Genomic DNA, 57,671 nt, shown 5'->3' with positions numbered 1-57,671 from the left:
GCTTACCTGAAGGGCGTCAGAAATCTGATAGATCGCTGCCAGTAGAATCAGACTGGAAGCCAGAGCGCGTACTTCGACATTGCTTGAATAAAGGGAAACGATCGGATGGGCGGCAATGACCAGCACGATATCGATCAATAGTGCCGCAACGAGAGCAATTCCAATCCCGTTCCAGGCAATGAAGCGCGCTCGCTGGCCGTCTCCCTGACCCAGAGTGTTACCAACGCGCACGGTCAGCGCCATCCCCAGTGACAGCGGCAGCATGAACAGCAGTGAGGTGAAATTCAGCGCGACCTGGTGCGCTGCTACCACGATTTCTCCGAAACTTGCGATAAAAAGCGCAATCAGGGCAAAAAGCGTCACTTCTGTAAAAATGGCTACCCCGATCGGTAACCCCACGCGCAAAAGCTCCATGGTCAGTTTCAGGTTGGGTCGGCTAAATTCCTGCCAGATCTGAACCGGTGTGTAGATTCGGGCGCGGCGGGTATACACGGCCATGCAGCCGCACATGACCCACATGGCGATCGCCGTGGCAATGCCGCAGCCGGCCGCACCCAGCGCGGGCAGGTCCCTGATACCGGGAATGGTCACTCCGATCAGAGACGTCACGCCGTCCCCGCCAAAGATCAGCAGATAATTAAAGGGAATATTCACGGCCAGGCCCACCAGGCTGATCCAGAGCGCCGGCCTGGTGTGGTTGACGCCATCGGAAAACGCGCGCAGCGCTTGATAGAGCGCAACGGCGGGCATACCAAAGGCCACAGCATGCAGATATCGTGTCGAGGAAATGGCCACCGCCTCGGGAACCGACATATAGGCAAAAATCGGCTCGGCCGTCAGCCAGATCAGAACACCCGCCGCCAGACCCAGCAACAGGGCCACCCAGAGTGCCTGATGAACACAGGGTCTGATGGCGCCCTGTTGTTGCGCGCCCATGTGCTGCGCAACGATAGGGGTCAGGCCCATGAGGGTACCCGTCATGAACAGCATCAAAGGCAACCAGAGACTGGCACCGACCGACACGGCTGCCAGATCCGTGGCACTGGAATGGCCGGACATCATGACGTCAACGGTACCCATGGCTGCCTGCGCCAGCTGTGCGCCGAGAATGGGGAGTGCCAGACGCATCAGGGCAGAGGTTTCAATACGACAGGCAGTAAATTTAATGTGTAACAAGGCCGGCTCCAGCCAAAGGAAAGCGCCATTGTATCAAAGCCTTCGGGATTCGGATCTCGTGATAAAGTGACGCGCCAAAAGCAGATTTCAGGAGAAACAGGTGACCTCTCAGCAACAGGAGCATTGTCAGGTCGAGAAGCTGATAACGCTTTTCAATCATGTGTTCTCGTCGCGCTATCAGACGCTGCTGGTGCGGGGTGACGACGAGCCTGTCTACCTGCCTGCCGACGACAATCATGCCCACCACCGTATCGTGTTTGCTCATGGCTACTTTGCCAGTGCGCTGCATGAAATCAGCCACTGGTGCATTGCGGGTGCCAGGCGTCGCCTGCTGGAGGATTACGGTTACTGGTACATGCCCGACGGGCGTGATGGCAGTGCACAGAAGGCGTTTGAAACTGCCGAAATTGCTCCCCAGGCCATCGAGAAGATACTGACACTGGCCTGTGATCGGCGCTTCAACGTCAGCGTGGACAATCTGGAGGGCAGTGCGGAGGTAGACCGTGACGCTTTTACCAACCAGGTGGAAATACGTCGACAGCGCTATCTGATGGAAGGACTGCCGTTACGGGCAGAAGCCTTTCGCCGGGCCCTGTCGGCACTGTTCATTGAACACCGGTCGCTTGAGGAGGCCGCGGCACACGCAGGGCAACGGCTCGATCAGCACGACAGGGCGTGCTGATCGTCCATCGGGCATGGCTCAGTCAGCCAGCATGTCATCGTCCATCCAGCGGACATGCAGCTTGAGCAGCGCTTCCAGATCATGTTCGGCGCGCCCCGGCTCGAGGCCCATCTCATTGAACATTTCACTACGCTGCTGGTGCCACTCATCGGGGTCGCTGTAAAGCGTGCCTGCATCAGCAATCGTTACGAAAGCGCTGCCGGCCACGACCTTGAAAATGTTCGCCAGCGCCGCCTCATCCTGCTCCGGGTTAGCGCTGTAAAGTGTGCTGCCGAAATAGTCGGCTTCCAGCTCGCGGATCACATCGCTCACGCTTACCCCCATCGTGAGAAGCTCATCGGCGTGATAGTCCCCGAGGCTTGCCGCTTCATCTTCCAGCCACGCTTCATCGGGCTGAATCAGGGTCTGCTTGACCCGACCGTCCGGCAGCGTCCAGGCAATGGCAACCGGTACGTCGCCTTCGCCGCTTTCCAGTGCAATAAAACCGGGAAGCGTCAGCCCCTCCGTGTGTGAGAGATCGTATTCATCCTGCATGATCGTGATGTCCCGGCGTTAGATGGAATCAGTGATGTTGAAAAAGGCGCGCGCGTTTGACGTGGTCTGCCGGGCCAGTTCGGCCTCACTGACGCCCCTGCAGGCGGCAATTTCCCTGCAGATCCAGGGCAGCAGCGCGGGCTCATGGCGTCTGCCCTTGAGTCTGGCGGGCAGGTTGCGTGGCAGCAGATAAGGGCAGTCGGTCTCGATCATCAGGCGATCGGCCGGAATATCACCGACCAGCTCGCGCAGATGCTCGCCGCGGCGCTCGTCGCACAGCCAGCCGGTCTGGCCGACATAAAGATCCATGTCCAGATAGCCGTACAGGGTCTGCTTGTCGCCGGTAAAGCAGTGGATGACGGCCGGACCGATGTCATCGCGCCACTGACCCAGCATGTCCAGCATGTCACTGCCGGCATCACGCTCGTGCAGGAAAAGCGGTTTTTTTGTGCGCGCGGCCATCTCGAGATGGGCCTCGAAAGCGCGCCGTTGATCCGAGGGTGAGGAAAAATTGCGATGATAGTCCAGCCCGCATTCACCAACGGCCAGTACCCGCGGATGATCCAGATACCCTTCAATGAAGCGCTGCAGCGAGTTGTCGAATTCACCCGCATGATGAGGGTGCAGTCCGGCGGTCGCATAGAGGGCAACGGGATGTGACTGCTCGGTCAGCGCGGCGCTGGCCTCGATGCTGGCGCGATCCGTTCCGGTCAGCACCATGGCGGTCAGATTGGCGCGCGCGGCGCGTTCGAGCACGGCATCCAGATCATGGTTAAAGCTTTCGTGCGTCAGGTTGGCACCGATATCGATCAGGGGTTCCGGTGACTGAAAGCACAGGGCGTCAGGCAGCATGCCGTCTCCGTGAGTCATGAGATTTCCGGCAGACATTGTAGGACAGCGTGTTTGCCGATGTCCCATGTGCCGGCAGCCATATCCCCGGTGGATGAGATACAATGTCACCTTCGCAAACGCTTTCACCAATTTGCAGAGCTCCATGACGCTTTTACGACTGGAACAGCTTCAACTGGCCTACGGCACGCATGTGCTGCTCGATGGTGCCGACCTTGTCCTTGAAAAGGGCGAGCGTCTGGCCCTGGTAGGTCGCAACGGCACCGGAAAGTCCACCCTGATGTCTCTGATCGAGGGGCGGGCGTTGCCTGACGGCGGCAATATCTGGCGCATGCCGGGGCTTCGTGTGGGTACGCTGTTACAGCACCTGCCACCGGCAGAGGGGCGTACCATTTTCGATGTGGTGGCCGAAGGGCTGCCCGAAACCGGTGAGCTTCTGAGTCAGTACCAGCACCTGATTGACTCCCCCGACCCCGACATGAATCGTCTGGCCACGCTGCAGACGGCCATCGAGGCACGGGACGGCTGGTCCTATCACCAGCGTATCGACACCGTGCTCACTCGCCTTGGTCTGCCGGCCAACACCATGATGGAAGGGCTTTCGGGCGGCTGGCGCCGACGTGTGGCGCTCGCGCGTGCGCTGGTGGTCGATCCGGATGTGCTGCTGCTGGATGAGCCGACCAACCATCTGGATCTGGACACCATCTACTGGCTTGAAGAGCAGCTTTTGCAGTTCAACGGCTCGGTACTGTTCATTACTCACGACCGCGCCTTCCTCAAGCGCCTGGCGACCGGCATTCTGGAGCTGGATCGCGGGCGCCTGGGTCGCTATCCGGGCGACTACGACAAATATCAGGCTCAAAAACAGCATGAGCTTGAGGTCGAATCGCGCGAACGCGAAGAGTTCGACAAGAAGCTGGCGGCCGAGGAGCGCTGGATCCGCCAGGGCGTCAAGGCACGTCGAACCCGTAACGAAGGGCGTGTTCGTGCGCTTGAAAAGCTGCGAGCCGAACGCGCCGAGCGTCGCGAACGTCAGGGCAGTGCCAATCTCAATGTCGACAGCGGCGAGCGCAGCGGCAAGCGCGTTGTGGAGCTTGAAAACGTCAGCCATCGCTTTGGTCAGGACTGGGTCGTTCGCGATCTCTCCATCGAGATACAGCGCGGCGATCGTATCGGCTTCATCGGTCGCAACGGTGCCGGCAAGACCACGCTTTTAAAGATTCTGCTGGGGGAGCTCGAACCGCATGAAGGAAGCGTTCGGGAAGGCACCAACCTCAAGGTCGCCTATTTTGATCAGCTTCGTGCCGGGCTGGATCCTGAGGCGACCGTGCTGGACAACGTGGCCGGTGGGCGTGATCAGGTCACCATCAACGGTCGTGACCGTCACGTCATGAGCTATCTGCAGGATTTCCTGTTCTCGCCCGATCGTGCCCGACAGCCTGTCAGGGCCCTGTCCGGCGGCGAGTCCAACCGCCTGCTGCTGGCCAAGCTGTTTACCCAGCCGGCCAATGTGTTGGTGCTCGATGAGCCGACCAATGATCTGGATGTGGAAACGCTGGAGCTGCTCGAGGAGCTTCTGATCAACTTTGACGGCACGCTGCTGCTGGTCAGTCACGACCGTGCCTTCATGGACAACGTGGTGACCAGTGTGCTGGCCTTTGAAGGCGAGGGTGTCATCCGCGACTATGTCGGTGGCTATACCGACTGGATTCGCCAGGGAGGCAAGCTGCCACCAGCCCCCGGTGAACTGCGGGGACGCGATCAGAGCGTCGACAAGGCGCCCGCTGAAAAACCGACAGACCCGCAGAACAGTGCGCCGACGGCGCCTGCCAGGAAAAAGCTCAGCTACAAGCTTCAGCGTGAACTTGAACAGCTGCCCGCCAGAATCGAGCAGATTGAAACACGTATCGCCGAGCTTGAAGCGACCATTGCCTCGCCCGACTTCTATCAGCAGGACAGCGACAGCATCAATGCCACGCTGGCCGATCATGGCAATGCCCAGCAGGAGCTTGAAGAGGCAATGGAGCGCTGGCTGGAACTGGAAGGCGACTAGAGTCGAGTCCCTGGTCCACCGTTGAGGTGGGTCAGACATTAAAAAGGGGGCGCCGTCATCGACGGCGCCCCCTTTTTTTCAGCTGTAGGTGTGCGGCACTTATTCGGTGGCCTCACCCTCAGCACCGACGCGTACGGCCAGTACGTCGCATTTGGCACCGTGCAGCACCCCGGTCGAGGTCGAGCCCAACAGCAGGGCAAATCCGGTTCTACCATGAGAGCCGACCACAATCAGATCCACGTGGTGTTCGCCGGCAAATCGGTGAATCTCGGCATCAGGCATGCCGACCACCACATGCTGATCCTCTCGCGGAATGCCGTGCGGATCGGCAATCTCGGCCAGGCGATCCCTGGCGTGACCATCCAGCTGATCCTGAATACTGGTGAGATCCATTGGAATATCGCCACCATAGGCAAATCCCAGCGGCTCAAGCGTGTGGATGATGGATACCCGTGCGTTCTGGTTTCGCCGTGCAATACGTATGGCGCGCGCCAGAACCAGTCCCGAGTCGCGTGTCAGATCAACGGCAACCAGTACGTGCTGATAGTGTTCGCTCATGTTCCTGTTCTCCCGTCATGTTATCCTAGGCGCGTGGCGCTGTGGCTCGATCCGTCGGGAACACCCTGTCAGCGACAACACTCTTAATTTAGCCGCTGACACTATGGGAGGGAAGAGGATAGAAAACCGGTGCGGGTAAAAACTGGCTCAGGAAGACGGATCGCTGTCACGCAACGACAGCTCATGGCTGCCGTTGCTTTCGATCAGGGTCAGCACGCGTTCGAAATGCTCCAGATCTTCCTCGCTGATGTCCCTGAGCATGTCGCAACGGGCGTCATTGACGGCCTTCTCGATTTTTTCGAGCAAGGGCGTGGCGCGATCCGTGAGATAGACAAGCTTGGTGCGACGATCTTCCTCGCTGGGACGACGCTCGATCAGCCCCTGTTCACCCAGCTGGTCAAGCGTGCGGACCAGTGATGGTGCTTCAACGCCGATGGTGCGTGCCAGATCGCACTGCGCCTGACCATCTCCATAGCGCCATAAATGATAAAGCGTGACCCATCGCGTATGCGTCATGCCGAGTGGCGCCAGACGCTTGTCGATGACAGCGCGCCACAGTCGCGGTACACGCGAAACCTTGAGGCAGAGAGATTCGTGCATATTATTCGTTGGCCGTGATTGATCAGGCGCCGATTCTTTCCAATTCTGGTGCCTTGATGCAGGTTAACTTTGGTCCGGGATCAATTCTTTTGATCCTGGCGCAGCCATCCGATACCCGGCGTCCTTTCAAGACGGCCATCAGCCGTGCGTGCCTGATTGGCATCGTCGACAACGTCAAAGCGTATCACGCCGAGGCGCTGTCCGGCATCCGTTACGACATCGACCTGCCAGGCACCTTCGCTGTTCGGTCCGAAGTGCTGCTTGCGCGACCAGGCGCGATAGCCCTGATCGCGTCCACCCTGAATGGTCAGATCAATCTCATCCACTACCTGACCGTTGTGACGCCAGACGTGGCGAATGTGTTCGTTGAGCCCCAGCGGGGCATGCACGGCCGTAAAGGCGTAAAGCCCACGGGCGCGAAGATTATCGGTGGTCAGGGCCATGCTGCCCTGTGGCTGTCGGGCGGCCGTATCGAAGGAAGGCGACAGGGCGCTGGCATCGATCCAGAGCGTGGCGGGCGGAATGAAGGTCCGCATTGCCCAGGCCCCGCCGCTGATGCCGATGGCCAGCATGACCAGCGCCAGCCAGCGCCATGCGCGGTCGGGGCGTAGAACACTGATCAGGCTGGGCAGGGCAACCAGCGGGAAGACAATGGCGGCCAGCAACAGGCTGGTACCGGTAGACAGCCGCAGCAGCAGTGGGCCGACTACCAATAGCACGGCAAACACGCAAAGCGCGTGATAGCTGAAATAGAGCCAGCGGCGCTTTTCGGCGATGCGAAAATAGAGCGGGTCCACGATGGAGATCACGGCGCAGAGCACCAGCAGTCCGGTAAAGATGGCCTGCCCGCTGCTCCAGACGGTAGTGATCAAAAAAAAGGGCAGGCAGAAAAACAGGGTTTCCTGGTGGGTCAACTGCGCGCAGAAGGTGGCCAGAAGCCGTGGCAGCGATGAGTGCTCACGGTGGCGATGCCACCAGCTCCAGAGGCTTTCAAGCGACAGCAAAAGCCAGGTCAGCAGCAGGGCCAGCGCCAGCCATGCACCCAGCGTTTGCTGACGGCTGATCAGGAAAAAACTGAAGATACCGCTGCCAAAGCTGATCAGCGGCCATAGCCAGTAATAGCGACGCAGCCAGTGGTAGAGTCGCTCCAGTCGTGCAGGTACGAAACCGGGCAGATCCGTCATGATGTCAGCCGCGTCCTGCTGTGGTGATACGGTAACTGTCCGGCATTTCGGCCAGTATGCCTCGCCCGCCGGCAAGCGTCAGAGCCAGGTCGGCCAGGCTTGCCCAGGTGGGCAGTGCAGCGGCGCCCTTGATGGCCTGGTCGATACGCTGTGACAGCAGCAAAAGCTTGTGCAGGCGCTTCAGGGGCAGTCTTTTCAGGGCCTGCTGATACTGGGGACGTCGCTTTTCCGGAATCATGGGTTTCTGGGCCTTGCAGGCATGTTCAAGGCTCTGGCCCTGATCCATGTGTTGGCGAACGGAGAGCAGCGTGCGCAGCTCTCGTGTCAGTGCCCACAGCACCACGGGGGCCTCGATGCCTTCCTCTCGCAGTCCCGACACGATTCTGACTGCCCGGTCGCGCTCACCGCGCAAGCAGGCATCCGTCAGATTGAAGACATCAAAGCGGGCACTGTCTTCCGTATCGGCCGCCACGGCCTGTGCATTGAGTCGTGCCCCGGGCGGGTGCACCAGTGCCAGCCGGATCAGAGCCTGATCCGCGGCCAGCAGATTGCCTTCGGTACGCTCGGCCAGCAGGCGTGCCGCTTCCTGATCCAGATCCAGCCCATGGCGACCGGCGCGGTCACGCACCCAGAAATGCAGACGCTGGTGATCGACGGGCCATACCGGTACATGTACGCCCTTGCTTTCGATCGCCTTGAACCATTTGCTCTGTAAAAGACGTCGCTCCATGCGACCGGCACTGATCAGCAGGATATCGCTGCTGTCATCGGCCTGCTGCGCGTAAGCTTCCAGAGCACGTCCGCCTTCCTGACCGGGCGACTGGGACCCCAGTCGCAGCTCGATCAGACGGGAAGTGGCAAACAGCGACAGGCTGTTGGCGCTTTCCATCAGCTGATGCCAGCCAAATCCCTGCTCCACCTGCAGGATTTCACGCTCCTCGACACCTGCCTCGCGGGCGCGATGTCTAATCGCGTCGCAGGCCTCCATATGCAGCAATGGCTCCTCGCCGGCCACGATATAAATGGGCGATAGCCGGCGAGCGAGCTGCTCCGGGAGCTTGTCCGGGTAGACCCTCATTCCAGTCGGGCCTTCAGGATGATGATGCCGTCGGAGCGGCCGGGGCGTTACCGGTGCTCTCCGGCTGATAGACCTGCAGTCGGTCGATCAGGCGACGAGCTGCCTCCCTGTTCAGTTCTTCCTTCAGCGCATTACGAGCATCATCACGCGTGAGCAACTGGTCGCTGCTGGTATAGAAGGTGCCCGAGACCACCACTTCTTCCTGGCTGGTCAGGTAGGCGCCGTCAGCGACCCGCTGCAGCGACCACGGCACGGTCAGGGTCAGCTGGCGCTCCTGAGTACCGGCATCGCCATAGGTCAGCTCCCGCTCCTGGAACGCTTCATCGCCCAGGTTGAGGCGCAGCGGTGCCTGATCACTGAGGGTGACGCCAGCACTGTTGAGTTCCTGGGTGACCTCACGCGTGAGTGCGCTGGTCGGGCCGCCGGCGCTTTCCAGGGCCAGCTCACCCAGTGTCAGGGTACTGCCGGGACCCGTGCCGCGAAGCTGGAAACCACAGCCTGCCAGTACGAGGACAAGACCGATACCGGTCAGACCTGCAAGAAACGAGCGTCTTTTCACCTTGAACTCCTTGTATGCCGCAACGACAGCATGGATATCCTGATGTCCCGCCGGCGACCCGGCGGGAACCCTTCGGGAAGGTCGGGCTCAGCCCACCACAATGTTGATCAGTTTTCCGGGTACCACGATCACCTTGCGCACGGCCTTGCCCTCGATATGACGCTCGACGTTGGCATCCGCCATGGCGGCCTGTTCGATGTCGTCGCGCGGGGCGTCGCTGGCCACATTGATGCGAGCCCGCAGCTTGCCGTTGACCTGTACGGCCAGTTCGACGCTGTCACGCGTCAGCGCCTGCTCATCGACCTTCGGCCATTCGGCATCGATGGCCGGGGTGTCATGTCCCAGATGCTGCCAGAGCGCATGCATGGCATGTGGGGTAATAGGGGCCAGCAGCAGTACACAGGCTTCCAGCGCCTCGCGGACAACCGCCAGACCCTGATCACTGTCGTCCTCAAAGCGCGACACTGCGTTGGAAAGCTCCATGACGGCGGCAATGGCAGTATTGAAGGTCACCCGGCGACCAATGTCGTCACTGGCCTTGGCGATGGTTTCATGCGTCTTGCGGCGCAGGGTGCGCTGATCGTCGGTCAGTCTGTCGGAGGCCAACGCCTCCGGCGTACCGGCATCAATATGCTCGATCACCTGACGCCAGAGGCGCTTGAGGAAGCGATGCGCGCCCTCGACACCGGAGTCGGACCACTCCAGAGACTGTTCCGGCGGTGCGGCAAACATCATGAAAAGGCGTACGGTATCAGCGCCGAAGCGGTCGATCATGGACTGCGGATCGACCCCGTTGTTTTTTGACTTCGACATCTTCTCGATGCCGCCGGGGGTGACCGGCTCACCATCGCTGATCAGACGTGCAGCGAGCGGGCGGCCGCGTTCATCGCGATCCACCGTGACCTCGAGCGGGTTGAACCAGTCACGGCCGCCATTGGGCAGGTCGCGGTAGTAGGTTTCGGCGACCACCATGCCCTGGGTCAGCAGCCGCTTGAAGGGTTCATCGCTTTCGACCAGGCCGAAATCACGCATCAGCTTGTGGAAAAAGCGCGCATAGAGCAGGTGCAGGATGGCGTGCTCGATACCGCCGATATAGATGTCGACCGGCAGCCAGTAGTTGGCGCGCTCATCCAGCATGGCCTGATCGTTATCGGCACAGCAGAAACGCGCGTAATACCAGGACGATTCCATGAAGGTGTCGAAGGTATCGGTCTCGCGTACCCAGCCATCACCCAGATCATAAAAGGCCGGCATTTTCTTGAGCGGCGAGCCGGTCGCATCAAACTCGACTTCGCGCGGCAACTCGACCGGCAGCTCGTCATCGGTCAGCGGAACGGTCTGGCCTTCAGGGCCATACTTGACCGGAATCGGTGCACCCCAGTAGCGCTGGCGGGCCACACCCCAGTCGCGCAGGCGGAAATTGGTTTTCACCACGCCACGACCTTCCTGCTCGAGACGAGCGGAGATGGCCGAGAAGGCAGCGTCAAAATCGAGGCCGTCATATTCACCGGAATTGATCAGCGTACCGTGCTCGGTAAAGGCGCCCTCGTGCAGATCAGGTGCATTGCCTGCTCCATCGGCGATGACCGGTCGGATTGCAAGACCGTACTTTGTTGCAAATTCCCAGTCACGCTGGTCGTGCCCGGGTACGGCCATGACCGCACCGGTTCCGTACTCCATGAGCACGAAGTTGGCCACGAAAACGGGCAGCCGGTCGCCGCTGATGGGATGCACTGCCTCAAAGCCGGTGGCCAGCCCCTTTTTCTCCATGGTGGCCATGTCGGCTTCCGAGGTGCCACCCTGGCGACACTCCTGACGAAAGGCCGTCATGCCCTCGACGTGCGCGCTGGCGGCTTCTGCCAGCGGGTGGTCGGCGGCCACGGCCAGATAGGTCACTCCCATCAGCGTGTCCGGACGGGTCGTGAATACCGTCAGTTGCGTACCGTCCTGTGGCAGGGCAGGGCCATCGTCGGCCACATCGAAGCTCAGCTCCAGACCGCGCGACTTGCCGATCCAGTTGCGCTGCATGGTCTTGACCTGCTCGGGCCAGTCAACATGCTCGAGATCGGCCAGCAGCTCTTCGGCGTAATCGGTAATTTTCAAAAACCACAGCGGAATATCGCGACGCTCGACCAGCGCGCCCGAGCGCCAGCCGCGCCCGTCAATGACCTGTTCGTTGGCCAGGACGGTCTGATCCACCGGGTCCCAGTTGACCGTGGAGTTTTTCTTGTAGACCAGCCCCTTTTCAACCAGACGGGCAAAAAACCATTGCTCCCAGCGGTAGTAATCGCTGTCGCAGGTCGCGAACTCGCGGTCCCAGTCATAGGCAAACCCGAGTGCCTTGAGCTGGTCGCGCATGTAGTCAATGTTCTGATGGGTCCAGTCACCAGGGGCGACGCGATTCTTGATGGCAGCATTTTCAGCTGGCATGCCAAAGGCGTCCCAGCCCATGGGCTGCAGAACATTCCTGCCCTGCATACGCTGAAAGCGGGAGACAACATCACCGATGGTGTAGTTACGCACATGCCCCATGTGCAGTTTGCCGCTGGGGTAGGGAAACATGCACAGGCTGTAATACTTTTCGCGATTGGCATCTTCGACCGCCTTGAAACAGCGGTTCTTGTCCCAGAACTGCTGGGCGGTACGTTCGATTTCGAAAGGGTTGTATTGTGCGTCCATCGTGTCTGTCTTGAAGCCTTGGCGTTGGGCAGCGACGCCCTGAAAATGTATGCGGGCCGAATGACCGGTCGTCGAGGCGGCAGAACGGCGTCATGATGCGATCAACATCGTTCTGGACAGCGCGCCCTGAGCCGTCAATGCTTGAAACGACGACATCGATCCGGCCGCTGGTGGTGATCAAGGATACCCGACTCGGCCAGTGACAGGTAGGCCCGAGCCGCGACGTTTATATCATCAAACACACACGCAAGGAGCTGGGCCATGGCTGAGCATGACAAACCCGCAAGAGACAACGATCCGGCAGCGGTTTCACACCGGCCTGAGGTGGCCGAACACGCGTCGGGAACGTCCGGAGGTCACGACAGCAATCGTCTGTCGGAGGCCTATGAGCGCATCGTGGCACGCTTTAATGATCGCAGCGATTCGCTCTCTCGTGAGGGCCTGCAGGAGGAGCTTGATGAGGCCCTGAGCTTCGAGGCCGATGTCGAGGAGTTCACGCGCGATGAGCTGGCCATACTGCGGGCCTGGGTAGAGCGTGATGTCAGGGACTTCCGCCGCTATCTGGTCAGTGGCGGCGAGAGTCTGGCGGGCTTTCTGGGGATTGATCTGAGCGTGTTGTCCGACCGGCTGCGCCAGGGGCTTTTATCAGTGGCTGACCGGACTGCGCTTGATCAGCAACGCTTCGAGGAGGAGCTCGAGGTCGCGCGCGCTGACTATACCGAGGGCGAGGTGGTGGCGCCGGGACGCATGGCCTGCGTCCACTGTGAGCATCCGGTCATTCTGCACTATCGGCAGATGCTGGAGCCCTGCCACCAGTGTGGCCACCGCTATTTTCAGCGCGCGGGAAGCTGATCGATCAGGAGGGCACGGGCCTTGTGCCGTGTCCTTTCTTCGTCGAATTGTCATGCCAGCTGGTCTCGTGGTCATCCAGCGAGCGATTGACGGACTCCGGCAGTCGCGACCCGCCAACAAGGGCCAGCGCTGCGATGGCGATCAGATAAAAGGCCGGTGCCAGCGAATGGCCGGTCAGATCGATCAGCCAGGTGGCGATCAGCGGGGCGGTGCCCCCGAACAGCGTGTACGCCACGTTGTAGCACAGCGCCGACGCCGTATAGCGCACCCGGGTAGGGAACTGCTCGGCCAGCAGCACGGCGGTTACCACGCCACACATGACCGCGCCGATGGCCAGCAGGGAGGCGCCCAGCATGGCCGACCACAGCTCTCCGCTACCGGCCAGATAATAGGCCGGAAAGACGGCAATCATCAGCGAGCCGCAGGCGCCGCGGATGGTGTTGCGTCGTCCAATGCGATCCGACAGCCGCCCGATGACCGGGCAGAGCAGCCCTGAAAATACCAGCGCGCCCAGACTGGCCAGCAGCGCCGTTCGGATGGTGGCATTGCCCGCTACCTGCATGTAGGTCACCAGATAGGTCGTGAACATGTAAAACGACAGCGCCGTGGCAGAAATGAAGGCACTGAGGCAGACAATGGTCGCACCGTGTACTTTCACGGTTTCACTGACCGTGGCATGCGGCGTTTCAGGGGCCTTCTGCAGCGTTTTGAACGCGGGTGACTCTTCCAGATGCAGTCGCATGTAAAGGCCGACCAGGCCCAGCGGTGCTGCGATCAAGAATGGCACACGCCAGCCCCACGCCTGCATGGCGCCCTCAGATAACACCATACCCAGCAGCAGGGTCAGCCCGGCGGCGCTGGCAAAGGCCATGAAGGTAGATACCGGAATCAGGCTGCCATAGCGCGCCTTCTGATGCGTTGGCGCATGCTCGAGCACATAGGTGCAGGCCCCGGCGTATTCACCACCGGCCGAAAAACCCTGGATGCAGCGCGCCAGCGCCAGCAGCAGAGGTGCTGCCAGACCAATGGCGCCGTAAGTGGGCAGGATACCGATCAGCGCTGTGGCGCTGGCCATCAGCAGGATCGTGATCGCCAGTACCCGCTTGCGTCCGATCCGGTCTCCCAGCCGGCCGAAGAAAAGGCCGCCCAACGGGCGCAGGGCGAAGGAGACTGCAAAGACCGCGAAGGTCTGCAGCAGGGCGATAGCCGGCGACCCCTGTGGAAAGAAGTGCTGGGAAATGATGACGGCGAGAAAGCCGTAAACGGCAAAGTCGAACCATTCAACGAAGTTGCCGATCGCCGAGGCGATGATGACCTGATGCATGGCCTTGCGCCTTTCCGGCGACAGGGACTCGAAAAGCGGCTTGCCACTGCTATGAGGACCGGCATGATTGTTATTGGACATGGTGGCGTTCCTGAACGGGATTGCTGGGAGCAGATATCTGCCCATTCAGTTTGCCATCAGTTCTGTCAGTCAGTCTCGCCAGAGCGCCATCAACATTGTCAGGGACGACCCCATTGGCGCCTGCCTCTACCTTCCTGCCAGCAGCCCAAGGTATTCATGCAGCGCCCAGTAGCTGTTATCCAATGCCGTTATGTTGGGTGAAAAACTGCGCGGACCAAAGCCTGCGCGGGCCGTGAAGCCGGTCGGTGCGGCCAGTACGGTGATGCCTTCGTTTTCAAAGGCGCGTTTGGCGCGCGGCATGTGCCAGGCACTGGTGACCAGAATCACGGTGTCGATGTTGTCATCGCGGAGCATGCGGGCGCTGTAGAGTGCGTTTTGTTCTGTAGTGTGACTCTGAATTTCGCGCCATCGCGTCGGCAGGCCAAAGCTGCTCTCAAAGCGAAAGGCCATCAGATCCGCTTCCGGTGGATTGTGTGTGCCACGTCGCCCGCCGCCGCCGGCAATCAGAACCGGCAGGTCGATTTCACGCTTGATGCGGGCGCCATCGGCCAGTCGCTGCATGGCCATGGGCGTGACATCATCTCGGCCGTCAAGCTGTGACTGTCCGAAAAGACGTCCGCCGCTGAGGATGACGATGGCTTGCGCGTCCTGCCACTGATCCTGCGTGGCGATAGGTACGGCACTTTCCAGCGGGTCCATCAGCAAGGAGGCCACGCGTGAGGTAGAAAGGGCCCAGAAGACCAGCACGACAGCGATCCCCAGCCGTCGCCCCCAGCGACGTCGCCAGTGCCAGACGACCACCAGGGCAAACAGCAGCGCCACGATAATGATGCCCGGTGGTAGCAGATACATCTTTAAAAGCGTCAGCATGGTGGTCGTCTCTGCCAGGGCATCAAAGGATCAAGGAGCGTTGGAATCGCGGTGGCGAGTGCGCAGGATACCACCGCCAAGCAGCATGATCAGTGCCAGAAGCAGCGCCGGCCAGCTTCCCGTGCGCGTAAAGGGGGTAAGCCCTTCCATCGGCTGAATGGTGCCGTTGAGTACGGCCGGCTCAAAGCGCGGCGCTCGGGCCAGGATATGGCCATTCGGACCCACGATGGCCGTCATGCCGTTGTTGGTGGCCCTGAGCAGATAGCGATTGTTCTCCAACGCCCTGAGCTGTGCCATCTGCATGTGCTGAAGCGGTCCGATGGAGTGACCGAACCAGGTGTCGTTGGAGATGGTCACCAAAGCGTTGGCGTTTTCGGCGCGCTGTCGTACCAGATCGGGATAGACAATTTCATAGCAGATCGCCACACCGAGACGCAGACCTCCTGCCCGAAGTGGCGCCTGATCATCACTCCCGGCGCCGATGTTGCCCATCGGGATATTGAAGATGCGTAGCACGCCCCCCAGCAGCGACTCGAGCGGCAAATACTCGCCAAACGGCACCAGATGTTCCTTGCGATACTGACCGGGCTGGTCGCCCAGCGCGATCATGCTGTTGTAAAACGTGCCGCGCTGGTCGCGCTGCATGATGCCGGTCATCAGCGTGCTGTCTGCCGGCAGCGTTGACTGGACGCGCTGTAACAGCGGCATGGCCTGCTGCTCCAGCATGGGCAACGCCGTTTCCGGCCAGATGACAAGATCACTGTCCAGACCGTGCTGGCGGGTCAGGCGGAAATAAGTATTGACCGCATCGCGCTGGCCGTCGGGTGTCCATTTGCTCAACTGAGCCAGATCGCCCTGCACCAGCGAGACCGTGAGCTCATCATCTGTCGGTCTGGCCCACTGCGTCGGCAGGGTAAGCGGTATGAGCCAGAGGGCTGCCAGCGGTGCAAACAGCCTCCAGCGACGGGACAGAAGTGCTCTGGCCAGTAGTGCACCGCTCAGGGCCACAACCAGCGATACCAGATACACCCCACCCAGCGGCGCCAGAGCAGCGAGAGGCGAGTCGACGTGGGCGCTGCCCAGAAAGAGCCACGGAAAACCGGTAAAGGCCCAGCTGCGAAAGGCCTCGCTGAGTGCCCAGGCACCGGCAAATGCCGGAATATCCAGCCGTGAGGCGGCGCAGAAGCGATACAGCAGCGCCGGCAGCATGATGAAAAGTGCCATAACGACGATAAAGAGTATCGTCAGTGCAGCGGCGAGTACGCCGCCGGTATTGCCGTAATCATGGATCGAGACGTAAACCCACGACGCGCCGCTGCCGAACAGACCAACGCCAGCCAGCCAGCCCCGCCACAATGCCTGACGAAGTCCGATGTTCTGAAGTGCGACATAAAAGGCGGCCAGCGCAACGGGGCCAAGCCCCCAGAGGTTGAAGGGCGCAAAGGTCAGTGTCGTCAGCGCGCCGGCCAACAGGGCGAGAAGCGCGCCGGCGCCGCGACGCTGTAAAAGGGAAGCCATGCTGCATCCTTTGACAGAAAAACGGGCAGGCGATCATGCCTGCCCGCGATGGGGTTCACAAGCCTGGCCCGTGATCAGGCCGACCGGCGTCTCTGCTCAATGATCGGAGTGGGAGGTGTCGTCGACGACATTTCCGGCATCAATGCGGGCAGCCTGCAGCCAGCGAATGCGACGGCTGTCTGCATTCATGACCGTAAAGCGCCAGTGATCGATTTCGGTGGACTCGTTGCGTGCCGGCAGATGGCCGAAGCGCTGCATGACCAGGCCGCCGACAGTATCGAACTCTTCGTCGGAGAAGCTGCTCTCGAAGCGATCGTTGAAATCATCGATGGGGGTCAGGGCCTTGACGGCATAGGTACCGTTGCCAAGGTCACGGATATCGTCTTCCTCATCGATATCGTGCTCATCCTCGATGTCACCCACGATCTGCTCGAGAATATCCTCGATGGTAATGATGCCGGCGGTACCGCCGTACTCATCAACGACAACGGCCATATGGTTGCGAGTATCGCGAAACTCGCGCAGCAGATTGTTGAGCCGCTTGGATTCCGGAATGAACAGGGCGGGTCTCAACACCTCACGCAGTCTGAAACGCTGGCGCTCTTCGCTGTCCTGAAGAATCAGCGGCAGCATGTCCTTGACCAGCAGTACACCGACGACTTCATCAAGATTGTCGTCGATGACCGGATAGCGGGAATGGGCGGTCTCGCGAATGATGGGCAGGCATTGATCGGGAGAGTGATCGGCCTGGATGGCCACGATCTGGGAGCGGGGCACCATGGCTTCACGAGCCTGCATGGTGCTGATATCGAAGGCCCCTTCGATGATGGTCACGCCATCCTGATCAAGGCTCAGTCGCGTGGAGGCTTCCTTGAGAAAGCTGATCAGCTCATCGCGACTGCTGGGTTCTTCGTTATCGCCGGAAAAAGCGCCGATTATTCTGTCAAGCCAGGATCGGGTTGGCTGACTTGCCGGTCGGTCATCGCTCATGCGTCGGTTCTCTTCTCCTCGGATACCTGATGGCTGTCCTGCGCTTCAACGTCATCGAAAGCGACAGCATAGGGATCGGCAATACCCAGCGTGGACAGGATGTCTCGCTCGAGCTGTTCCATGGCCTCGGCGTCATCATCGTCGATGTGATCAAGGCCCAGTAAATGCAGCGTACCATGCACGATCATGTGGGCGAAGTGATCTTCAAGGCGCTTGTGCTGCTCCAGAGCTTCACGGGCGACCACATGAGGGCTGATCACCAGATCGCCCAGCAGGGGGAGGGGCACGCCCGGCGGCGCCTCAAAGGGGAAGGAGAGCACGTTGGTCGAGCTGTCACGTCCTCGGTAGTCGTGATTGAGACTCTGGCTTTCCTCTTCGCTGGTAAAGCGCACCGTCATCTCGCGACGCGATTCGCCCGGAAAATGTTTCAGCGTGGCCAGAAGCCAGCGCTCGAGCGCCGGCTTCTCGGGGAGAGCTTCAAAGTCGACGGCCACCTGACGGTCAATGCAGACCGCATCGCTCATGAGTGGCGATCCTCTTCGGATTCATGCGCTTCATAGGCATCAATGATGCGTGCGACCAGAGGATGGCGAACCACATCCTTGGAGGCAAAGCGGGTCATGCTGATGCCGTCGATGTCCTTGAGAACATTGAGCACATGAATCAGGCCCGAGTTCGTGCCGCGGGGCAGGTCGACCTGAGTGATGTCACCGGTGATGACGGCCGTGGATCCAAAGCCGATACGCGTCAAAAACATCTTCATCTGCTCGCGCGTGGTGTTCTGGCTCTCGTCGAGAATGACAAAGGCATTGTTGAGCGTTCGACCGCGCATATAGGCCAGCGGTGCAATCTCGATGACCTGTTTTTCGATCAGCTTGTTGACCTGTTCAAAGCCCAGCATCTCGTAGAGCGCGTCGTAGAGCGGGCGCAGATAGGGATCGATCTTCTGGGCCAGATCCCCCGGCAGAAAGCCCAGCTTTTCGCCGGCTTCGACGGCCGGACGCACCAGCAGGATACGGCGAACGTCCTGCTGGTTGAGCGCCTCGACGGCGGCAGCGACGGCCAGATAGGTCTTGCCGGTACCGGCAGGTCCGATGCCGAAGTTGATGTCGTGGTTTCTGACGCGCTCGACATACTGTTGCTGATTCTGACCGCGCGGTTTGATGACAGCCTTGGGTGTGCGCAGGATGACGCCTTCACGCGGCAGGTCGTCCTCTTCATCCTCGGCGATCGACTCAAGGCCCGACTCCTGCAGATAAAGGTGCACCGTTTCCGGCGACAGGGTCTGCGTCTGGGTCTCGCGGTAGAGATGTTCCAGTACGTTGGCGGCCGCCTTGACGCGCGCCGCATTGCCGGCCAGCTGAAACTCGTTGCCACGATTGCGAACCGTGACTTCGAGGCGCTGCTCGATCAGATGGAGGTGCTCATCCTGCTGACCGCTGAGATTGGCCAGCCGCATGGGGTCGTTGGGTTCCAGCGACAGCTGAAGAATACGGTGCGCGTTGGCAGTTTTCTGGGTCAATGTTGGGTCCGGTCGTTGCGTCGTTGAAAGGCAGCCTGGCTCTGATTGGGTATGGAAACAATAACACCAATTGATCGATCAAAAGCAAAGAGGCGCCCTCGCGGCAGAAATGTCACGAAGGCGCGCCGTTTCGGCATGCAAACATCCGACATGATATCGATTGTGTGTCCGGTCAATCAGTGCCTTTTGTCGGAGATCAGCTCACCCCGTAAGGAGTTGGGGAAAGCCTCCACGATTTCAACATCAACGAAATAGCCAATCATGTTGATCGGGTTGGCGGCCTTGAAGTTGACCACACGGTTGTTTTCGGTACGTCCGGACAGCTCGCCGGGGTCCTTGGGTGAAAAGCCCGTGACCAGAATGCGCTGGGTCGTGCCCACCATACGACGCGAGATCTGCATCGCATTCTGCGTAATGTGATCCTGCAGGATCTTCAGGCGCTGTTTCTTGACCAGTTCCGGCGTGTTATCGGGAAGGTCGGAGGCCGGTGTCCCGGGACGTCTGGAATAGACAAACGAAAAGGAGTGATCAAAGCCGATGCGCTCGATCAGATCCATCGTGTCCAGAAAGTCCTGCTCGGTTTCGCCGGGAAAGCCGATGATGAAATCCGAGGAGAAGCTGATGTCCGGGCGCTTTTCGCGGATGCGCTCCATCTTGGCAATGTACTCTTCACGACCGTGGCCGCGCTTCATCGCCTTGAGAATCGTATCGGAGCCTGACTGCACCGGCAGGTGGAGATGGCTGACCAGCTCCGGAATCTCGCCGAAGGCCTCGATCAGGCTTTCGGAAAACTCCACCGGATGCGAGGTGGTGAAGCGGATACGATCAATCCCGTCTACAGCGGCCACGGCAGCGATCATTTCAGCCAGATCGATCTCCTCGCCGCTGTCATCGATGCCGCGATAGGCGTTGACGTTCTGCCCCAGCAGGTTGATTTCTCGCACTCCCTGATCGGCCAGGTGCACGACCTCGTCAAGAACGTCCTCGAACGGGCGGGAAATCTCTTCGCCGCGGGTATAGGGCACCACGCAGAAACTGCAGTACTTCGAGCAACCTTCCATGATCGACACGAACGACGAGGCGCCATCGGAGTTGGGTGCCGGCAGGCGGTCGAACTTTTCGATTTCGGGGAAGGTGACATCCACCACCGAAATCAGATTACCGCTGTCGTTGCGGTTATCCATCATGTCCGGCAGGCGGTGCAGGGTCTGCGGGCCGAACACCATGTCGACATGCGGCGCGCGCTTTTGAATGTTGTCGCCTTCCTGACTTGCCACACAGCCACCAACGCCGATCACCAGATCCGGGTTGGCGGCCTTGAGCTTTTTCCACCGCCCGAGCTGATGAAAGACCTTCTCCTGCGCCTTCTCACGAATCGAGCAGGTGTTGAGCAGGATGACATCGGCCTCGTTTTCGTTGTCCGTCAGTTCGAGCTGATGGGATTCGCCCAGCAGGTCGGCCATGCGAGCCGAGTCGTACTCGTTCATCTGGCAGCCGTGGGTCTTGATGAAGAGTTTCTTCGTCATGGGCCTTGGGTACATAAACAGGAAAATGGGTGTCTGACGATGCGTCGGCGATGACAGCACAAAAAGGGCCGTTCGTTCGCCATATCATCGAGAGAAGGATATTGAATCGTCGCGTAGCGATCATGGGATGGCGAAATTATACGCAAGGGCATCGGCACAGGCCAGCATGCGCGTGTGTAGTCAAAAGAAGTGTTTGTGTTTCAACACGTGTGCATGCCCGTGACGCTCGCCATCGGCGCAAAAGCCTGTGATAGACTCCCGCGCTTGTGGCGGCCCTTCGTGCTGCAATCGACATCGGTCTGGCGCAATACAGTGAGGATTGAGCGTACATGGCGGCAAGACCCCTCTATAGAATCAGTTTCCTGCAGCAGGGTGAGCTCTGGGAGCTCTACGCCCGTGACATCTTCCAGAGCGAGCTCTGGGGCTTTATCGAAATCGAGGGCGTGGTCTTTGGTGATGACACGAAGGTGGTGGTCGACCCGAGCGCTGAAAAGCTGCGTCGCACCTTCGAGGGCGTTTCGCGCAGCTATCTGCCCATGAATGCCATCGTGCGTATTGATGAAGTCGAGCGCGAGGGCACACCAAGAGCGGTCAAGGCGGAAGGAAATGTCACCGCCTTTCCGGGCGCCATGCACTGGCCGCCTCGGGAAGAGTAACGCCAGAGCTGAATATTTTTTGAACAAAATGGTGTCATGGCCTGTCAGTCGGGCGCTTTGTGGCTCATGTGATCAGGTTGTCCCGCAGGTTATCCACAGAAACTGTGGATGAGCGGCGACCAAAGGCATCGAACAATCGTTACGCCCGGCCCGGGCATCATGATGTGACTATAATTTTTTGACGAACCAGTGACTTCACCATGAAAACAATCGGAAAACTCTGCGTCGGTCTCCTGTTGGGTGTCGGTATCAGCACCGCCCACGCTGAAGAAGCCCGCTGGGTCAGTGATTCACTATCGACCTATGTCAGAAGTGGCCCCACCGACAGCTATCGCATCGTGGGTACCGTGGATGCCGGCCAGCGCGTCACACTGCTTGAGTCCCAGGGCGACTACAGCCGCATTCGCACCGAAGGCGGTGATACCGTCTGGATTCCCAGCGATGACCTTCAGGCGCAGGAGAGCGTGCAGGAGAAGGTGCCTGACCTGCAGGCGCGGGTGCAGACCCTGACGCAGCGCCTGGAAGGCATCGATGACGAGTGGAACCAGCGAGTCGCTGACATGAAAAGCTCGCTGCAGAGCAGCCAGTCACGCGTCAACGAACTCCAGACCAGCAATGATGACCTCAATGCTCAGCTTACTCAGGCGCAATCGAAAATGCGCGAGTATCAGGCAAGGCTGGATACCGAGCGCGAGGATCTGTTGATGCGCTATTTTGTTTATGGCGGCAGCGTGGCCGGGGGTGGCCTGATACTCGGCCTGCTGGTGCCGCACCTGCCCCGGCGTCGTAAAAAGCGTGATCGCTGGTTCTGATCATGTCGTCATCTTCGGAGCGGGGCTGCGGGGAGTGGTTTGAACGCTGGCGGGACGGGCGCATCGGCTTTCACAGCGACGGTGTCCAGCCCATGCTGGCACGCTACTGGTCAGCCCTGTCGCTGGCCCCGAACGCCCGGGCACTGCTGCCTCTTTGCGGCAAAAGCGGCGATATCGGCTGGCTTTCTCGCCAGGGGCACCCGGTTTTGGGTGTCGAGCTGGTGGAAAAGGCGGTCAGGGACTGGTTCGAGGCTCAGGGAGAGGTTGTGCCTGCCGCTCGAACGCGCTCGAACTTCAAGCGCTTTGACAGCCCGGGTCAGGCCGAACGGGCCGCTGTCACGCTTGATGTGGGCAACTTCTTTCACCTGGACGCCGGGCTGAGCGATGACATCGATGCCTTTTACGATCGCGCCGCGCTGATTGCACTGCCTGAAGCAGCCCGTCAGCGCTATGCGCTCAAACTGGCCGAGCTGTGTCGGCCCGGCGTGGAAGGCCTTTTGATCTCGGTCGTGCGCACTGAGCGCCGCGATCAGGGGCCGCCCTATGTGGTCACCGATGATGAAGTGCGAGCGCTTTTTGCGCCCAACTTCGAGCTGGATCGACTGGGTGAACAGCTCGACGAACGCGGCATGACCGACATTGCCTGGCGTCTTCGTCGTAGAGTGCCGCTGTCTTCCTGAGGGGGGGCATCATCCACTTCCGAGCGCCGGGTGGCGGGCTCACAGGACCTGTCACCCGGCGCTGGCGTTCAGGCAGAATCGGGCGCGAAGCGGTGATAGCGCGAAGGGATCAAATAGAAATCGCTGCCGCGTTGGGGCTGCAGACGATCAAAGTCGTGGTGGGTGATGCTGGCAAGCCAGGGCGTGTCCATCCACTCTGCCGTCAGTTCGACCCGCACGTCACTGCCCACGGGTGAGACAGCATCTACCGTCACTGGCAAATGCGCGCGTGCGTCCGGTGCGGTGGTCAGCATCAGCTCGTGGGGCCGCAGCAAGACCTCATCGGCAGCGCTGTCCGAAGTCTCCAGCGCGATCCAGGCCTCCCCCTGCTGTAACCGCCCATTGTGATACTCGCCGCCAAAGCGATTGGTTTCGCCCAGAAACGAGAAGACAAACCGGTTGGCCGGGGCGCGATAGAGCGACTGCGGCGTGTCGATCTGCTCGATCTTGCCGTTGCTCATGACCACCACCCGATCGGACAGCTCGAGCGCTTCCTCCTGGTCATGGGTCACGAAGACACTGGTGAAATTGAATTCCTCGTGCAGGTGTCTGAGCCAGCGACGCAATTCCAGCCGAACCCTGGCATCCAGTGCGCCGAAAGGCTCATCCAGCAGCAGCACTTCGGGCTCGACTGCCAGTGCGCGCGCCAGGGCGACCCGCTGTTGCTGGCCGCCCGAAAGCTGTGCCGGCAGGCGTTTGGCCAGAGTGTCCAGTCGAACGCGTTCAAGCAGGTGCTGTACCCGATCACGAATCTCGGCGTTGGAAGGCCGTTCGCCGGCGGGCCGTGCTCGCAGGCCAAAGGCCACGTTTTCAAACACACTCATGTGGCGAAAGAGCGCGTAGTGCTGAAAGACGAACCCGACCCGGCGCTTTCGCACGTGAACATGGGTCACATCGCGCTCGCCGAAATGGATCGAGCCGCTGTCGGGCATTTCAAGGCCCGCGATGATGCGCAGCAGCGTGGTCTTGCCAGAGCCCGATGGCCCCAGAAGCCCGACCATCTCGCCATTTTTGATCTCAAGCGACAGCGGCTGCAGGGCTGTGGTGCTCCCAAAGCGTCTGGAGACATCGCTTACGGTAATACTCATGCTGTTTTCTCCCGACGATGGGTATGCCATTCAAGCACGGCCTTGATGACCAGGGTCACGATAGCCAGTGCCGCCAGTAGCGCAGCGCTGGTAAAGGCCCCCACCGTGTTGTAATCCTGATACAAAAGCTCCACCTGCAGCGGTAGGTTGATGGTCTCGCCGCGAATGCTGCCCGAGACCACCGAGACGGCGCCAAACTCGCCGATGGCGCGGGCATTGGTCAGGATCACGCCGTAGACCAGCGCCCAGCGTATGTTGGGCAGAGTGATGCGGCGAAAAAGCGTCCAGCCGCCGGCACCCAGTGTCACACCGGCTTCTTCCTCTGCGCTGCCCTGTGCCTGCATCAGTGGGATCAGCTCGCGCGCCACGAAGGGGCAGGTGACAAAGACGGTCACCAGTACCATGCCGGGCCAGGCAAACATCAGCTGTATGTCATGCTCTGACAAAATGCTTCCCAGCCAGCCGGTACGCCCGTACAGCAGTAGATAAAGCAGGCCCGCCACGACCGGCGATACCGCAAAGGGAATATCGATCAGTGTTTGCAACAGACGCCGGCCGGGAAAGGTAAAGCGGGTGACCAGCCAGGCCAGAAAAATGCCGAAGAGCAGATTGATCGGTACGGTCATCAGCGCGATCAGCAGCGTCAGGCCGATGGCTTCTGCCGTAAAGGCGCTGGTCAGGTTCTGCCAGAACGGAGCCATGCCCTCGACCAGCGCCTGATAGAAAATACCGGCAAGGGGGATGACCAGAAACAGCGTCGTTAATATCACGGCAAGCCCGATCAGGCCCGCGCGCGTGGCAGCGCCATCACCAATGCGTTTCATGTCAGTGCCTCCCGCCGTGCAGGCGACGATAAAAACGTCCCTGCCAGAGATTGATGGCCAGCAGCAGCAGCAGCGACACCAGCATCACCAGCGAGGCAATGGCCGCAGCGCCGGCGTAGTCGTACTCCTCAAGGCGTGTGGCCATCATCAGGGAGACCACCTCGGTGCGATAGGGCATGTTGCCGGCAATAAAGATGACCGCGCCGAACTCGCCCAGCGATCGGGCAAAGGAGAGCCCGGTCCCGGTCACTACGGCTGGCCAGATATGCGGCAGGATGACCCGGCGAAAGGCGTAAATGTTGCTGGCACCCAGCGTTAGTGCAGCTTCATCGGCCTGCGCGGGTAGATCCTCGAGCACCGGCTGCACCGTGCGTACCACGAAGGGCACGCTGGTAAAGGCCATGGCCAGCGCAATACCCAGCCAGGTGTAGGCGACCTCGATGCCCAGCGGTTCGAGCAGGCTGCCCACGGCGCCGTTACGCGAGTACAGGGTGGCCAGCGTAATGCCGGCCACCGCCGTGGGCAGGGCGAAGGGTAAATCCATCAGCGCATCAAGAATGCGCTTGCCGGGAAACGTATAGCGTGCCAGCACCCAGGCCATTAAAAGCCCGAACAGGGCATTGAACAGTGATGCGGCCAGTGCAGCTCCGATCGTGACCCGATAGCTTGCGATCAGGCGCGGATCGGTAATCGCGGCCCAGTATTGTGACCACGACAGGCTCGACAGCTGGCCGATGAGACTGGTCATCGGTAGCAGCAGGATCAGCGACACGAACAGCAGGGTCACGCCCAGCGACAGCGAAAATCCCGGCAGGACCCGGGCAGGACGGGCGCGCATTAACGGCGCTGCAGCTGGTCGAGTTCACCGCCGCTGGCGAAATGCGTCTGCATCACATCGTCCCAGCTCCCAAAGGCGTCCTCGACTCTCAGCAGCGTGGTCTGCGGGAAACGGTCGGCGAACTCTTCGCTGATGTCGTCATCGTTGACGCGGTAGTAGTATCGGGCCAGCGTGCGCTGTGCTTCGGGCGAGTACAGGTATTCCAGATAGCCCTTCGCGAGATCCTCGGTACCGTTGCGCTCGACGTTCTTGTCCACCCAGGTGACCGGAAAGTCGGCCATGATATCCACTGGCGGTACCACGACCTCGTAGTCGTCCGGCCCGTACTGGTTGCGGATGTTGTTGGCTTCCGATTCAAATGTGATCAGCACGTCGCCGATACCGCGCTCGGCAAAGGTGGTAGTGGCACCGCGCCCGCCGGTATCAAACACCTCGACATTGGCCAGAAGCTTTTTCATGTAATCCCGGGTGGCGGCTTCGTCATCGCCGTTGTCGTGATTGCTGGCTGCCCAGGCTGCCAGATAGGTATAGCGTCCATTGCCGGACGTCTTTGGGTTGGGGAATACCAGCGCGACGTCGTCACCGGCCAGATCCGCCCAGCCGTGGATATTCTTCGGGTTTCCCTTTCTAACCAGAAAGGCCATGGTCGAGTAGTAGGGCGAGCTGTAGTTGGGTAGACGCGACTGCCAGTCCTCGGGAATCAGCTGTCCTTTTTCGGCCAGCACGTTGACATCGCTGACCTGGTTGAAGGTCACGACATCAGCACGCAGTCCCTGAAGAATGGCGCGGGCCTGGGTCGAGGAGCCGGCATGGGTCTGCTTGACGCTGACCGTTTCACCGTGCTCGGCCTGCCACTGCTCGATGAACTGTGGGTTGAGCTCGGCAAAGAGCTCGCGTGCGACATCGTAGGAGGCATTGAGCAGTTCGCGGTCGGCACTGAAAGCCGGCGCACTGCCAAGTGCCATGCCCAGGGCAGCGGTAGCGACAATGCGGCGTAAAAGGGTCGAACGTAAGGACATGGTGGGTTCCCCGGCATTTGATCGACGGAATTATTATCGAAAGCCGGTAATTCCGGCATTGAGCAGAGGCTAAACAAAACCTGAGGGAATGACAATCTGTCCGTTTATGCCATTTTGTTCTTTAACCCTGAGCCAGGGTTACGCCGGCAGAAGAGGTCATGCTCTTCTGCCGGAAGGGTCAAAGTCCCATGGCCGAGGAAGTTTCCCGGCGCGGGTCGGCACCACCCTGAAAGCCGTCATCATTGATCAGGATCGACTGGCTGGCACCCATGGCCGATTGCTGAATCACATGATGGCCCATGCCTTCCAGCAGATGCAGGGTGTCCGGGCTGAAACCATCCTCGATGCGAAGTTCATCGGGCAGCCACTGATCGTGAAAGCGCGGCGCGCTGACGGCCGACTGCACGTTCATGCCGTGATCGATCACATTGGTGATGACGCCAAGCGTCGTCGTGATGATGCGGGAGCCGCCCGGACTGCCGGTGACCAGAAAGTTTTTACCGTTGTGTTTAACAATGGTCGGCGTCATGGAGGAGAGCATGCGCTTGCCGGGCGCCACGGCGTTGGCCTCACCACCGACCAGACCGTAGGCGTTGGGTACGCCGGGCTTGGCCGAGAAGTCGTCCATCTCGTTGTTGAGTAGAAAGCCTGCCCCATCCACGGCAATGCCGGAGCCGTAGCTGAAGTTGAGCGTATAGGTATTGGCCACGGCCAGTCCCGAATCATCGGCGACCGAATAGTGCGTGGTCTCGTTGGATTCATGGGGCGTGAGATTGCCCGGGCCGATACTGTCGGAGGGTGTTGCCCGGTCAGGAGAAATCTGCGCGCGCAGTGTCCGGGCGTAGTCCTTTGACGTCAGCGCCCTGGCCGGCACATCGAAAAATGCGGGGTCACCCAGATACTTCGAGCGGTCGGCGTAAGCGCGACGCATCGCCTCGCTCATCAGATGCATGGTGGCCGCCGAGCCGAACCCCATGCTGGTCAGGTCATCGTTTTCCAGCATGTTGAGAATCTGCACGATGTGAATGCCGCCGGAAGAGGGCGGCGCCATCGCATAGATATCATAATCCCGGTAGGTGCCATGAATAGGCGCGCGCTCGACAGCCCGGTAGTTCTTCAGATCCTCCAGGGTCATGATGCCCTCATGAGCCCTGATGGTATCGATCAGGTGTCCGGCCGTTTCGCCTTCATAGAATTCGCGCGGGCCATTCCGGGCTATGCGGGTCAGTGTGGCCGCCAGTTCGGGCTGTTTGAAGACCTCGCCCGCGTGCCAGTCGCTGCCATCGCCCTTGTAGAACAACCGGCGTGTACCGTCGTTTTTTTCCAGCTGCTCTCGGCTTTCATTGAGGCCATCGGCAAAGCGCTGTGGAATGGCAAAGCCGTCGCGGGCCAGCCGAATGGCCGGCGCCATGACCCGGTCCAGCGACATGGCACCATAGCGATCAAGTGCCATCGCCATACCGGCGACCGTGCCGGGCACGCCGGAGGCATTGGCCGAATAGCGTGAGGCTTTTTCGATCACGTTGCCCTCGTCATCCTGGAACATGGTCTTGAAGGCGCCAGCGGGGGCGGTTTCGCGATAGTCGATCGAGGTGACATCACCGCTTTTTTCATCGGAGATCACCATGAAGCCGCCGCCGCCGATATTGCCGGAGCGCGGCTGGACCACGGCCAGGGCAAACCCGATGGCCACGGCGGCGTCCACGGCATTGCCGCCTTCGCGCAGGATGTCACGGCCCACGCGACTGGCCAGCTCATGACTGGTGACGACCATAGCGTGCTGCCCGGGCTCGGCATGAAAGCGTTCACCTTCAATGATGGGCGGCTGGGCAGCTGCCAGTGGCGATATCAGCGTGACCAGCAGGCAGGTCAGCGTGATTCGTTTTTTTCGCGGCATTTGATTTTCCCTTGTTTATTGGTGTCGTGTAGTGGGTGTCATGCCATCAGGTCCATTTAATGCGGTTTTGCCGGAACAGGCTACCTGAACGGTGTGCAAAGGCAGGGTCGCTTCTGGATATTGGCGGGTCGCTCGCCTCCCGGCGGGCATGCGCTATAGTGAAGCCTGTATATTTACAAGGAGGTTATTGCCATGCCTGATCAAACGCCCACACCCCGTACTGCCTGTGTCAAAAAGGTCGACAAGGGCGGCGGCAAGACAGTCTATGAAGTTCGCGGCGTCAATCCTGACAAGGACACTCTGCTCAGTGAATATGAAACCGAGCAGGAGGCACTTGATGCGGTCAAGCGCTACGAGTGTGAAAACTGATTTTCAAGCGTTTTGATCAGGGGCCGCCGCCGGGGCGGCCCTTTTTTGTATCGCGGTTTGACGCTCGGTCGGCGCAACCCTGTTACCCTGTATGATCGCGGTATAGGCTGATGGATATCAAACCGGTTTGATGAGGTGTTTACAGTGCAACAACCCTTCAGGATTGCGCCGTCCATTCTGTCGGCAGATTTTGCGCGTCTGGGACAGGAAGTGGACGACGTACTGGCCAGTGGCGCCGACATGGTGCATTTCGATGTCATGGATAATCACTATGTTCCCAACCTGAGCTTCGGGCCGGCCGTCTGTCACGCCCTGCGCAATTATGGTGTGACCGCCGAAATCGATGTCCATCTGATGGTGTCCCCGGTCGATGATCTGATCCGCGCCTTTCTGGATGCCGGTGCCAACCATATTACCTTTCATCCCGAAGCCAGCCTGCACATCGATCGCTCGCTACAGCTGATCATTGATGGCGGTGCCACTGCAGGGCTTGCGCTCAATCCGGCGACCCCGCTTTCAACGCTTGATCATGTGCTGGACAAGCTGTCGATGCTGCTGGTAATGACGGTCAATCCGGGCTTTGGCGGGCAGTCCTTCATTCCTGCCATGATGGACAAGCTGCGCCTGGCGCGTGCCATGATTGATGCCACCGGCAAGCCCATCCGTCTTGAAGTGGATGGCGGTATCAATGCCGACAATATTGGCGAGATCGCTACGGCTGGCGCCGATACCTTTGTGTCGGGATCTTCCATCTTTGCCAAACGCAATGAGCAGGACCCGAACCGCTACGACTCGATCATGCGTGCCTTCAGGGAGCCGCTGGATGGGCTGTCAGGCTGATCGACACAGTGAGGATGCTCCGGCGACCGAGCTGTGGTCGCTCTACATCATCGAGAATCGGCTGGGGCATCTCTATACCGGCGTGACCACGGATGTGGCACGCCGTTTTGATGAGCATCAGCGCAGCGGAGCACGCTGCGCCAGATCGCTGCGCGGCAAGGGGCCGCTGCAGTTGCGGTTTGCCTGTCCTGTGGGTGACAAGGGCAGGGCACTGCGTCTTGAGCGACGCATCAAGAAGCTTTCGCGCCTCCAGCGACTGGCCATTATTGAAACCGGCTGCCTTCCGGTCGAATAATCTAATTTTCATGTCAATGTTTGCCGGATGGGATGTGGCGTTACACATCCTCCGGTGAGGTCTTTCAGTCAAAAAATCGCCGGCCACAAGGCCGGCGATTTTTATGACGGCCGCGTCGTCAAAAGCTTTTCCAGGAAACTCAACGCTTGAGGGCGTCCCAGTTATAAGGGGCCTTGGGTTTGTCGCCCTTGAGGGCCGCGAGAGCGTTATCCACGGCCAGCTCGGCCATGGCATAGCGGGTTTCATGCGTGGCCGAGCCAATATGGGGCAGGGCCACCACATTGTCCATGTGGGCCAGTGGCGAGTCGGCGGGCAGAGGCTCGACATCAAACACATCGAGGCCGGCGGCGCGAATGGTGCCGTTTTTCAGCGCCTCGATCATGGCCGGCTCGTCGACCACACCGCCGCGGGCAATGTTGATGAAAATCGTGTCTTCGCCCATCAGCTCGAACTCGCGCTTGCCGAACATGTGGCGTGTGGCATTAGACAGCGGCACGGTCACACAGACAAAGTCCGAATCGCGCAGCAGGTCGTCGAGCTCCTGCCAGTCGGCGCCCAGCTCACGCTCGAAATCTTCATGCCGTGAACGATTGTGATAGCTCACCTCCATGTTGAAGCCGAACTTGCCACGGCGGGCAATCGCCGCCCCGATACGGCCCATACCGATAATGCCGAGCTTCTTGCCCTGGACATCCACGCCAAAGTGGGGCTCGGCAATACCGCCGGTCCACTCTCCCTGTTTCACCATCTCTGCCATTTCAACGGCGCGCCGGGCGCTGGCCAGAATCAATAAAAAGGCGGTATCGGCGGTGGTTTCGGTCAGCACATTCGGCGTGTGGCAAAGCACGATGCCGCGCTTGCTGAGATAGTCGATGTCGTAATTGTCCACGCCCACTGAAATGCTCGAGATCACTTCAAGATTGGGGGCCTGATCCAGCAGCTCGGGGGAGAGCGTGACGCTGGAGCCGATCAGGGCATGCGCCTGTTCCAGCGCCTTCTGGAACTCGCTGTCCTGGGTGAGGTTCGGGGTCTGTGAAAAATCCAGAACGTGATATTCGCGCTCCAGCTTTTCGCGTAGATCGGGCTTCAGGGCGCGCTGGTAGACAATGACGGTTTTTTTAGAGGACATGCGTTCTCCGGTTCCGGTGTGTGGTGTCAGTGAAAAAGGAGTGCTCTATCGCTATGCCAGCGCCTTGAGCTGCTCGACATGGCGCGCGGTGGCGCTGATATTGTCATGGTCCAGCGGAAACTCGATGGCCCGCGGAACGTCAGTCGGGAAATGGTGCCAGAGCTCGGCCCAGTGCGCGTGAGCGGCGTCATTGGGCGGGCAGGCCCGCGGGGTGTCATGGTCACGGCTGACGGCCTTGCAGTGCACGTAGCGGACGTTTGGTCCCAGCCGGCGAGCCGCCTGCGAGAGGTCATGATCCGTCCAGTAGCCGTTACCCAGATCCAGGGTTGTGCCGATCAGTGGAGCATCCAGCGCGCGATGCAGGGCGGCGTGAATCAGCGGGTCACCACCGCAGGAGGTCTGATCGTTTTCGATGAGTATCGGCAGGGTATGTTCACCCAGTCGGGAATTGATCGCTGCGGCACCGTCATCGATGCACTCGGCGCACAGCTGGCCGAGTCCGAACTTGATCCACTGCGCATCCAGTGCCTCGGCGCGCGCCAGCGACTGATCCATCTCTTCCCCGTTCAGTCGGCTGTTATCATCAAAAAGCGCCGTAGCGGCGGACAGGACACAGATCAGACCGGCCTGCTCGATCGCCGCTCGCAGCTGATCCAGAGGCAAATCCTGCTCGCTCAGCAGCTCTTCGCGAATTTCAACGCCCTGCGCGCCGGCGTCCTTGATGTGTTCCAGAACACCGGCCTGACCCAGTTGTCTGACCCGGTCAGCGCCAAAGGCAGAAGTGCAGATCATTACCGGCCCCATGGCAGACTCCCTGTATAACCTGATGTAGAAGCGGCTCCGGAGGGCATGGCCTTTCCGGTGTGAGAAAACGCAGGATGCGCCATGATCATGATGACCTGATTATAGTGGAACCGCGCGGATTGAGATGCGCGGAGAACAGCGTCGCCTGCGGGTCACCCGTCGTACCACCGAGACGCTGCATCAGCATGTCGATGGCCCCATGGCCGATATCGACAACCGGCTGCGCCACGGTCGTGATGCCCGGGCCTACCAGCGCACACCATGGCACGTCATCAATCCCCAGAAGACCGACGTGCTGAAACGGCGCCTCGTACAGCTTGAACAGGGCATGACAGACGTTGAGCGTTACCATGGCGTTGGCACACACAATGGCGCCCGGGGCCTCATCCGCCTGAAGCCACTGCTCGAGCGTGACGGCGAGCCGGCTCGGGTCGAGCGCCGCTTCTGTGGCTTCATGAACCTCGGCGGAAAGGTCGGCCTCGTGTGCCCGGTGGCGAAACATACGCACACGCGCCTTCCGCGAGCTGATCCCGGCGCCCGGCTGGGTGATCATCAAAAGGCGCTGATACCCCTGATCGACGAGATGCGACACGCCCAGGGTGATCGCCTGCTCGTTGTCGAGACCGACCATGTCACAGGCCAGGCCGTCGATATGGCGATCCACCAGTACCATGGGCAGACCGGCTTCCCGGCGAGCGACGAGCGTTGGCACATTGCCGCCCGGTGTATTGATCACCAGCCCTTCGATGCTATAGCCGTGCAGTACGTCCAGGTGCCGCCGTTCGAGCCGGTCGTCGTTGTCGGTGTTGCACACCAGCAGCGAATAGCCGTGTTCACGGCAGGCCAGTTCGGCGCCATGCAGCATGTCGACGGTGTAGGGATTGCGCATGTCAGCCACCACCATACCGATCAGGCCGGTGCGCCCGCCGCGCAGGCTGCTGGCGATGCGATCGGGCGCAAACCCGAGCCGTTCGATGGCGGCCTCGATGCGCTTGACCATGGTCCCTGAGAGAAGGGCCCGTTCGCAGCCGAAATAGCGCGAGACGCTGGTCTTGGAAACCCCGGCGTCGCGCGCCACGTCATGAATGGTCGGGCGGCGGTGGGCACCGGCGGGTTCTGGAAGATGGGATGCTGTCATGTCGCTGCCTGTTCGGCGATGCCATAAACCTGAAATGGGAACGTTCCCAATGGCGTTTAGACTGCGGTATCCGAGCACTTTTGCGAAACCAGACCTTGGTCGCAGTTGCCCGGTAAGGCTAAGGAAGCAGCTTTGATGAGGCCGAGAGGCATGAAGGTCAGGAAAAGGAGCAGGAAAGAGGCAGGTCATGACCCGGGCCACTGCCGCGCGGCCCGGGAGTTACAAGAGGGTCTAGTGCAGTTTGAGGCGCGGCCGGATGATGGTATTGATGCGATCAACCAGCATGCGAATGCCGGTGCGCGTATAGCCATGAATGGCGGCCTGGTGCATGCGATAGAGCGAAGCGTAGAAGACCTTGGCCAGCCAGCCTTCGACCAGCACGCCGCGGGCAGAGGCGCCGCGCATCAGGTTGCCCACGGCGTCAAAATGCGCCAGCGAGATCAGTGATCCCATGTCCCGGTAGTGGAAGTCCTTCAGCTCGCGTCCGGCCATGGCGGCGCGCAGGTTCCTGTAGAGCGTGGCAGCCTGCTGGTGGGCGGCCTGCGCCCTCGGGGGTACCATCTTGTCGCCCGGCTGCGGGCAGGCCGCGCAGTCACCGAGGGCGAAGATGCGCTCGTCATCCACGCTCTGCATGTTCTGATGGACGATGAGCTGATGGTTGCGCTGGGTGGAGAGTCCCAGCTCCGAGAGCACAGAGGGGGCGCGCACGCCGGCGGCCCAGACGGTCAGGTCGGCATCAATGCGTGAGCCGTCGGCAATCTCGAAGCCGTTCTCATCGGCCTGGGTGACCCTGGTGTCGGTGTGAATTTCCACCCCCAGTCGCTTGAGTTCGCGGTGTACCGACTGGCTGATGCGCTCGGGCAGGGCGGGCAGCACCCGCGGCGCGGCTTCCAGCAGATGGATCTTGAGCTGCTGACGGCTGATGCGGCTAAAGCCATAGCCGTGAAGCATCTGGGTCGCGTTCAAAAGCTCTGCCGAGAGCTCCACACCCGTGGCGCCACCGCCCACGATGGCCACCGACATGCCGGATTTGCTCGATTCATCGCGGTTGCTGCAGCGCAGGAAGGTATTGAGCATCTGCTTGCGGAAAGCTTCTGCCTGGCTGACGCTGTCCAGAAAGTAGCAGTGATCCGCAACGCCTGGTGTACCGAAGTCGTTGGAGACACTACCGACCGAGAACACCAGATAGTCGTAGTCGAGTCGTCGCTCGGGCAGCACCTCACGTTCCCTGTCGTCGTGAATGGCGGCCAGGCGAATCTGGCGATGCTCGCGATCAAGACCGCACAGCGTGCCGATCTGATAGCGATACCCTGCATTGGCGGAGTGGCCCTGATAGGACACCTCATCAAGGCTCGAGTCCATCACGCCGACCGCCACTTCGTGCAGCAGAGGTTTCCAGATGTGGGTGGGGTTACGGTCGACCAGCACGATTTCGGCCTTGTTGGACTTGCCCAGTTTGCGCCCGAGGCGGGTGACCAGTTCGAGCCCGCCGGCGCCGCCGCCGACCACTACAATGCGAGGGATCGCCATCGATTGCTCCATGAGATATTGAAAAGGAAAAACGTTCAGGCGGTAGCCCGATGCCCGGACCACGGCCTGAAGGCTTCAGGTCATGATGGGCCGTGACATGTCACGGTCTGGCACCGATACTTTTGACACTGCAGGGCAGCATCTGATCCGCAACGCTCCAGTATGGCTGCCTGTATCAATATATGGGGGCATTATGGCCCGAATTCACCCTTGGCGATGTCCTGATGATGCACGATGCACTCAACGAGATTGATCTGATCATTTACGACCTGGATGGCACACTGATCGATTCGGCACCGGATCTGGCGCTGGCCGTCGATGACGTGCTTGAAACCATGAATCTTCCTCCCGCGGGGATCGAGCGGGTGCGGGACTGGGTCGGTAACGGCTCGCGGCGGCTGGTCGAGCGAGCGCTGCTGAACGCTCGCGCCTTCGGCACCGAAGGGCCTGACCGCGCTCAGCTCGATGATGCGCTGGCACTGTTCATGCAGTGCTACGAGCAACGCATGCTGTCAAACACCTTCTGCTATCCGGGCGTTATCGACTGCCTTGAAGCGCAGCGCGCGCGCGGCATTGCTCAGGCGCTGGTGACCAACAAACCGTCGCGCTTTATTGACCCGCTGCTTGAGGCGATGGGACTGGAAGGCTTTTTCACCCATACGCTGGGCGGTGAGGCACTGCCCGAGAAAAAGCCCGATCCGGCGCCACTCTTGCATGTCGCCCGGGCCCTGGATATCGCGCCCGAACGCGTGTTGATGATCGGTGATTCGCGAAGCGATGTAGAGGCCGCTCGAGCGGCAGGATGCCGCTGTCTGGCAGTGAGTTATGGCTACAATCACGGCGAGCCCATTGCCGATCTCGGCCCGGACCATCTTCTTGATTCACTTGAAGAACTCGTTTAGGGTTGACGGCGCGCCACAGCGCAATGCTCGCCCTTTTTCCCCTTCACGCGAAGGAATATTCAGCTTGCGAGATACCATCATGTCACTCGATGCCAGGACCTGCGGATTGATGAGAAACGTCAAGCGATGGCGCTGGTGATACCGGCCCCTTGCACCGTATTACCGTTTCTTTCTCTACAGGCTCTACAGGATACTGCGACATGATGACATCCGAGCGCTTCGCCGAACTCGCCGCCGAAGGCTATAACCGTATTCCGGTCACCCGTGAGGTGCTGGCCGATCTCGAGACACCGCTGTCGACCTATCTCAAGCTGGCCGATGCGCCCTGGAGTTTTCTGCTCGAGTCGGTCACCGGCGGCGAGAAGTGGGGCCGCTACTCGATCATCGGATTGCCGTGTCGCGAGCGGATCGAGGTCAGCGGCTTTACCGTGCGTCACTATGTGGATGACTATCTGCAGGGTGCTACTGAGGTCGATGACCCGCTTGAATGGATCGAACAGTTTCGCCGGCGCTTCCGGGCCCCCGAAACCTCTGAGACGATGCGCTTTGATGGCGGGCTGGTTGGCTACTTCGGCTACGACACCATTCGCCTGATCGAGCCGCGGCTACGTGGGGTGGAAAAGCCGGACCCGATCGATGTGCCCGATATTCTGCTGATGGTGGCCGACGAACTGGTGGTCTTTGACAACCTGTCCGGGCGTCTCACGCTGCTGGTCCATGCCGACCCCGATGAGCCCGAGGCGCTCACTCTGGCGCAGGAGCGCCTGACAACGCTTGAGCATCAGCTGCGTCACACCCCGATCACCACGACCAGTCCCGGAACCGGGCGCAGCGCAGTGGCCGAGGACGACTTTTTCGCCAGCTTCTCGGAGCAGGGCTACAAGGATGCCGTGGCGCGGATTCGTGAATACGTGGCGGCCGGCGATCTGATGCAGTGTGTGCCTTCCCAGCGCATGACCATCGGCTATCAGGCGCCGCCGCTGGATCTGTACCGGGCACTTCGAAGTCTTAACCCTTCGCCCTACATGTTTTTTTTCAATCTCGACGATCACCACGTCGTGGGCGCCTCGCCCGAGATTCTGGCGCGGCTTGATCAGGACGAGATCACCCTGCGTCCGATCGCCGGCACCCGCCATCGCGGTGCCAGCGAAGAGGAAGATCGCGCGCTGGAGCAGGAGCTGCTGGAAGATCCCAAGGAGATCGCCGAGCACGTCATGCTGATCGACCTGGGGCGCAACGATGTCGGGCGCATCAGCGAGCCCGGCACGGTCGAACTCACCGATAAAATGACCATCGAGCACTACTCGCACGTCATGCACATCGTGTCCAACGTGACCGGCCGCATCAAGCCGTCCCTGGGGCCAATGGATGTTTTACGGGCGACCTTCCCGGCCGGCACGCTCTCCGGTGCGCCCAAGGTGCGCGCGCTGGAAGTCATCGACGAGCTTGAACCGGTCAAGCGCGGCATCTATTCAGGCGCCGTGGGGTATCTCTCCTGGCAGGGCAACATGGACATGGCGATTGCCATTCGAACGGCCGTGATCAAGAACGGAGAGCTTCACGTGCAGGCTGGTGGTGGTATCGTGTCCGATTCCGATCCGGACAACGAGTGGCAGGAGACGCTCAACAAGCGCCGTGCCATGTTCCGCGCCGTTGCCATGGCAGAACGCGGGCTGGACAACCTCGAATAGGGCCGGACTTCGTGTGAAGTCAACGCGCCAGTACCGAATAAAAGCCGGGTTACAGGGGTCAATGTATCGACCACCCGGCCATCGTGAGGATGGAAAGCCATGAAAGTCTTGATGATCGACAACTACGACAGCTTCACCTTCAATATTGTCCAGTATCTGGGCGAGCTGGGGGCTGAAGTTGAAACGATTCGCAACGACACGCTGACGATCGAGGAGATCGAGCAGCGTGAGTTCACGCATCTGATGATTTCCCCCGGACCCTGCAGCCCCAGCGAAGCCGGCATCTCGCTGGATCTGATCCGCCACTTTGCCGGCCGGGTGCCGATTTTGGGTATCTGCCTCGGGTTTCAGGCCATCGGCCAGGCCTGGGGCGGTGAGGTGGTCAGGGCGCCGATGGTCATGCACGGCAAGACTTCCCTGGTTGATCATGACGGGCGGGGCGTCTTTGAGGGGCTTGAAAACCCGCTGGAGGTCACGCGCTATCATTCGCTGATTCTCGAGCGCGAGACGCTGCCGGAATGCTTCGAAATTTCCTCGACCACCGTCAGCGACGACGTAACGCCGGGCATCGTGATGGGCATTCGCCACCGGACACTGGATATGGAAGGTGTGCTCTTTCATCCGGAGTCGATCCTGTCGCGTCAGGGCCACGAGCTGCTGGCCAATTTCCTCAAGCGTCAGCCACTTGATGCTGTTCGAGGCGCTGCCGCCGAGGCTTGATGATCGAACGCGTCTTCCCCTGATGCGATGAACCCCTTTGGCAGCCGCTGGCGGCCTGTGCCTGGAGAGAGACTCGTGGAACTCAAGGAAGCCATTTCGCGCGTTACCCGTCGTGAGGATCTCGATCTGGACGAGATGCGCACGGTCATGTCGGCCATCATGCGCGGTGAGACCGATCCGGTGCAGATGGGCGGCTTTCTGGTCGGTCTGGCCATGAAGGGTGAGGCGGTTGATGAGATCACGGCCGCTGTGATGGTCATGCGAGAGCTGATGCATCCGGTCCGGGTTGACGCTGATCACGTAGTGGATATCGTCGGCACCGGTGGTGATGGCGCCGGGCTTTTCAACGTCTCTACCGCGGCAAGCTTTGCCGCGGCCGCCTGCGGTGCCCGCGTGGCCAAGCACGGCGGCCGCGGCGTTTCCAGCAGCTCCGGCAGTGCCGATCTGCTCACGCGCGCCGGCGTATCGCTGGAGCTGACCTCGGAGCAGATTGCCCGCTGCATCGAGGACATCGGGGTCGGTTTCATGTTCGCTCCCAACCATCACACCGCCATGCGTCATGCCGTTGCGGTTCGCAAGGCGCTGGGGGTGCGTACCATGTTCAATATTCTTGGTCCGCTGACCAACCCGACCGGCGCCACGCGTCAGGTTATCGGGGTCTATAGCCCTGACCTGCTGGTGCCCATGGCCACGGTACTGAAGCGTCTGGGCAGTCAGCACGTGCTGGTGGTGCACGCCGAGGACGGTCTTGATGAGCTTTCCATTGCTGCAGACACTCTGGTGGCCGAACTGCATCACGGCGAGATCCGTGAGTACGTGATCACTCCCGAGGAGGTCGGCCTCGAGCGCCAGTCGCTGGAATCGATTCGCGCGGACAGCGCCGAGGAGAGCCTGGTGCTGGTCAAGGCGGCGCTGCGCGGTGAAGGCGTGGCCGCCGACATGGTGGCCTACAACGCCGGTGCCGCCCTTTATGTCGCCGACGTGGCGAGCTCCATCCATGACGGCGTGCAGATTGTGCGCGATGCGCTCAAAAACGGGCGGGGGCTTGCAAAGCTGGACGCACTGGCGGAGTTTTCTGCCAGACTGGCCGAGGCCGGCGACTGACTCACTACAATAGCGCCGGGGCGTGACAGAGGTTCACGCTTCAGCGAATTTCAGGGAACACCGCATGAGTACGCTGCCTACCATTCTGACGCAAATCATTGCCCGCAAGCATGAAGAGATTGCCGAGCGCTCGGCCAGCATCAGCGAAAACACGCTGCGGGCTCGCGCCGAGCAGGCGCCGCCGACTCGTGGTTTTGCCGCGGCGCTGAATCAGCGTCTGACCAACGGCGACCCGGCCGTCATTGCCGAAATCAAGAAGGCCTCGCCTTCGAAGGGCATCATTCGTGCCGACTTCGATCCGGTCGCCATCGCCCAGCGCTATGAGGCCGGCGGCGCCGCCTGCCTGTCGGTGCTGACGGATGCCGACTATTTTCAGGGCAGCGAGCGCTTTCTGATTGCCGCCCGCGGAGCGTGCCAGCTGCCGGTGCTGCGCAAGGACTTCATCGTCGCGCCCTATCAGGTCTACGAGGCGCGCAGCATGGGCGCCGATGCGATCCTGCTCATCGTGGCCGCGCTTGAAGACCGCCAGATGAAGGCACTCAATACGCTGGCCATCGAGCTTGGCATGGATGTGCTGGTCGAGGTGCACAGCATGGAAGAGCTTGAGCGGGCGCTGAAGCTGGACCTGGCGCTGGTGGGCATCAACAACCGCGACCTGCACACCTTTGAAACCCGGCTTGATACCACCTTCGAGCTGCTGGAGAAGGTGCCGGACGGCGTGCGGGTGGTTACCGAGTCGGGCATTTCGACCCGTGAAGACGTGGCGCGCATGCGTCGCGGCAACGTCAACGCCTTCCTGGTGGGCGAGCATTTCATGCGGGAAGCGGATCCTGGCGACGCTCTGCGCCAGCTTTTTTTCAACTGACCTCGATCTGTCTGGAAACGTCAGTGACACTGCCAGCCTTGCGCTGGCAGTGTTCTTTTCGAGCTGCTTTTGGGCTGGTCAGCGAGGCTTGCGGCTTCCGTCACCGCGCGTCTGGCGCTGATAGCGCGCATCAAAAAGCCCGGGGTCATCGGTAAAGACGCCGTCGACGCCATGATCCCACCAGGAGGCAAAGCGCTCGGGGTCGTTGACCGTATAGCAGAGCAGGGCGAGCCCTGCAGCCTGGACCTCGATGAGCCGCTCCTGCTCAAGCCGTGTCCAGTCGGCGTGCACGCTGAACGGTCGAAGCCGCTCGGCATCGCTGGCCCAGCACCGCGGAACGGCCTCATACAATAGCCCGAGCGCCAGCGCATCATCCCGTGATCGGGCGTGCTCCAGTGCAGTCATGTCAAAACTCGATACCAGCAGACGATCCTGCGGCAGCACCTGGCGGGCACGATGAACCGCCACGCCGGCCAGCATTTCGGCGTCATGACCGGGATTGAGCTTGAGCTCCAGATTCAGACCCATATCCAGCGCGCTGACCAGCGAGAGCGCCTCATCCAGCAGCGCCATGCGCTCGCCGCGAAAGTCATCGGAAAACCAGCTGCCCACATCCAGCCGCCGAATATCCTCGCGGGTCATGTCGATAAGCGCCCCACGGCCGTCGCTGCAGCGATCCACCGTGGCGTCGTGCCAGATCACTGGCGTGCCATCTCCCAGATACTGAACGTCGAGTTCGATCCACTCGCAGCCGGCATCAGCGGCAGCCTGAATGGCAGCCAGCGTGTTTTCGGGCGCGTGTTCTGAAAGGCCGCGGTGGGCAATATAGCGTGGCAGTTGCATGCATCAGGGCTCCATGGAACAGGTCGTATCGGCCAGTCTGGGCCGGGTCGCCAGACGTTGTCCATGATGATCAAAGAGATGAAACGGCCCCTGCAGGTTCAGACCGGTCCTCTGCCCGGCGTCAGGCTGTTCCGTACCGACGTGACGCACCACCAGTCGGGACTCATGACCGGTGGGGCGGACATGCACCAGACTCTCGGAGCCCAGCGGCTCCACCAGCTCGATGTGCCCGTCAATCTGGCCGGCATTTGGGGTGGTCAGTGCAATGTGTTCGGGCCTGATACCGATGCTGATGTCGCCGGTGAGCGGCTCTGTGGTCTCCTCGGGGACCCTGGGCAGCCAGCCGGGCAGGTCACCAGCATTGCCGCTTAGAAAGTTCATGGCCGGTGAGCCGATGAAGCCGGCCACAAAGCGGGTAGCGGGTTTTCGAAACAGCGTCATGGGTGTGCCGATCTGCTCGATGCGCCCGGCATTCATGACCACCAGCCGGTCGGCCATGGTCATGGCCTCGGTCTGATCATGGGTGACATAGAGCGAGGTAATGTCCAGGCGTTTCTGCAGGGCGCGAATGTCCTGACGCATCTGCACGCGCAGGCTGGCATCGAGATTGGACAGCGGCTCGTCGAACAGGAACACCTGCGGCTGTCGTATCACGGCGCGTCCCATCGCCACACGCTGGCGCTGACCGCCCGAGAGCTGGCGGGGCTTGCGGTCCAGAAGCGCTGCGATGTCGAGCAGCTGCGCCGTCTCGTTGACGCGGCGGCTGATCTCGTCCTTTGGCGTGCGGCGGTTCTTGAGGCTGTAGGCCAGATTGTCGAACACGCTCATGTGGGGATAGAGCGCGTAGTTTTGAAAGACCATGGCGATATCGCGCTCGGCCGGCTCCTGGGCGTTGACACATTCACCGTTGATGACAATTTCACCGCTGCTGATCGTTTCAAGCCCGGCCACCATGCGCAGAAGTGTTGACTTGCCACAGCCCGATGGGCCGACCACCACGATCATTTCGCCGTGATCGATGTTGAGTTCGATGTCGTGCAGCACCTCTGCACCGCCCGCGTAGCGCTTGCGAAGGCGCCTGAGTTCCAGTGTTGCCATGTTATTTCTCCGTATCCACCAGGCCCTTGATGAACCAGCGCTGCATGAGAATGATGACGACCACCGGCGGTAGCAGGGCCAGTACCGTCATGGCGGTGGCCAGATGCCATGGGGGCGTGCCATCGGTTGCAATGGTCAGTCGCTTGAGACTGGTGACCAGAGTGGCGTGATCGGCACTGGTGATGGTCACCAGCGGCCACAGGTATTGATTCCAGCCGTAGATGAACATGATGACGAACAGCGCCGCGATGTTGGTGCGTGACAGCGGCAGCAGAATGTCGATGAAAAACCGCCACGGCCCGGCACCATCGATGCGGGCCGCTTCCATGAGTTCAGGTGGCAGGGTCAGAAAGAACTGACGAAAGAGAAAGGTGGCAGTGGCGCTGGCCAGCAGCGGCAGCACCAGCCCCGGATAGCTGTCGAGCAGGCCGAGCTCGGCCACTACGCCGTAGGTCGGCACAATACGCACCTCGATGGGCAGCATGAGCGTCATAAAGATCAGCCAGAAGCAGCAGCGACGAAACGGGAAGCGAAAAAAGACCAGCGCGTAGGCGGCCAGCATCGCAATTGTCAGCTTGCCCACGGCAATGCCCAGCGCCATCAAAAGCGAATTGAGCATCAGCCTCCATGCGGGCACGCCGACGCCGCGCACTGGCTCGGTCAAAAGTGTCATGTAGTGATCCAGCCCGCTGGTACCGAAGGAGAGCGGCAGCGTTCCCGAAAAAAGTGTACCGGGTGACTGGGTCGAGGCCAGCACGGCCAGAATGACCGGCAGCATGAAGGCCAGCGCCCCGATGATCAGGAGGGTGTGGGCCGCGACATCAAGCCCTGGTCGGTGATAGCGCATGACAGGGTTTCCCCGGTGAATGTTCGCGTTGATGACACGAGGTCAGTGGTACTGCACGCGGCGCTCGACGTAGCGGAACTGAATCAGGGTCAAAAGCCCGACCATCAGCATCAACAGCACTGACTGCGCCGCCGAACCGCCCAGGTCCAGCCCCACGATGCCGTCCTGATACAGCTTGTAGACCAGCGTGCGGGTAGCGCCACCCGGGCCACCGCTGGTGGTGGTGTCGATGGTGCCAAAGGTTTCAAAAAAGGCGTAGATGGTGTTCATGACCAGCAGGAAGAAGCTGATCGGCGACAACAGCGGAAAGGTGATGGTCCAGAAGCGCCGCCAGGGGCCGGCGCCATCAATGGCGGAGGCTTCCAGAAGACTGGCCGGGATGCCCTGCAGACCGGCCAGAAAGAACACGAAGTTGTAGCTCATCTGCTGCCAGATGGCGGCAATGATCACTAGAATCATGGCCTGCGTGCCGTCGAGTCTGAAGTTCCAGTCAATGCCCAGCGTGGTCAGCGCGCGGGTCATCACCCCAAGTGTGGGATCCAGCATGAACATCCACAGCACACCGGCGGCGGCCGGGGCCACGGCGTAGGGCCAGATCAGCAGGGTTCGATAGACGCGGCCAGCCTTTAGAACGCGATCGGCCATGACGGCCAGAAGCAGTGCCAGTGCCATGGCACCCAGCGCGACACTCAGGCTGAAAATGGCCGTATTGAACAGCGCCTCGTGATAGCTCCGTGAAGCCAGTACCCGCGTAAAGTTGGCAAGGCCGGCAAAGGTCTCGCCCAGCCCGAAAGCGTCCTGCACATACAGCGACTGACGCAGGGCAGTGAAGGCCGGCCAGAAAAAGAACACCAGCACAATGACCAGTTGGGGGGCCATGAGTAGCCATGGCGTAAGGCGGTGGCGCTGAAAGGTGGTCATACGGGTGGCGGCGTGTCCTGAAAAAGAAACGTCAGCTTGAGAGGTCCCCGGCGGCAGCACCGCCGGGGGAGGACGTCAGCGTACGCTGCGCTCGAACTGCTCAAGCAGCTCGTTGCCACGGCTGGCGGCATCATCAAGCGCCTGTCTGGCGCTCTTGTCACCGTTGAGCGCGCGTTCGAGCTCCTCTTCGATGACCTCGCGAATCTGGGGCATGTTGCCCAGTCGCAGGCCACGGGAGTTATCGGTCGGCTCGCCGCCGGTCATCTGTTTAAGAGCAATCTCGGTGCCGGGGTTGTTGTCGTAGAAGTGCTGTTCGCGGGTCAGGTCATAGGACTTGCGGGTAATGGGCAGATAGCCGGTGAACTGGTGCCAGTCGGCCTGTATTTCCGGCGAGGAGAGATAGTCAAAGAATTTTGCGACGCCCTTGTAAACATCGTCATTCTGGCCTCTGAGCACCCACAGCGAGGCGCCGCCGATGATCGAGTTTTTCGGCTGATCGATGACTTTCGGGTCCCAGGGCAGGGGCGCGACGCCAAATTCAAAGCTTTCGGTATTGTCACGCACGCTGGCGTAGCTGGCCGAGGAGGCCATCAGCATGGCGCAGTCGCCGGAGAAAAAGCGCGGTGAGGCCTGATCTTCACGGCCGCCGTAGCTGAAGACGCCGCTTTTTTGCCAGTCGATCAGGTCCTGTACGTGGGAGACGATGGCGTCGCTGTCGTTGAACACGAGCCGCGCCGAGGGACCGCCAAAGCCGTTCTGCTCGCTTGCAAAGGCAATGTTCTGGCGAGCGGCAAAGTTTTCGAGCTGAATCCAGCTCGGCCACGTGGTGGTAAAGCCGCAGCTGGCAGCGCCGCTATCGACGATTTTCTGACCGGCACTGGCCACGTCTTCCTAGGTGGTCGGTGGGCTGTCGGGGTCAAGGCCTGCCTTGTCGAACAGGTCACGGTTGTAATAGACCACCGGCGTCGAGGAGTTGAACGGCAGCGACAGCATGTTGCCATCGGCGGTGCTGTAATAGCCGGTCACCGCTGACAGGTAGGCCTTGGGATCAAAGGGCTGGCCGGTATCCTTCATGAGCTGGTAGACCGGATAGATGGCGCCCTTGGCGTTCATCATGGTGGCCGTGCCGACTTCATAAATCTGGGTGATGGCCGGCGCCTTGCCGGCTCGGAAGGCGGCAATGGTCGAGGTCATGTTTTCGCCGTAGGTGCCCTTGTAGACAGGCTTGACCACGTAGTCGGACTGCGACTGGTTGAAGCCTTCGGCAATTTCGTTGACCTTTTCGCCCAGACTGCCTTCCATGGCGTGCCACCAGACCACCTCGGTGGCGGCCGCTACCGGTTGTGCGCCCAGCAGCGTCAGTGTGGACAGCGCTGCCACTCCGGCCATGCTTCCGAATCCCTTGACCATGTCGTGCTCCGCGTCTCTCTTATGGAAATATTGGCTGCGGCGATATGCTGCGAGGCCCGCATGGCAATCATGTGGCGAGCATGTGTCAGTCGCATGACAGAAGGGCGCAGAGTAGAAGCAAGCGCATGTCGGAAGGCCGGTTAGCCAGTGATGAAAGCATCGTGGCATCATGTCGCTTTTGAACGGCGGGCAGACGCAGCTTTGAAGATTTCATATATCACCGAACCGCAGGATCGTAACGCCTGTCTGGCCATGCTCTGTGCCAGCGTCTTCGGGCGGGAAGCAGGGCTTGATCCCCTGGTCGAATTTGCCGGTGCCAGCCGACTGCTGGAGCAGGAGTCGGCGCGCATCGTGGCGCTTTTGGATGATAACCAAAGGCTGTGTTCGGTGGCGCTGCTCACCCTTGAAGTAGAAGGGCGCGGGGTGGCGCTGAGGCTTCTGGGCACGCCCGAAAAAAAGCGCGGCCGTGGTTACGGTCGGCGGCTGGTGACCCGGCTCGGCGAATCGACGGCCATGCGAACCAGTACGGCGGACCCGAGACTGGAGGCCTTTTTCACCACCTTTGGCTTCGAGCGCTGGTATCGCCACGGTGACAGTGATCTGCGCACCGGTTTCAACGCGCTTTCGAGTGTTGATGCGCTCGAGCAGGCGCCGGAGGTCGTCACCTTTCAGTCTGACGCCGTGCTGCGCGCCTTCAAGCGCGACCCGGCGCTTTTCGAACGCTACAAGACCCGCTTTGGCGAAGGTCTGGCGCATTTCGATACGTTGACCTGATCTGTCGGCGCATTAAAAAACCCCGGCCATGGCCGGGGTTTTTGTCTTCACCAGTTTCTTCTGGAAGTAACTTCGTTTAGAAGTTGATGCCGAAATTGGTCTGGATACTGGTATGCCAACCGTTATCCACCGGTGAGCCGAAGTAGTTCAGCCCGTTCTTGTTGGTGATGATATCAAACCAGGCAAAGTAGGGCCCGGCAGTCACCAGTACCCCCAGGTCATTGAGCATGGGGTCATCCTGATCGCCAAAGCCGCCATTGATGGAGGAAAAGTCACCGGCCGGATCGATGTAACTGAAGTCGTTGAAGAAGAACAGGTTTTCAACGGGTCCCCAGTCGACATCCATACTGTAGCTGGCGCTGGCCGTATACATCTGGCCGCGTTTCGGAATCAGATAATTGAAACCAAAGGCCCCGATCTGGATGACATTATCAGAAATTTCGGACTGCGCTTCCGAGGGGTTTTTGGGGTTATATTCATATGTTGTGGCCTGGAGCATGGTGCGCCAGTTGCCATATGAACCGTCAATACCAATCGCCGCCGACCAGTTATCGCCACTGCGATTGGTCTGCTCATTATAGAGCTGCCCGCCCTTGGCGGAGACGTTCAGCTGGGTTGAATAGTCATCACCGTGATCAAAGGTATAGCCTGCACGGGCGGCGAGCTGGTTCTCTTCGCTGTTCCCCTGGGGGCTGTCTCCGATGGCGTTGGCCCCATAATGCTCGTTGCCGCTGCCCAGATTATCGCTTTTGAAAAAGGCCAGTGAGGTATCCCATGGCCCCTGGTGGTGATCCCACTTGACCCCGGCATTCTGGTTGTCGTTGAAACCGGCGAGATAGGGCAGGGTGCCGTACCAGCCCTGATAGCCGTAGTCCATGTTACCGAAAGGTGTCTGGACCAGACCGACGCGGATGGTATCGTTATCGTTGGGATTGAAGCCGAGCCAGCCCGATTTCAGGAACTGGTAACCGTCATAGAAACGATACTCCAGGGAATACTCTAGATCGTCCACTTCTCCATCCACCGCAAGGACAAACTTGCCGAAATCCATGTCTCCGGTAGTGTCCTTGCTCTGCTCGCTCCAGTCGTTAAAGCTGCCGTTGAACACAAGCTGACCGCTGAATTCCGTCTGCTGCATCTGCTCGATGGCGGACTTGTTTTGCTGAGCCAGACTCTGCTGTGACTGTGGGTCAGCCTGCTGTGGGGCTGTGGTAGCCGGTGCTTCGTTTGTCGATACACTCTGCTGGCTGCCGGAAGTGCCGGCCGACTGTTGCTGTTCGAGTCGATCCAGGCGCTGCTGCATCTGCTGGAGCTGAGCGCGGAGCGCTTCGATGGTCTGCTGATCATCGGGGGCGGCCTGAACGGCAGTGGCTGCCATGGCCGTCGAGATGCTCAGGGAGAGGGTCAGTAGTTTCAGACGTCGTGAATCCGTTCGGGAGGTCATGAACTGTTCCTTTACTCGTTATTATGTATGAAGGACGTGACAGGGTTTTCATTGTTGTGACACGTCACGTCTTCCGTAACCTACCATCTGACGTGATGTTGTTAAACGCTGTTCATGAATCGAGCGTAAAACGCTTCACCAGGGCGTCGAATGCAAAAGGCCCTTTCCGCTGCCGGAAAGGGCCTGTAACACTAAGGATTCCGGCATCGATCAGCGTCGTCGCAGACGATCCAGGTAGAGATAGACCACCGGCGTGGTGTAGAGCGTCAGGATCTGGCTGACAATCAGCCCGCCCACGATGGAGATACCCAGCGGTGCGCGCAGGGCCGCATTTTCATCGGTGCCGAACATCAGCGGCAGGGCGCCCAGAATGGCGGCCAGAGTGGTCATCATGATGGGACGAAAGCGGACCAGCGCCGCCTCGCGAATGGCTTCCTGCGACGATAGACCACGCTCGCGCTCGGCGCTCAGAGCAAAATCCACCAGCATGATGGCGTTTTTCTTGACCACACCAATCAGCAGGATGATGCCGATCAGTGCAATCAGAGTGAAGGGCTTGTCGAGCCACATCAGCGCCAGCAGCGCGCCGATTCCGCCGGAGGGCAGGGTAGACAATATCGTCAGCGGATGAATGTAGCTTTCATACAAAATGCCCAGCACCAGATAGACCGTCACCAGCGCGGCCAGAATCAGCCAGGGCATGGTTTCCACGCCGCTCTGGAAACTGGCGGCGCTGCCCTCGAAGTCGGCCTGGACATCGGTGGGTAGATGCAGGCGGTCCAGTCGGTTACTGATGATGTCGGTGGCTTCGGAAAGCGACACCCCGTCGCTCAGGTTGAACGACACCGTGGTCGCGGCAAACTGTCCCTGGTGGCTGACGCTGACCGGACTGGTGCTGCGTTCGTAGTGGCTGAACGCCGACAGCGGTATGGGGCTGCCGTCATCGTTGACGATATGCATCATCTCCAGCGCCCGGGCCGAGCGCTGCCATTGGCTGGCGACTTCCAGCACCACGTAGTACTGATTGGTGCCCTCGTAGACGCTTGAAATCTGTCCCTGAGCGAAGGCATTGCCCAGCAGGGTGTCGATATCGCGCATGCTCAGCCCCAGGCGCGCGGCCCGGTCGCGATCCACGACCAGCCTGATGGCCTGACCGCCGCTGCGATTGTCGCTGTCCACGCCGGTAATCTCGGGGATGTCGCGCATGGTCTGCGCCACCCGCGGCGCCCACTGCCGCAGTAGTGCGAGATCGTCGCTTTTGAGCGTCAGCTCATACTGGCTGTTACTCGAGGAGCGACCGCCCATGTGTAGATCCTGCAACCCGCGCATGAACACCTGAACGCCCGGAATATCGCCCATCATGGCCGTGAGGCGGTTACCGTTGGCATTGGTATCTCCCTGCCGATCCTCCTTCAGGGACACAAAGAGCGTGGCCGAGTTGACGCCACCGCCGGCTGGGCCGCTGCCGCCCAGAAAGCCCAGCACGCTGGCCACCGAGTCATCGGCCAGCAGGCGGTCGCGCGCCGTTTCCAGCTTGGCTGACATGGCATCAAAGGAGATGCTCTGATCGCCGCGCACGGCGCCGATCAGTCGTCCGGTGTCCTGATCGGGCACGAATCCCTTGTCGATGTGGACATATAAAAAACCGTTGAGCACGATCACCGCCACCAGCGACAAAAGCGTCAGCCGTCGATGGCGCAGCGCGACATCCAGCGTGCGCTCATAGCCTGCCAGAATGTGCTGGCCGCAGCGCTCGATCACCCGCTTGAGGCCGCTGGAGGCGTTGTCGTCTCCGGTGCTTTTCAGCCAGCGCGAGCAGAGCATCGGCGTCAGCGTCAGCGACACCAGCAGCGAGACCATCACCGCCGTGGCCAGCGTCATGGCAAACTCGTGGAAAAGCCGGCCGATGAAGCCGCCCAGAAACAGCAGCGGTACAAATACGGCGACCAGCGATACGCTCATCGACAGCACCGTGAAGCCCACTTCTCGCGCGCCCAGAAGCGCGGCCTGGCGCACGTTCATGCCGGCTTCAATGTGTCTTGCAATGTTTTCCACCACCACGATGGCATCATCCACCACGAAGCCAATGGCAATGATCAGGGCCATCAGTGACAGCGTGTTGAGCGAATAGCCCAGCAGAGACATCACCATGAAGGTGCCCAATAGCGATACCGGAATGACAGCGCTGGGAATCAGCGTGGCCCGCGGGTTACGCAAAAAGACAAATACCACCATGACCACCAGCACCACGGCCAGAATCAGGGCGATCTGGGTTTCCTGCAGCGAGGCGCTGATGCCGGGAGAGCGATCCAGCACCGTATGAAGATCGGCACTGGCGGGCAGCGCGGCGTGGATGCCGGGCAGGCGCGCCCTGATACGGTCGATGGTCTCGATCACGTTGGCATCGCTGGCCGGGCTGACCACGATGACCACTGCCGGCTGGCGGTTATAAAAGCCAACGTTATAAATGTCTTCGACACTTTTCTCGACGTCGGCCACATCGCCCAGACGCATGATGTGATCACCATCTCTGGCGATGATCAGGTTGCGATAGTCCTGCGCTTCAAACATTTGCGAGTCGGTATGAATGCTCCAGCGGTATCGGTCATCCTCGGTAAAGCCGGTCGGCTGGTTGCTGTTGGCCGCATTGATGGCATCTCGAATCTGATCAAGGCTGATACCGCCATTTGCCAGCTTGCGCGGGTTGAGCGTGACGCGCACTGCCGGTGAGGAGCTGCCGCCGACGCTGACGCGCGAAACGCCCTCCACCTGCGATATGCGCGGGGCAATCTCCTGATCGGCCAGGTTATAGAGCGTGCCCTTGTCGATCTCGGCGCTGGTCAGCGACAGCAGCATGATGGGGGAGTCGGCCGGATTAAGCTTTCGAAGCCGGGGTGAGCTGGTCATGGCGGTTGGCAGCAGCGCCTCGGCCCGGTTGATGGCCGCCTGTACCTCTCGGGCCGCTTCGTTGATGTCCTTGTCCAGATCGAACTGAATGACCACGCTGGTTGAGCCCTCCGAGCTCGACGAGGTCATCTGGCTGATGCCGGCGATCTGCCCGATCGAGCGCTCCAGCGGTGTCGCCACTGTCGAGGCCATGGTCTCCGGGTTGGCACCGGAGAGGCTGGCTGTGACCAGAATGGTCGGGAACGATACCGCCGGCAGCGGTGCTACCGGCAGGCGCATATAGGAGAGCAGTCCGCCCAGAATGATCGCCAGCGTCAGCAGCGAGGTGGCGATCGGTCGCTGAATGAAGGGCGAGGACAGACTCATGAGACATGCCCGTTGCTGGTATCAGCGTCATGGGAGTGCCCGATGACGCGACCGGACAGCCGATCAAAGAACAGATAGATGACCGGCGTGGTAAAGAGCGTCAGCAGCTGACTCACCAGCAGACCGCCCACCATGGCCAGACCCAGCGGCTGGCGAAGCTCGGCGCCGAAGCCGCTGGCCAGCATCAGGGGGATGGCGCCAAAAAGCGCGGCAAAGGTCGTCATCATGATGGGACGAAAGCGCAAAAGCGCCGCCCGATAGATCGCCTCACCCGGCGTCAGCCCCTGGTGGCGCTGACCGTCGAGGGCAAAGTCGATCATCATGATGGCGTTTTTCTTGACGATCCCGATCAGCAGGATGATGCCGATGATGCCCACCATGCCCAGATCGTTGCCGGTGATCATCAGCGCCAGCAGTGCGCCGATGGCGGCCGAGGGCAGGGTAGAGAGAATGGTCAGCGGGTGAATGTAGCTCTCGTAAAGCACACCCAGCACGATATACATCACCACTACGGCCGCCAGAATCAGCAGCAGCGTATTGGCCGTGGAGCCGGCAAAGCCGAGCGCGGCGCCCTGATAGTTCAGCTGCGTGTCGCGGTCGAGACTGGCATGACTGCGGGCATCATCGATGGCATCAAAGGCCTGCGACAGCGAATATCCGGGCGCCACGTCAAAGGAGACGTTGGCCGCAGGCGTGCGGTTCTGGCGTGACAGCGACAGGCTCGTATAACGCTGTTCGATGCTGACCAGTGACGTCAACGGCACCATGTCACCGCTTTCTGCCTCAAGATAGAGACGGTCCAGCGCTGCAGGGCCACGCTGCTGATCGTCCGCGACGTTCATCACCACCCGGTACTGGTTGGACTGGGTGAAGATGGTCGAGATCAGACGCTGGCCGAAGGCGTTATAGAGCGTGGCATCAATGTCGCTGACGCTGATGCCCAGCCGGCTGGCACGGTCACGATCGATATTCAGATAGAGCTGAAGGCCGCGATTCTGCAGATCCGAGGCCACGCCCGAAATGGCCGGTGACTGGCGAATGGCCTCCAGCAGGGCTTTCACATCGTGCGCCAGTATATCGGCGTCATTGTTGGTCACCGACATCTGGTACTGGTAGCGGCTGACGTTGTCATCCAGCGTCAGGTCCTGCAGCGGCTGCAGGTAAAGGCGCATGCCGGCGACGCTTTGGCTCCTGTCGGTGAGTCGCTTGATGACCCTCTCGGCACTGTCGCGCTCGGACAGCGGCTTGAGATTGATCTGGAAGCGGCCGGTGTTGAGCGTGCTGTTGTCCTCATTCACACCGATGCTCGAAGACACACTCTCGACCGCCGGGTCTTGCAGGATGATGTCTGCCAGCGCCTGCTGGTGATGGGCCATCGCCTCAAAGGAGATGGACTGATCCGCCTCGCTGATGCCGCGGATGGCGCCGGTATCCTGCTGCGGAAACAGCCCCTTGGGAATGGCGAGATACAAAAGTGCGGTCACGGCAAACGTGATGACCGCCACGGCCAGCGTCAGCCGCTGATGCCTTAATACCCATTGAAGTCCGCGGTCATAAAGACGCAGCAGCCGCCCGAACAGACCCGAGTAGCTCTCGGCGTGGTGCTGCGGGTCGTTGTGGCCGCTGTCTCTCTCGGCCGGGCGTGCCTTGAGCATTTTCGCGCACAGCATGGGCGTGAGCGTGAGCGAAATGAACGCCGAGATCACGATCGCCACGGCCAGCGTGATGGCAAACTCGCGAAAGAGTCTTCCGACCACGTCCTGCATGAACAGCAGCGGGATCAGTACCGCCACCAGTGACACCGTCAGCGAGATGATGGTGAAAAAGATCTGTCGGGCGCCCTTGAGGGCAGCATCGACGGGTTTTTCGCCCTTTTCCAGATGGCGGATGATGTTTTCCAGCACCACGATGGCATCGTCGATGACAAAGCCGGTGGCGATGGTCAGGGCCATCAGGGTGAGGTTGTTAAGGCTGAACCCGGCCAGATGCATGACGCCGAAGGTGCCGATCAGTGACATGGGTACGGCCAGGCTCGGGATGATGGTGGCCGGAATATTGCGCAGAAACAAGAAGGTGATGAGGATGACCAGCCCTACGGCCAGCACCAGCTCGAACTGGGTATCCTCCACGGAGGCGCGAATGGTCTGGGTGCGATCGCTGAGCACCGAGATGTCCACGCTGTCCGGCAGGGTGGCCTGCAGCTCGGGGAGCTGGCGCTGAATGTCATCGACCACGCTGGTGACGTTGGCCCCGGGCTGGCGCTGGACGCTGATGATCAGCGCCGGGTCGTGGTTGGCCCAGGCGGTCAGCCAGGCATTTTCCGAGCCTTCGTGAACGCTTGCGATATCGCGAAGGCGAAGCGGCATGTCGTTGTCGTATTTAACGATCAGGTCGCGGTACTGGTCGGGCGAGGTGAGCTGATCGTTGGCATCGATGGTCAGCGCGCGGTAGGGGCCATACAGGGTGCCCTTGGGCTGGTTGACGTTGGCCGCCGTGATGGCATTGCGCACGGCTTCCATGTCCAGCCCGTGGGCCGCCATGCGCCGGGCGTCACCGTCGATGCGGATGGCGGGCTCGTGACCGCCTGACAGGGAGACCAGACCGACACCGCTGACCTGTGAGAGCCGCTGTACCAGCCGGGTATCCACCAGGTCATAGACACGTGTCAGCGGCAGGCTCTCCGAGCGCACCGCAAGCGTCATGATGGGCGCATCCGCCGGATTGACCTTGCTGTAGCTCGGCGGCATGGGCAGGTCATCGGGCAGCAGGTTGCCGGCTTGATTGAGGGCGGCCTGAACGTCCTGTTCGGCCACGCCCGGATCAGCATCGAGCCCGAAGCGCAGCGTAATGAGCGACGCCCCACCGGTGCTGGCGGAACGCATATCCTCAAGACCCGAAATCTGCCCGAGCTGGTCCTCCAGTGGCGAGGTGACGTTGGAAAGCATGATTTCAGGGCTGGCGCCGGGATAGAGCGTCGTCACCTGAATGGTGGGGTAGTCCACTTCCGGCAGGGAGGCCACCGGCAGCAGGCGATAGGCCATGACGCCGGCCATCAGAATGGCCAGCATGATCAGCGAGGTGGCGACCGGTCGGAGAATGAAAAGGCGCGACGGGTTCATGACGATCGATCACTCTCGCCTTCGGGGGCGTCGTCGCTGGCCTTTATCTGACCTTCATTGGTGGTCTCGCCTGCCGGAGGTGTGCTATCGCCGGCATCGGTCTCGCCGGGCAGGCTGTTGCTCACCACGTTGACCCGGGCACCGTCGCGAAGGCGGTCCACCCCATCGACAACCACGTGTTCACCGGCGTCGAGTCCCGATTCGATCACGGCGTGGAGATCATCGCTGGCGCCGACGCTGATGCGGCGCTGATGCACCGTGTTGCTGTCATCCACCACATAGACGTGGTTACCGGACTCACTATTCTGGATGGCGGTTTCGGGCACGATGATCACGTCGTCCAGCGTGGTCAGGATGAGTTCCACGTTGACGAAGGCGTTGGGGTAGAGCTGCTCGTTGTCATTATCCAGCCGCGCGCGCAGGCGTACCGTGCCTGTGTCGGTATTGATGGCGCTGTCAATGCTGGTCAGCTCGCCCTTGGCGATCGTCCCGGCGGCATCGTCATTCATGACGCTGACCGTCATGCGCCCCTGTACCATGCTGCTGCGCACCCGGGAAAGATACTGACCGGGCAGGGAAAACACGACCGAGATGGGATCAAGGGCCGTCAGCGTAGCGATGGGGTCATCATCGCCGGTAGAGACGATATTGCCTGGATCGACATTGCGCAGGCCAATGATGCCACCGGCCGGGGCGCGAACGGTGGTGTAGTCCAGCTGCACGCGGGCGTCCTGAACGCTGGCACGGGAGGCCTCCACGGCCCCTTCATACTGTCGAACCAGCTGACGCTGGGTTTCCAGGTCCTGACGCGACACGTTATTGGCGCGGCTCAGATTCTCGTAGCGCTTCAGATCTTCACGGGCCGTGGCCAGCTGCGCCTGGTTCTGGGTCAGCTCTGCGTTGGCCTGGGCCAGCTGGGCCTGGTAGGTGCGATCATCGATGCGGGCCAGTACCTGATTCTTCTCGATGCGCTGGCCTTCCTCGAAATCCACGGAGACCAGCTCGCCCTCGACGCGGGGGCGTATAGCGATGCTGGAAAGAGAGCGAACGGTACCCAGCGCGCTCAGGGTGACCGGGAAATCGCCCGTTCGAGCGGCCACGGCGGCCACCGCCGGGCGCGGCATGGCGCCACTCTGCGCGCCGCCACCCTCGCTTTCGGGGCTCTCGCGCAGGAAAAACCACCACGCAATGACCAGTACGGCAATGAGTAACAGAGTCCACAAGAGCACGCGTTTGATGGACACACGGTGCGTTGAAGAGGGGTGAGACATGCGGCCACTTCCGTTGTCAGGCTATCGTTTTGCACAACCGGTACCGGAGCGGGTACCCGTCGAGGGAGTGTGTCAGGCTGGCAATGGTTATCGGCGATCATTGCGACAACCTCAGGGTATCGCATGACCTGCTGCAAAGGGTGCATGGAATGACATCATTTTATCTGCAGATTTTAATGCCGATGCTTTCATGCGGCGACCGACCCGGTTCTGACAGGGCGGTCCGTGACGAAAGCGGACGAAAAAGGTAGCTTAACTACAAAAGAGTGCCAATTCAGATAGACTGATGCACTCCCATTCGAGACCGTGACAGGTGAGGTTTTCATGCATACCACCCTGACCCGCGTGACCCGGCGCATCATCGAGCGCTCCGCGTCACGTCGCGCCCTGTATGAAGCCCGCATGCAGGCGCAGCATCGCCGTGGTGTTCATCGCGGCGCCCTTGACTGCGGCAACCTGGCCCATGGCTTTGCCGCCTGTAATGCTTCCGACAAGCAGCAGCTCAAGCTCAGTAATAGTGCCAATCTGGGGATCATCACGTCCTATAACGACATGCTCTCGGCCCATCAGCCCTTCGAGCGCTTCCCCGACATCATTCGCGAAGCGGCACGCCGCATGGGATCAACGGCGCAGGTGGCCGGCGGTGTGCCGGCCATGTGCGACGGGGTCACCCAGGGCCAGCCGGGCATGGAGCTGTCGCTGTTCTCGCGTGACAACATCGCTCGCAGTGCGGCCATCGGGCTTTCCCACAATATGTTTGATGCGGCGCTTTACCTGGGCGTATGTGACAAGATCATTCCAGGGCTTTTTATTGCCGCCGCCCGCTTTGGGCACCTGCCGGCGGTTTTTGTTCCCGCCGGCCCCATGCCCAGCGGCCTGCCCAACAAGGAAAAGGCGCGCATTCGTCAGAGGTTTGCCGAAGGCAAGGTCGGGCGCACCGAGCTTCTTGAATCCGAGTCGGCCTCCTATCATGCGCCCGGCACCTGCACCTTTTACGGCACGGCCAACTCCAATCAGTTGATGATGGAGATCATGGGGCTGCACCTGCCGGGGTCTTCCTTTGTCAATCCGAACACGCCGCTGCGTGATGCCCTGACCGCTCATGGCACCGAACGGGCGATCAAGAACTCGGAGCCGGGCGGCCACTATCTGCCCTTCTGGCAGCAGATCGACGCTCGCGCCATCGTCAACGCGCTGGTCGGGCTTCTGGCCTCGGGCGGCTCCACCAACCATACCATGCATCTGATTGCCATGGCCGGTGCCGCGGGTATCACCCTGAACTGGGATGATTTCGACGAGCTTTCGGCAGTGGTGCCGAGTCTTATGCACGTCTATCCAAGCGGGCAGGCGGATGTGAACCACTTTCACGCGGCCGGCGGCATGAGCGTATTGATCCGCGAGCTGCTCAAGGGTGGCCTGCTGCACGGTGATATCCCGACCGTAACGGGCAGGACGCTGGCAGAAAGCTACCTTCAGGAGCCCTTTCTGGAGGGAGAGAAGCTCGTCTGGCGTGAGGGGCCGGCACAGAGTCTGGACCCGGAGGTGCTCACCGACATCAACCATCCCTTTTCGCCCACGGGTGGACTGGCGGTGCTGGATGGCAATCTCGGTCGCGGCGTGATCAAGGTCTCCGCGGTCAAGCCGGAGTTTCGCGTGATCGAGGCGCCGGTCAGGGTGTTTGCCGATCAGGAGTCGCTCAAGACAGCCTTCACCAACGGCGAGCTTGAGCGTGATGTCATCGCTGTGGTGCGCTTTCAGGGCCCGCGTGCCAACGGTATGCCGGAGCTTCACAAGCTCACGCCCTATCTCGGCTCGCTGCTCGATCGCGGCTTCCGCGTGGCGCTGGTGACCGATGGTCGCATGTCAGGTGCTTCCGGCAAGGTGCCGGCAGCGATTCACATGACGCCGGAAGCGGTGGATGGCGGGCCGCTGGCGCGCCTTCGTGATGGCGACATGGTGCGACTCGATTCGATCAACGGCCGTCTCGAGGTGCTGATCGATGCCGATGAGTTCAACGCCCGACCGGACGCCGGCGTCGATCTCGCGTCGTATCATCACGGTCTGGGCCGGGAAATGTTTGCCGGCATGCGTCAACTGGTAGGCAGCGCCGAGGAGGGGGCCAGCACCTTTGGCGGTTTTGAGGCCGCCGAGGTGGTCGCCGGTGCACCGGTGAATGCCGCGAAGGCTTCAGTCTGAACCGATGGCATAAATGACCGCACCGGGCGCGGGCCCGGTGCTGTCATGAGCGAGCAGGACGTGACGTTATGATCAGGCCTGCGTCGATCCGGCATCACGCGCGTTCTGATGGGGCTGCTGCGCCGTATGGAAGGGAACTTCTGTCAGAGGCGCCAGCGGCTTGCGCGCACGCACGCAGTCGGCAAGCTTCTCCGCCATCATGATGGTGGTAGCATTCAGGTTGCCGGTCACGATCACGGGCATGAGCGAGGCGTCGATCACGCGCAGTCCTTCCATGCCATGGACGCGTCCCTGACCGTCGACCACTGCATCCGGTCCTTCGCCCATTCGGCAGGTGCCGCAGGGGTGGTAAGCGGTCTCGGCATGATGACGCACAAAGTCATCGAGCTGCTCGTCGCTTTGAATCTCCGCGCCAGGGGCAATTTCTCGACCGCGGTAGGGGTCCATGGCCGGCTGTTCGATGATGCGGCGCGTCACGCGAATGGCATCGCGAAACTCTTCCCAGTCACGCGCCTGGCTCATGTAGTTAAAGAGAATGCTGGGCGCTTCGTCCGGGTTGCGTGATTTGATTTTGACGCGTCCCCGACTTTTCGAGCGCAT

The 57,671-nt window shown here is 60.7% G+C and carries 50 protein-coding genes and 1 pseudogene (2 of these 51 cut by a window edge); 16 read left to right on the top strand and 35 right to left on the bottom strand.

Going from position 1 to position 57,671, the window contains the following annotated elements:
• Positions 1-1,128: the 5' portion of an MATE family efflux transporter gene (locus tag BM079_RS14585; protein WP_090135503.1), read on the bottom strand. 231 nt of this gene lie to the left of the window's left edge; only the first 1,128 of its 1,359 coding nucleotides appear in the window; its start codon is at positions 1,126-1,128; the stop codon falls past the left edge of the window.
• 148 nt (positions 1,129-1,276) lie between these two features.
• On the opposite strand from BM079_RS14585, the gene BM079_RS14580 reads away from it, so the two are divergent.
• Positions 1,277-1,858, top strand: coding sequence for an elongation factor P hydroxylase (locus BM079_RS14580; protein WP_090135501.1), 582 nt, complete (start codon positions 1,277-1,279; stop codon positions 1,856-1,858).
• An 18-nt stretch (positions 1,859-1,876) separates the two neighbouring features.
• Here BM079_RS14580 and BM079_RS14575 read toward each other — a convergent pair whose 3' ends face one another.
• Positions 1,877-2,392, bottom strand: coding sequence for a hypothetical protein (locus BM079_RS14575; protein WP_090135499.1), 516 nt, complete (start codon positions 2,390-2,392; stop codon positions 1,877-1,879).
• Positions 2,393-2,410: 18 nt separating this feature from the next.
• Positions 2,411-3,262: a TatD family hydrolase gene (locus BM079_RS14570; RefSeq protein ID WP_245743088.1), complete on the bottom strand. Its 852-nt coding sequence runs from the start codon at positions 3,260-3,262 to the stop codon at positions 2,411-2,413.
• Positions 3,263-3,386: 124 nt separating this feature from the next.
• Here BM079_RS14570 and BM079_RS14565 point away from each other — a divergent pair, with 124 nt between their 5' ends.
• A complete protein-coding gene (locus tag BM079_RS14565) occupies positions 3,387-5,294 on the top strand; it encodes an ATP-binding cassette domain-containing protein (protein WP_090135543.1) in 1,908 nt (635 codons plus the stop codon).
• 99 nt (positions 5,295-5,393) lie between these two features.
• Here the strand turns inward: BM079_RS14565 and BM079_RS14560 are convergent, their stop codons facing one another.
• From BM079_RS14560 to leuS, 6 genes are all read right to left on the bottom strand, one after another.
• Positions 5,394-5,852: a universal stress protein gene (locus BM079_RS14560; RefSeq protein WP_090135497.1), complete on the bottom strand. Its 459-nt coding sequence runs from the start codon at positions 5,850-5,852 to the stop codon at positions 5,394-5,396.
• A 147-nt stretch (positions 5,853-5,999) separates the two neighbouring features.
• Positions 6,000-6,452, bottom strand: coding sequence for a transcriptional regulator SlyA (slyA, locus tag BM079_RS14555; RefSeq protein ID WP_090135495.1), 453 nt, complete (start codon positions 6,450-6,452; stop codon positions 6,000-6,002).
• A gap of 80 nt (positions 6,453-6,532) precedes the next feature.
• Entirely contained in the window at positions 6,533-7,636 is a 1,104-nt protein-coding gene (locus tag BM079_RS14550; protein ID WP_090135492.1) for a DUF5924 family protein, read from the bottom strand.
• A 4-nt stretch (positions 7,637-7,640) separates the two neighbouring features.
• On the bottom strand, positions 7,641-8,714 hold the full coding sequence (holA, locus tag BM079_RS14545; RefSeq protein WP_090135490.1) for a DNA polymerase III subunit delta: 1,074 nt from the start codon (positions 8,712-8,714) through the stop codon (positions 7,641-7,643).
• A 13-nt stretch (positions 8,715-8,727) separates the two neighbouring features.
• Complete coding sequence (locus BM079_RS14540; RefSeq protein WP_175489720.1) at positions 8,728-9,273, bottom strand: LPS-assembly lipoprotein LptE; 546 nt, start codon at positions 9,271-9,273, stop codon at positions 8,728-8,730.
• A gap of 87 nt (positions 9,274-9,360) precedes the next feature.
• Complete coding sequence (leuS, locus tag BM079_RS14535; protein WP_090135486.1) at positions 9,361-11,952, bottom strand: leucine--tRNA ligase; 2,592 nt, start codon at positions 11,950-11,952, stop codon at positions 9,361-9,363.
• A 261-nt stretch (positions 11,953-12,213) separates the two neighbouring features.
• Between leuS and BM079_RS14530 the strand changes: the two genes are divergently transcribed.
• Positions 12,214-12,804, top strand: coding sequence for a zinc ribbon-containing protein (locus tag BM079_RS14530; protein ID WP_090135484.1), 591 nt, complete (start codon positions 12,214-12,216; stop codon positions 12,802-12,804).
• A gap of 4 nt (positions 12,805-12,808) precedes the next feature.
• Here BM079_RS14530 and BM079_RS14525 read toward each other — a convergent pair whose 3' ends face one another.
• The 7 genes from BM079_RS14525 to miaB form a co-directional block, all read right to left on the bottom strand.
• Entirely contained in the window at positions 12,809-14,209 is a 1,401-nt protein-coding gene (locus BM079_RS14525; protein ID WP_175489719.1) for an MFS transporter, read from the bottom strand.
• A 126-nt stretch (positions 14,210-14,335) separates the two neighbouring features.
• Positions 14,336-15,079 carry a YdcF family protein gene (locus tag BM079_RS14520; RefSeq protein WP_090135481.1) on the bottom strand — a complete coding sequence of 248 codons (744 nt, stop codon included), beginning with the start codon at positions 15,077-15,079 and terminating at the stop codon, positions 14,336-14,338.
• A gap of 30 nt (positions 15,080-15,109) precedes the next feature.
• Complete coding sequence (gene lnt, locus BM079_RS14515) at positions 15,110-16,597, bottom strand: apolipoprotein N-acyltransferase (protein WP_090135479.1); 1,488 nt, start codon at positions 16,595-16,597, stop codon at positions 15,110-15,112.
• Between the two features lie 96 nt (positions 16,598-16,693).
• The gene (locus BM079_RS14510; RefSeq protein ID WP_090135475.1) at positions 16,694-17,587 is read right to left on the bottom strand and encodes an HlyC/CorC family transporter; all 894 of its coding nucleotides are present in this window, start codon (positions 17,585-17,587) and stop codon (positions 16,694-16,696) included.
• Positions 17,584-18,111: an rRNA maturation RNase YbeY gene (gene ybeY / locus BM079_RS14505; RefSeq protein ID WP_090135473.1), complete on the bottom strand. Its 528-nt coding sequence runs from the start codon at positions 18,109-18,111 to the stop codon at positions 17,584-17,586. The genes BM079_RS14510 and ybeY overlap by 4 nt, the downstream gene beginning before the upstream one ends.
• Positions 18,108-19,109: a PhoH family protein gene (locus BM079_RS14500; RefSeq protein WP_090135471.1), complete on the bottom strand. Its 1,002-nt coding sequence runs from the start codon at positions 19,107-19,109 to the stop codon at positions 18,108-18,110. The genes ybeY and BM079_RS14500 overlap by 4 nt, the downstream gene beginning before the upstream one ends.
• A 176-nt stretch (positions 19,110-19,285) precedes the next feature.
• Positions 19,286-20,635 carry a tRNA (N6-isopentenyl adenosine(37)-C2)-methylthiotransferase MiaB gene (miaB, locus tag BM079_RS14495; protein WP_090135469.1) on the bottom strand — a complete coding sequence of 450 codons (1,350 nt, stop codon included), beginning with the start codon at positions 20,633-20,635 and terminating at the stop codon, positions 19,286-19,288.
• A gap of 329 nt (positions 20,636-20,964) precedes the next feature.
• Between miaB and BM079_RS14490 the strand changes: the two genes are divergently transcribed.
• The 3 genes from BM079_RS14490 (at position 20,965) to BM079_RS14480 (ending at position 22,783) form a co-directional block, all read left to right on the top strand.
• Positions 20,965-21,291 carry a DUF1820 family protein gene (locus tag BM079_RS14490; RefSeq protein WP_090135467.1) on the top strand — a complete coding sequence of 109 codons (327 nt, stop codon included), beginning with the start codon at positions 20,965-20,967 and terminating at the stop codon, positions 21,289-21,291.
• Positions 21,292-21,491: 200 nt separating this feature from the next.
• A complete protein-coding gene (locus BM079_RS14485; RefSeq protein WP_090135465.1) occupies positions 21,492-22,103 on the top strand; it encodes a TIGR04211 family SH3 domain-containing protein in 612 nt (203 codons plus the stop codon).
• Between the two features lie 2 nt (positions 22,104-22,105).
• The gene (locus BM079_RS14480) at positions 22,106-22,783 is read left to right on the top strand and encodes a class I SAM-dependent methyltransferase (protein ID WP_090135463.1); all 678 of its coding nucleotides are present in this window, start codon (positions 22,106-22,108) and stop codon (positions 22,781-22,783) included.
• Between the two features lie 68 nt (positions 22,784-22,851).
• Here the strand turns inward: BM079_RS14480 and BM079_RS14475 are convergent, their stop codons facing one another.
• From BM079_RS14475 to ggt, 5 genes are all read right to left on the bottom strand, one after another.
• Entirely contained in the window at positions 22,852-23,910 is a 1,059-nt protein-coding gene (locus BM079_RS14475; protein ID WP_090135461.1) for a sulfate/molybdate ABC transporter ATP-binding protein, read from the bottom strand.
• Complete coding sequence (gene cysW, locus BM079_RS14470) at positions 23,907-24,734, bottom strand: sulfate ABC transporter permease subunit CysW (protein WP_090135458.1); 828 nt, start codon at positions 24,732-24,734, stop codon at positions 23,907-23,909. The genes BM079_RS14475 and cysW overlap by 4 nt, the downstream gene beginning before the upstream one ends.
• Position 24,735: 1 nt before the next feature.
• Complete coding sequence (gene cysT, locus BM079_RS14465) at positions 24,736-25,572, bottom strand: sulfate ABC transporter permease subunit CysT (RefSeq protein ID WP_090135456.1); 837 nt, start codon at positions 25,570-25,572, stop codon at positions 24,736-24,738.
• Positions 25,572-26,591, bottom strand: a complete 1,020-nt coding sequence (cysP, locus tag BM079_RS14460; RefSeq protein WP_090135453.1) for a thiosulfate ABC transporter substrate-binding protein CysP — start codon at positions 26,589-26,591, stop codon at positions 25,572-25,574. Before cysP ends, cysT begins: the two co-directional genes overlap by 1 nt.
• A 178-nt stretch (positions 26,592-26,769) precedes the next feature.
• Positions 26,770-28,488 carry a gamma-glutamyltransferase gene (gene ggt, locus BM079_RS14455; RefSeq protein ID WP_090135451.1) on the bottom strand — a complete coding sequence of 573 codons (1,719 nt, stop codon included), beginning with the start codon at positions 28,486-28,488 and terminating at the stop codon, positions 26,770-26,772.
• A 192-nt stretch (positions 28,489-28,680) separates the two neighbouring features.
• Here ggt and BM079_RS14450 point away from each other — a divergent pair, with 192 nt between their 5' ends.
• The 3 genes from BM079_RS14450 (at position 28,681) to BM079_RS14440 (ending at position 29,992) form a co-directional block, all read left to right on the top strand.
• Positions 28,681-28,857 (top strand): hypothetical protein, encoded by a 177-nt coding sequence (locus BM079_RS14450; protein ID WP_090135449.1) that lies wholly within the window; start codon positions 28,681-28,683, stop codon positions 28,855-28,857.
• A gap of 144 nt (positions 28,858-29,001) precedes the next feature.
• The gene (gene rpe, locus BM079_RS14445) at positions 29,002-29,697 is read left to right on the top strand and encodes a ribulose-phosphate 3-epimerase (RefSeq protein ID WP_090135448.1); all 696 of its coding nucleotides are present in this window, start codon (positions 29,002-29,004) and stop codon (positions 29,695-29,697) included.
• A complete protein-coding gene (locus BM079_RS14440) occupies positions 29,681-29,992 on the top strand; it encodes a GIY-YIG nuclease family protein (protein ID WP_090135446.1) in 312 nt (103 codons plus the stop codon). Before rpe ends, BM079_RS14440 begins: the two co-directional genes overlap by 17 nt.
• A 139-nt stretch (positions 29,993-30,131) precedes the next feature.
• Here the strand turns inward: BM079_RS14440 and BM079_RS14435 are convergent, their stop codons facing one another.
• The 4 genes from BM079_RS14435 to BM079_RS14420 form a co-directional block, all read right to left on the bottom strand.
• Positions 30,132-31,121 (bottom strand): 2-hydroxyacid dehydrogenase, encoded by a 990-nt coding sequence (locus tag BM079_RS14435; protein WP_090135444.1) that lies wholly within the window; start codon positions 31,119-31,121, stop codon positions 30,132-30,134.
• Between the two features lie 51 nt (positions 31,122-31,172).
• Positions 31,173-31,925, bottom strand: a complete 753-nt coding sequence (locus BM079_RS14430) for a sugar phosphate isomerase/epimerase family protein (protein WP_090135441.1) — start codon at positions 31,923-31,925, stop codon at positions 31,173-31,175.
• 85 nt (positions 31,926-32,010) lie between these two features.
• Positions 32,011-33,063 carry a LacI family DNA-binding transcriptional regulator gene (locus BM079_RS14425; RefSeq protein WP_090135439.1) on the bottom strand — a complete coding sequence of 351 codons (1,053 nt, stop codon included), beginning with the start codon at positions 33,061-33,063 and terminating at the stop codon, positions 32,011-32,013.
• A gap of 231 nt (positions 33,064-33,294) precedes the next feature.
• Positions 33,295-34,593, bottom strand: coding sequence for an NAD(P)/FAD-dependent oxidoreductase (locus BM079_RS14420; protein WP_090135437.1), 1,299 nt, complete (start codon positions 34,591-34,593; stop codon positions 33,295-33,297).
• Positions 34,594-34,775: 182 nt separating this feature from the next.
• Between BM079_RS14420 and BM079_RS14415 the strand changes: the two genes are divergently transcribed.
• From BM079_RS14415 to trpC, 5 genes are all read left to right on the top strand, one after another.
• Positions 34,776-35,495, top strand: a complete 720-nt coding sequence (locus BM079_RS14415) for a phosphoglycolate phosphatase (RefSeq protein WP_245743086.1) — start codon at positions 34,776-34,778, stop codon at positions 35,493-35,495.
• 203 nt (positions 35,496-35,698) lie between these two features.
• Entirely contained in the window at positions 35,699-37,186 is a 1,488-nt protein-coding gene (gene trpE / locus BM079_RS14410; RefSeq protein WP_090135537.1) for an anthranilate synthase component I, read from the top strand.
• Between the two features lie 99 nt (positions 37,187-37,285).
• Positions 37,286-37,906, top strand: coding sequence for an anthranilate synthase component II (locus tag BM079_RS14405; RefSeq protein WP_090135434.1), 621 nt, complete (start codon positions 37,286-37,288; stop codon positions 37,904-37,906).
• Between the two features lie 75 nt (positions 37,907-37,981).
• Positions 37,982-39,010, top strand: a complete 1,029-nt coding sequence (gene trpD / locus BM079_RS14400) for an anthranilate phosphoribosyltransferase (RefSeq protein ID WP_090135433.1) — start codon at positions 37,982-37,984, stop codon at positions 39,008-39,010.
• 64 nt (positions 39,011-39,074) lie between these two features.
• Complete coding sequence (gene trpC, locus BM079_RS14395) at positions 39,075-39,875, top strand: indole-3-glycerol phosphate synthase TrpC (protein WP_090135430.1); 801 nt, start codon at positions 39,075-39,077, stop codon at positions 39,873-39,875.
• Between the two features lie 78 nt (positions 39,876-39,953).
• On the opposite strand, the gene BM079_RS14390 is transcribed toward trpC, so the two are convergent.
• From BM079_RS14390 to ugpB, 5 genes and pseudogenes are all read right to left on the bottom strand, one after another.
• Complete coding sequence (locus BM079_RS14390) at positions 39,954-40,718, bottom strand: glycerophosphodiester phosphodiesterase family protein (RefSeq protein WP_090135428.1); 765 nt, start codon at positions 40,716-40,718, stop codon at positions 39,954-39,956.
• 3 nt (positions 40,719-40,721) lie between these two features.
• Positions 40,722-41,816 carry an ABC transporter ATP-binding protein gene (locus BM079_RS14385; RefSeq protein WP_090135426.1) on the bottom strand — a complete coding sequence of 365 codons (1,095 nt, stop codon included), beginning with the start codon at positions 41,814-41,816 and terminating at the stop codon, positions 40,722-40,724.
• 1 nt (position 41,817) lies between these two features.
• Positions 41,818-42,663, bottom strand: a complete 846-nt coding sequence (ugpE, locus tag BM079_RS14380; protein WP_090135424.1) for a sn-glycerol-3-phosphate ABC transporter permease UgpE — start codon at positions 42,661-42,663, stop codon at positions 41,818-41,820.
• A 42-nt stretch (positions 42,664-42,705) separates the two neighbouring features.
• Entirely contained in the window at positions 42,706-43,584 is an 879-nt protein-coding gene (gene ugpA / locus BM079_RS14375; protein WP_090135422.1) for a sn-glycerol-3-phosphate ABC transporter permease UgpA, read from the bottom strand.
• Between the two features lie 75 nt (positions 43,585-43,659).
• A pseudogene (ugpB, locus tag BM079_RS14370) lies at positions 43,660-44,973 on the bottom strand (sn-glycerol-3-phosphate ABC transporter substrate-binding protein UgpB).
• Between the two features lie 222 nt (positions 44,974-45,195).
• Between ugpB and BM079_RS14365 the strand changes: the two are divergent.
• Positions 45,196-45,768: a hypothetical protein gene (locus BM079_RS14365; RefSeq protein WP_090135420.1), complete on the top strand. Its 573-nt coding sequence runs from the start codon at positions 45,196-45,198 to the stop codon at positions 45,766-45,768.
• 76 nt (positions 45,769-45,844) lie between these two features.
• On the opposite strand, the gene BM079_RS14360 is transcribed toward BM079_RS14365, so the two are convergent.
• The 4 genes from BM079_RS14360 to BM079_RS14345 all read right to left on the bottom strand — a co-directional run bounded on the left by BM079_RS14360 (position 45,845) and on the right by BM079_RS14345 (position 54,875).
• Positions 45,845-47,212, bottom strand: a complete 1,368-nt coding sequence (locus BM079_RS14360; protein WP_090135419.1) for a hypothetical protein — start codon at positions 47,210-47,212, stop codon at positions 45,845-45,847.
• Between the two features lie 210 nt (positions 47,213-47,422).
• Positions 47,423-50,485 carry an efflux RND transporter permease subunit gene (locus BM079_RS14355; protein WP_090135417.1) on the bottom strand — a complete coding sequence of 1,021 codons (3,063 nt, stop codon included), beginning with the start codon at positions 50,483-50,485 and terminating at the stop codon, positions 47,423-47,425.
• Positions 50,482-53,604 (bottom strand): multidrug efflux RND transporter permease subunit, encoded by a 3,123-nt coding sequence (locus BM079_RS14350; RefSeq protein WP_090135415.1) that lies wholly within the window; start codon positions 53,602-53,604, stop codon positions 50,482-50,484. The genes BM079_RS14355 and BM079_RS14350 overlap by 4 nt, the downstream gene beginning before the upstream one ends.
• A complete protein-coding gene (locus BM079_RS14345) occupies positions 53,601-54,875 on the bottom strand; it encodes an efflux RND transporter periplasmic adaptor subunit (protein ID WP_090135413.1) in 1,275 nt (424 codons plus the stop codon). The genes BM079_RS14350 and BM079_RS14345 overlap by 4 nt, the downstream gene beginning before the upstream one ends.
• A gap of 324 nt (positions 54,876-55,199) precedes the next feature.
• On the opposite strand from BM079_RS14345, the gene edd reads away from it, so the two are divergent.
• Positions 55,200-57,071, top strand: coding sequence for a phosphogluconate dehydratase (gene edd, locus BM079_RS14340; RefSeq protein WP_090135411.1), 1,872 nt, complete (start codon positions 55,200-55,202; stop codon positions 57,069-57,071).
• A 72-nt stretch (positions 57,072-57,143) separates the two neighbouring features.
• On the opposite strand, the gene betA is transcribed toward edd, so the two are convergent.
• Positions 57,144-57,671, bottom strand: the 3' portion of a protein-coding gene (gene betA / locus BM079_RS14335) for a choline dehydrogenase (protein WP_090135409.1). The gene runs 1,170 nt beyond the window's last position; the window shows 528 of its 1,698 coding nt (coding positions 1,171-1,698); the start codon falls outside the window, past its right edge; it ends in the stop codon at positions 57,144-57,146.

It is taken from the genome of Kushneria avicenniae (assembly GCF_900112585.1).
GTDB lineage: Bacteria > Pseudomonadota > Gammaproteobacteria > Pseudomonadales > Halomonadaceae > Kushneria > Kushneria avicenniae.
Note: the sequence above shows the minus strand (reverse complement) of the source record. Positions and strands in the feature narration are given on the sequence as shown.

Coding starts and splice junctions, on each gene's coding strand:
- BM079_RS14575 (WP_090135499.1), bottom strand. CDS start 2,392: ATGCAGGATGAATACGATCTCTCACACACGGAGGGGCTGACGCTTCCC.
- BM079_RS14570 (WP_245743088.1), bottom strand. CDS start 3,262: ATGACTCACGGAGACGGCATGCTGCCTGACGCCCTGTGCTTTCAGTCA.
- BM079_RS14565 (WP_090135543.1), top strand. CDS start 3,387: ATGACGCTTTTACGACTGGAACAGCTTCAACTGGCCTACGGCACGCAT.
- BM079_RS14560 (WP_090135497.1), bottom strand. CDS start 5,852: ATGAGCGAACACTATCAGCACGTACTGGTTGCCGTTGATCTGACACGC.
- slyA (WP_090135495.1), bottom strand. CDS start 6,452: ATGCACGAATCTCTCTGCCTCAAGGTTTCGCGTGTACCGCGACTGTGG.
- BM079_RS14550 (WP_090135492.1), bottom strand. CDS start 7,636: ATGACGGATCTGCCCGGTTTCGTACCTGCACGACTGGAGCGACTCTAC.
- holA (WP_090135490.1), bottom strand. CDS start 8,714: ATGAGGGTCTACCCGGACAAGCTCCCGGAGCAGCTCGCTCGCCGGCTA.
- leuS (WP_090135486.1), bottom strand. CDS start 11,952: ATGGACGCACAATACAACCCTTTCGAAATCGAACGTACCGCCCAGCAG.
- BM079_RS14530 (WP_090135484.1), top strand. CDS start 12,214: ATGGCTGAGCATGACAAACCCGCAAGAGACAACGATCCGGCAGCGGTT.
- BM079_RS14525 (WP_175489719.1), bottom strand. CDS start 14,209: ATGTCCAATAACAATCATGCCGGTCCTCATAGCAGTGGCAAGCCGCTT.
- BM079_RS14520 (WP_090135481.1), bottom strand. CDS start 15,079: ATGCTGACGCTTTTAAAGATGTATCTGCTACCACCGGGCATCATTATC.
- lnt (WP_090135479.1), bottom strand. CDS start 16,597: ATGGCTTCCCTTTTACAGCGTCGCGGCGCCGGCGCGCTTCTCGCCCTG.
- BM079_RS14510 (WP_090135475.1), bottom strand. CDS start 17,587: ATGAGCGATGACCGACCGGCAAGTCAGCCAACCCGATCCTGGCTTGAC.
- ybeY (WP_090135473.1), bottom strand. CDS start 18,111: ATGAGCGATGCGGTCTGCATTGACCGTCAGGTGGCCGTCGACTTTGAA.
- miaB (WP_090135469.1), bottom strand. CDS start 20,635: ATGACGAAGAAACTCTTCATCAAGACCCACGGCTGCCAGATGAACGAG.
- BM079_RS14490 (WP_090135467.1), top strand. CDS start 20,965: ATGGCGGCAAGACCCCTCTATAGAATCAGTTTCCTGCAGCAGGGTGAG.
- BM079_RS14485 (WP_090135465.1), top strand. CDS start 21,492: ATGAAAACAATCGGAAAACTCTGCGTCGGTCTCCTGTTGGGTGTCGGT.
- BM079_RS14480 (WP_090135463.1), top strand. CDS start 22,106: ATGTCGTCATCTTCGGAGCGGGGCTGCGGGGAGTGGTTTGAACGCTGG.
- BM079_RS14475 (WP_090135461.1), bottom strand. CDS start 23,910: ATGAGTATTACCGTAAGCGATGTCTCCAGACGCTTTGGGAGCACCACA.
- cysW (WP_090135458.1), bottom strand. CDS start 24,734: ATGAAACGCATTGGTGATGGCGCTGCCACGCGCGCGGGCCTGATCGGG.
- cysT (WP_090135456.1), bottom strand. CDS start 25,572: ATGCGCGCCCGTCCTGCCCGGGTCCTGCCGGGATTTTCGCTGTCGCTG.
- cysP (WP_090135453.1), bottom strand. CDS start 26,591: ATGTCCTTACGTTCGACCCTTTTACGCCGCATTGTCGCTACCGCTGCC.
- ggt (WP_090135451.1), bottom strand. CDS start 28,488: ATGCCGCGAAAAAAACGAATCACGCTGACCTGCCTGCTGGTCACGCTG.
- BM079_RS14450 (WP_090135449.1), top strand. CDS start 28,681: ATGCCTGATCAAACGCCCACACCCCGTACTGCCTGTGTCAAAAAGGTC.
- BM079_RS14440 (WP_090135446.1), top strand. CDS start 29,681: ATGGGCTGTCAGGCTGATCGACACAGTGAGGATGCTCCGGCGACCGAG.
- BM079_RS14435 (WP_090135444.1), bottom strand. CDS start 31,121: ATGTCCTCTAAAAAAACCGTCATTGTCTACCAGCGCGCCCTGAAGCCC.
- BM079_RS14430 (WP_090135441.1), bottom strand. CDS start 31,925: ATGGGGCCGGTAATGATCTGCACTTCTGCCTTTGGCGCTGACCGGGTC.
- BM079_RS14425 (WP_090135439.1), bottom strand. CDS start 33,063: ATGACAGCATCCCATCTTCCAGAACCCGCCGGTGCCCACCGCCGCCCG.
- BM079_RS14420 (WP_090135437.1), bottom strand. CDS start 34,593: ATGGCGATCCCTCGCATTGTAGTGGTCGGCGGCGGCGCCGGCGGGCTC.
- BM079_RS14415 (WP_245743086.1), top strand. CDS start 34,776: ATGGGGGCATTATGGCCCGAATTCACCCTTGGCGATGTCCTGATGATG.
- trpE (WP_090135537.1), top strand. CDS start 35,699: ATGACATCCGAGCGCTTCGCCGAACTCGCCGCCGAAGGCTATAACCGT.
- BM079_RS14405 (WP_090135434.1), top strand. CDS start 37,286: ATGAAAGTCTTGATGATCGACAACTACGACAGCTTCACCTTCAATATT.
- trpC (WP_090135430.1), top strand. CDS start 39,075: ATGAGTACGCTGCCTACCATTCTGACGCAAATCATTGCCCGCAAGCAT.
- BM079_RS14390 (WP_090135428.1), bottom strand. CDS start 40,718: ATGCAACTGCCACGCTATATTGCCCACCGCGGCCTTTCAGAACACGCG.
- BM079_RS14385 (WP_090135426.1), bottom strand. CDS start 41,816: ATGGCAACACTGGAACTCAGGCGCCTTCGCAAGCGCTACGCGGGCGGT.
- ugpE (WP_090135424.1), bottom strand. CDS start 42,663: ATGCGCTATCACCGACCAGGGCTTGATGTCGCGGCCCACACCCTCCTG.
- ugpA (WP_090135422.1), bottom strand. CDS start 43,584: ATGACCACCTTTCAGCGCCACCGCCTTACGCCATGGCTACTCATGGCC.
- BM079_RS14360 (WP_090135419.1), bottom strand. CDS start 47,212: ATGACCTCCCGAACGGATTCACGACGTCTGAAACTACTGACCCTCTCC.
- BM079_RS14355 (WP_090135417.1), bottom strand. CDS start 50,485: ATGAGTCTGTCCTCGCCCTTCATTCAGCGACCGATCGCCACCTCGCTG.
- BM079_RS14350 (WP_090135415.1), bottom strand. CDS start 53,604: ATGAACCCGTCGCGCCTTTTCATTCTCCGACCGGTCGCCACCTCGCTG.
- BM079_RS14345 (WP_090135413.1), bottom strand. CDS start 54,875: ATGTCTCACCCCTCTTCAACGCACCGTGTGTCCATCAAACGCGTGCTC.
- edd (WP_090135411.1), top strand. CDS start 55,200: ATGCATACCACCCTGACCCGCGTGACCCGGCGCATCATCGAGCGCTCC.